Here is a 55713-nt window from a genome sequence, read left to right on the forward strand (position 1 = left end):
TCCTGGCCGGCGGCATCGTGCTGAACGGCCTGGCCGCCGCCGTCTACATCGGTGCCCGCCTCGGCCCCGGTCCGCGCGACGGCCTGACGACCGGGTTCTGCGCGCGGACCGGGACCTCGTTGCGCCTGGTGCGCACGGTGGTCGAGGTGGTGGTGCTGGCGGTCGGCTGGGTGCTCGGCGGCACGATCGGCATCGGCACCGTCCTCTACGCCGTCACCATCGGCCCGCTGACCCAGGCGTTCCTCCCCCTGGTCACCTGGGTGCGCGAGCGACCCGCTTCCTGACCTCCGTGTAGCTCACGCCGCGCGCCTCCAGCACCTCGGCCACGAGCCCGCGTTCCGCCAGCAGCGCCAGCACCATGTGCTCCTCGCGGAGCGTGCCGTGGCCGAGGTCGCGTGCTTCGACCAGGCTGCGCTCCAACGTCTTCTTCGCCGCCGCCGTGAACGGCAGGTGGTTGCCGAAGAACCGCCGTCGTCGACGGGTGGGTGAACCGGCCAGCGCGCCTTCGCCGTGCGTGCGCTCGACGGACGCCACGATCTGGTCGACGTCGATGCCGAGTCGCCGCAGCGCCTCGGTGTCGGCGTCGCTGAGCCCGCCCTTGCGCCGAGCGGCGGCGAACGCCTCGACCACCTCGTCACGGGCCAGCCCGAACTCGGCCAGCACCGGTGCGTCGAGCAGCGCCAACGCCAGGTGCTCGGGCCCGATCTCGGGCGCGTCGAGGCGTTCGGCCTGCACGACGGCCTCGTGGACGGCTTGGCGGGCGGCCCTGGTGAACCGTTCCCCGATCATCGGTGTCCCCCGTGCTTCTTGTGGACGGCCTGCCGGGTGACCCCGAGTTCGGCCGCGATCTCCTGCCATGACCAGCCGCGGGCGCGGGCGTTGCGCACCTGCACGGCTTCGAGTGTTTCCAGTAGTCGGCGCAGCGCGCTCACGGCTCGCAGCCCGACCCTGGGGTCCTGGTCGCCCGCCGCCGAGGCGAGCTCGGTCGCTTCCGTCATGCCGTCAACCTTGGTTGACAATCACGGGCTTGTCAACCCAGGTTGACGCACTAGGCTCGGTGGCGATGCCGGAGATCACCACCGCCGAACGGGCCGGAGTGGGCCGTGACGGCCTGCCGCGCCCCACCGAGGACCGCGTCGTCCGACTGCCGAACGCCGTGGTCCTGCTGGACGGCGCCACCTCGCCGACCCCGCGGGAACGCGACGGCGGCTGGCACTCGCGCCACCTGGCCGAGCAGCTGACCCACCTCGACGGCGACCTGGCCGACGACCTCGCCGCAGCCATCGCCCGCTTGGCCGCCGAACACGAGCTGACCTCGGGGAACTCGCCGTCCAGCACGGTCGCGATCACGCGCTGGACCGACGCGGACGTCGACGTGCTGGTGCTCGCGGACAGCCCGGTCGTGGTGTTCACCGACACGGGGGTGGAGGTCGTCGCCGACCACCGCCTGCGCGACCTGCGGGGCCGGGTCGACCGGATCACGGACTGGCGCAACGTCGAGGGCGGCTGGTGGGTGGCCGAGGCGGACCCGGCCGCCGCGCACCGGGCCGTCCGGGCGAGCTGGCCGCGTGACCGGGTCCGGGCGGTGCTCATGGCGACCGACGGCGTGTCCTGCGGCGTGGACGACTACGGCTTGTTCGCCGACTGGCAAAGCGTGTTGGACATCACGTCGGAAAAAGGCCCGGAAGCGGTGCTGGACGAGATCCGCGCGGCCGAGGAGGGTGACGCGGATCGCACGAAGTGGCGCCGCCCGAAAGTGCACGACGATCAAGCGCTGGCGGTCATCCGATTCACCGCCGGGAAATGAGAAAAGCCCCTCGCGGTAAGCGGAGGGGCTTTCTCGTAACGGTCTGGTGGCCAGGGGCGGGGTCGAACCGCCGACCTACCGCTTTTCAGGCGGTCGCTCGTACCAACTGAGCTACCTGGCCAGGTAGCGGCCCGACCAACCGGCCGAACAGCCTTGCGACCCAGACGGGACTCGAACCCGCGACCTTCGCCGTGACAGGGCGACGCGCTAACCAACTGCGCCACTGGGCCTTGCTCACTTCTGCCTAACTGTACCGCGTGCCCCCAACGGGATTCGAACCCGCGCTACCGCCTTGAAAGGGCGGGGTCCTAGGCCGCTAGACGATGGGGACCCAGTTCCTCCGGCAGCCCTTGGGCCACCTTCTTTCCCAGGCCCTCCACGCTGTCCGGTGGAAGCATCGTAAGCATAGGGCACGAGGGTCCACACCTCCAAAACGGGGGTGCCACACGTTGTTGACCTGCGATTCCACCCCCGTTCGCGGCGGTTCACCCGTGCTTCCGAGTCACCGCGAGAGCTACCGGAGCCGTCCACCCGCGCAACGGGAGCCGTCCACCCGCGCGGACGGCCCCTCCGGGACGAGGTGTCCCGGAGGGGCCGCGACCTTCGGATGTCCTTACCGCTGCACCGGCGGCACGCCCCCGTCCTCACCCGGTGACAGCCCGAGCATGTCGAGCAGCAACCGGCAGTCCTCGGCACTGGTGGCACCGCGCGCCACCGACAGCCGAGCCCGGTGCACCTGCTCGTCCGAGATCCGCGACGGCTCACCGGTTCGCTGGGCAGGCACCCCACCGCCGCCCGGCCTGGACATCGTGTCGTCCTGGTTCCACAGGAACTGACGCACTTCAAGGGACCCGCTCATGACGCCTCCCCGACTTGAGGTTGGCGCGAGGCTAAGCGAGCCCATCGAACCGCCGCAGCCCCCCGGAGAGTGATTCAGGGGCGACGGAGCGTCACTTTCCGTGTAGGCCACTTGGTGTCAAGCGTCGCGTGATGTGCTTGTCGCGAACGAGGAGGGTGCAAGCCATGACCGAACCGGTACCGGGGCAGACGCCGGAACCAGCGGCAGCGGACGACGCCACCGCGCCACCACCACCGGCCCGCGAGCCCGAAACGGCCGAGCCGGGAACCACCGGGCCCGCGACGCCCGAGCTCCAGACGCCCGAGACCACCGAGTCCGCGACGCCCGACCCCGGGACGCCCGACTTCGGGACGTCCGGCTCCGGGGCGACGGCGGGTGACACCACCGGGGCCGGACCGGCGGTGGACCCGCAGGAGCTGTTCGGCAGCCTGTCGCTGTCCGCGATCGAGGCGGACATCGACCGGTTGATGAGCGACAAGATGAGCCAGCTCGACGGGATGCTCGCCGGCCTGGAGGAACTGGTGCAGAAGCTGGAGGGCGAGATCACCAACCTCGAACAGCCGCCCGACGAGGCCGATACCCCCAAGGGGTAGCACCCGGGCGCGGCCCACGGGTGAAAGCGGGCCGGGCACAGGGTTCCCGCCATCGACTACCTGAAGATTTCGGGCCAACCCACTCCCCAGGCCCACGTGCGCGTGCAACAATCCGAATTGCTGACACACCCCCGGTCAGCGCCTGTGGAGATCCCCTCCGGCCCCCGCGTTCCTCCCCCTGGCGCGGGGGCCTCTCCACGCACACATCTGTGACCCAGGCCACAGTTCGCCCGGGTTCGCAATCCAACCGTTATCGTGTCGGCCGTGCCTCTTGGATCCCTTGGACGGTCGAAGTCAGGCCGGCATCGCCCGCCCGCGAACGAGCAGGAAGACGTCCTCCCCGACGAGGAGCTGCAGTCGTACCTGGCGGCCCTCGCCCCGGAGACGGACGCGGAGACGACCGCCGGTACCAGCTTCGGCAACGCGCAGGTCTACCAGCTCCGCCTCCAGCTGATGGCGAACGAGCAGCTGAAGGAGATGGCCGCCGAGCGGCAGACGTCACCCCAGGCGCTGGCCACCGAATGGGTCATGCAGCGACTGGAGTGGGAAGCCCGCCAGCGCGGCTACTAGCACCCCGAAACGCCCCGGCTCCCGAAAGCCGGGCCCGAACCCGAACCGCGAACAGGCCCTCGACCATCCCGGTCGGGGGCCTGCCGCGTGTCACCGCGAAGACGGGAGTTTCCGCCTGAGAGCGATCAGACCTTGCGCACGTTCTGGGCCTGCGGCCCCTTGGTGCCCTGGCCGATCTCGAACTCGACCCGCTGGTTCTCCTCCAGGGTGCGGAATCCCTGGCCCTGGATCTCCGAGTAGTGCACGAAGACGTCCGGTCCGCCGTTCTCCTGGGCGATGAAGCCGAAGCCCTTCTCGGAGTTGAACCACTTGACAGTGCCCAGTGCCATGTACCTGCCTCCATCGCAGGAAAGCTTGGGGCTGCACCGTGCAGCCCCGGCCGTCCCGGGGCGTTTCCCCCACCTCTGGGGTGGGGACGGCACGCCCGCGTGTCGTTCCGCGAGCGTGAGACACGAACACAGAAACCACGGCCTGCGTGGCTGAGCGTATCGGTTGGTGACGCCCAGCACTACCTCCCCGAAGTCACAAGTCCACCGGACAGCTACTTCTCCGTCACCTTGGGTGGCTCCGGCAGTTCGACGCCGGCCTGGCCGATGTTGCGCTCCAGCGCGGACCGCCACTCGCCGGAGCCGACCATCTTCTCGATGGCCGCGCTGACGTCCGACCGGCCCTCGGCGTCGTCCTTGGCCAGGCCGATGCCGTACCGCTCGGTGGTGAACGGCTCGCCGACGAGCTTGAGCAGCTCGGGGTTCTCGGCCACGTACCCGGCGAGGATGACCTCGTCGGTGGTGACCGCGTCGACGTTGCCGGCGAGCAGGGCGATGACGCAGTCGGAGTACTGGCCGTACTCGACCAGCTGCACGTCCTGGGCGAACTGCTCCTTCACCTTCTGCGCGGACGTCGAGCCGCTGACCGAGCACAGCTTCTTGCCGTTCAGCGTCTCGGGGCCGGTGATCTCCTCGTCGGTGAAGCGGACGAGCACGCCCTGGCCGGTCTCGAAGTACGGTCCGGCGAAGGACACCTGCTCCTTGCGCTTGTCGGTGATCGAGTAGGTGGCGACGACGAAGTCCACCTGGCCGGAGGCGATCAGCTTCTCGCGGTCGGCGGAACGGGCTTCGCGCCACGTGATGCCGTCCTCGTCGACGCCGAGCTGGGCGGCCACGTACTTGGCGACGTCCACGTCGAAGCCGACGTACTTGCCGTCGAGCCGGCGCTGGCCGAGGCCCGGTTGGTCGAACCGGATGCCGATGGTCAGCTCGCCGTCGTCGGCCTTGCCAGCGAGGGTGTCGTCGCTCGCGCCGCCGCACGCGGCGATCAGGGAGAGGGCCGTGACCAGCGCGGTCGCGGGCAGCAGTCGTCGGAACAGCATGCGGTGCGAACCTCTCGGGGTGCTCGGGAAGGCGGGCGCGGATCGACGCGCCGGACGTTGGCAATGCTAAGCAAACCGAGCGGTCCTCTTGATGCGATAAAGGTCGCAGTGGTCCATGCCACTACACCGTTCGGCCCAATCGGGGCTGTGAGTCCGGCGACTCGGCGTCAGGACGGCAGGAGCGCTCGCCTGGGCGCAACGCGCAGGCCAAGTCGCCGTATCGCCTTGTTCACGTGACCTTCGGGAACGCCCCAGCGGATCGGTGCGGGCACCAGCAGCGCGGCGGTGCGCACGGCGCGCAGGAGGGCCGTGGCGGCGGGTTCTGGGTAGGGGCGGTGGCCGTGCAGGGCGATGGCCCAGTCGGGCTGCACGGAGTAGGCGAGGTGGCCGAGGAGCGGTTCGTAGGCGTCCAGGCCGAGGCGCAGCACGCCGTCCACGGGCGGGCGGTGCAGGAACCGGTACACGACTTCGGAGTCCGCGGTGCGCTGGAGGTCGGGCAGCACGGCGGCGAAGTAGTGGGCCATCTCGGCGACGCTGCCGGGCACCTCGTGCTCGTGCAGGCCGACGAGGGCGGCGGTGCGGCGCTGTTCGGCGTAGTAGCGGTCGGCTTGGGCGTCGGTGAGGCGGTAGCCGGCGCGGCGCAGGACGGTGAGGAAGGAGTGCACCTCGGCGCAGTGCACCCACAGCAGCAGCTCGGGGTCGTCGATGCGGAAGCTCTTGCCGGTGGCGTCCTTGGCGCGGAGGGCGCGGTGCACGCCGCGGACGCGTGCGGCGGCGCGTTCGGCCTCTTCGGTGGAGCCGTAGCTGACCGTGCCGACGAAGTCCGCGGTGCGCAGGAGGCGGCCCAGCGGGTCCTGCCGGAAGTCGGAGTTCTGGATGATGGCGGCGACCGCGCGGGGGTGCAGGGACTGCAGGTAGAGGCTCGCGATGCCGGCGACCCACATGGCGGGGTCGGCGTGCAGCTGCCAGGTCACGGTTCCCGGTCCGAGCAACCCCTCGTCCACCACCCGATCGTGTCATGTCGTGGCGTGCGGCGTCACCCCTTCGACCTGCCGGAACGGGCTGGGGCGTAACGCCTTCCGCGGGATGAGCGATTCCACGTGACACCGTGGAGCCCTCGGAGCTGGTGTCGGGATGAGCAGTGGCAGGAGTGTCGCCTTCGCCGGCGTGGCGCTGTTGCTGGCGTCCGGCACGGTCGTGGCGTTGGCGCTCACCGCGGGCGAGCCGCGGCCGGTGGACGTGCGGCAGGTGCACCTGAGCCCGGTGGAGCCCGGGGTGCTCAGCGCGACGTACACGACCACGTTGGAGATCGCGCGGCCGACGACGGTGCCGGCGGTGGTACCCCCGCCCGCGCCGCGGCCCGTGCCGCCGGTCACGACCACCGTGACGGTCGTGCCGACCACGACTTCCGAGCCGCCCCCGTCGTCCAGCACGCCGGTGAGCACGACGTCCACGCGGCCGTCGTGGGGCCCGAACTGCGACCACTCGTACGTGACCGATGGCGCTTGCGTGCCGTGGCGGTTCCCGCGTGGGGTGACGCGGGAGTGCGAGTGGCTGCGTGACCAGGGCATCACGCGCATCGAGGTGGTCGGCTGGGACCGCCACCACCTGGACCGGGACCGCGACGGCATCGCCTGCGAACGCGCCGACTGACCGTGCGGGCCGTCCTGAGCGTTGAACTCGGGGGTCGTGGACGTAGGACACGCGGGGCATGAACGTACGACTCACGCGGGCTGGGTGTTGGACTCTCGCGAGAGTCGTACGTTCGGGGCGCGAGAGTCCAACGTTCGGGCAAGCCGAGTTCGACGCTCAGCGGTCGGCGAGGCGGTCCAGCGCGGTGCCCACGCGGTCGGTCAGCAGGGAGAGGGCGCCCACGGTGCGGGTGGTCGGGTCGTCGGTGGAGCCGCCCAGGGCCTGCGAGCGGACGAAGGCCGACTTCACCTCGGCCCAGCGGGCGGCTCGGGCCGGGGTGAGGGTGCCGCGCAGCTCGGCCAGCTTGAGCAGGTTCGCCTCGGCGCCCGAGGTGAGGGTCTGCGCCTCGCCCGCGTAGTGGTCGTCGATCACGGCGGCCAGCTCGGCGTCGTTCATCACCGGCACGACCTTCTCCGCCAGCTTGTTCATGTTCCGGTACGAGCCCTGGAGCTGGAACGGCGGCTCGACGCGCGAGGCGTCGGACTGGGCGGCCGAGGCGATGTAGGCCTGGTTGTTCGCCAGCACGACCTCCTGCACGCGCAGCAGCTTGCGCAGCACGGACAGCACCTGCTCCAGCTCCACCGCCGGGTACGGGTGCGCGAGCCGGTCGGCCCGCACGTCCTCGCCCCGCGCCATCCGCACCAGCAGTTCCACGTCGTTGCGGTCACGGGTGGACAGCGGCGCGAGCACCGGGTTCGAGGTGAGCGCGTTCTCGATGTAGCTCAGCGCGAACAGCTCCTCGCGCCCGGACAGCACGTCGCCCAGGTTCCACACGTCGGCGCGGTTGGCGAGCATGTCCGGGATCCGGAACCGCTTCCCGGACTCGGTGTACGGGTTGCCCGCCATGCACACCGCGAACCGCTTGCCGCGCAGGTCGTAGGTGCGCGTGCCGCCGTCCCAGACGCCTTCCATCCGCCGCTGCGCGTCGCACAACGAGATGAACTTCTGCAGCAGTTCGGGTGACGTGTGCTGGATGTCGTCCAGGTACAGCAGCACGTTGTTGCCCGCCTCCAGCGCGAACGAGATCTTCTCGACCTCCTGCCGCGCGGTGGCGTTCGGCGCGTCCGCCGGGTCGACCGACGTCACGTCGTGGCCCAGCGACGGGCCGTTGACCTTGACGAACACCAGGCCGAGCCGGTTGGCCACGTACTCCATCAACGTGGTCTTGCCGTAGCCGGGCGGCGAGATGAGCAGCAGCAGGCCCATCTGGTCGGTGCGCTTGGCGTCACCCGCCGCGCCGAGCTGCTTGGCCAGGTTGTCGCCGATCAGCGGCAGGTACACCTCGTCCAGCAGCCGGTTGCGCACGAACGCGCTCATCACCTTCGGCCGGTACTCGTCGAGCCGCAGCCGCGCCCGCTCGGCGGCCACGACCTCGTTGCGCCGCCGCTGGTAGGCCCGGTAGGCGGGCACGCGTTCCTCGCGGAACGCGCGGGTGCGGGTCAGCAGCTCGTCCAGCCGGAACGTCAGCGCCCGGTCGGTGATCCGCGGGTGCGTGCCGAGCAGGCCGTCGACGGTGGCCTCCAGCTGCGCCGACGACTCGTGCCGCGGCAGGTCGCGGCACAGCTCCAGCGCCACCGCCTCTGCCAGGTCGGGTTCGGCTCGTCCGCCCAGGAACGCCTCGTACCAGCCCTCCACCAACCGCCGCCGCACGGCGAGGTCGGCGACCGCCCGCAAGTCCTCGTCGAACTCCTTGCGCCCGCCCAACGCCCGGTGGAACGCGTCGACCAGAGCGCGCGCTCCGGCGCTCGTGGCGAACCCGAACGGCGCGCTGCACAGCTCCTCGAACAGGTACTCGCCCGCCAACGGGTCACCGGCCGCCGCGGACAGCTCCGCGCACAGCTCGTCGATCGCCGCGGTGTGCCCGAACGCCTCCCGCGCCCGCCCCAACGACACCGCACGCCGTTCGAACAGGGCCCGCGCGTCCTCGTCCGCCGAAGCCCAGAACAGCTGCGCCGCCGCCCGTGCCGAGGGCGGGTACCGCAGCACTCCCGCGCCCGCGTGCAGCCGCAGCACCACGTCCAGGATCCGGGCCGCGTCGTGGTCGTGCACGCCCCGCTCGTAGCCCTCGTCCAGCCGCGCCTCGGCCACCTGCCGCACCAGGTCGGCCAGCCGGTCCTCGGTGACGGCGGCGTGCAGCGCGTCCACCGGGTGCGTGGCCAGGATCGACGTGGCCAGGTGCTCGGCCCGGTACACGTCGGTCGTCTCCGACACCAGCAGCTGGTCCCAGAACGGCCTGGTGTCGGCGAACGCGGGGTCGCGCACGGGCGAGCGGAAGTCGGTGCCGGTGACGGCGAACGACAGCTCGCCGTCCTTGGGCACCAGGGTCAGGTCCATCGGCTGGGTGTTCACCGCGAACCGGTGCCTGCCGAGCTTGATCGTCTCGCCGTCGAACAGGTCCAGCCGGTCGCGCAGCGAGCGGCCCGCCTCCTGCCGCGCGGCCAGCACCCGGCCGTCCAGCTCCTCGGCCCGCACCTGGTCGCCGAGCCCGCGCAGCTCCTCGGCCACCGAACGGACCTTCGCCACCATCGGGTCGGTCGCGAAGTAGGTGTTGACCTCGTCCAACGTCGCCAGCGACGCCACCCGCCTGGTCACGCTCGCCAGGATCCGGTCGGCCGACGACGCCAGCCGGTCCGCGCGGCGGGCCCGCTCGTCCAGCAACGCCTGCTTGCGCGACGAGAACGCCTCGTAGACGTCGGTGCGCTTGGTGCCGAGCTGGGCGAGGAAGTCGTCGAACTCGCCGAACCGCGACTCCAGGTTCTCCAGCTGCAGCAGCAGCCGGCCGAGCTGCTCGTCACACCGCTGCGGCGTGTCCGCGACCGCCAGCGCGCCGGTGATCGCCTGGCCCAGCAGCGCGAACTCGGCGGCGAACTCGGCCCGGCCCTCGGTGGCCAGCAGGGCGCGCCTGCGACCGTCCACGGTGGCCCGGGCCCGGTTCAGCCCGCCGAGCACCTCGCCGATGCGCTCCAGGATCGACGTGCGCACGGTGGCGTCGGCGATGTCCAGCGAGCCGACGACCTCGGTCAGCACCTCCAGGCCGCGCTGCTGCTCGCCCAGTTCCTCGACCACCGGCCCGGCCTCGGCGACCGTGCCGATCGCGTCCGCCTTGGCCACCAGCTCCTCGACCTGCCCGTGGTAGCCGGCGAACGCGTCGTCACGGCGCAGGTGCTCGACCGCGCGCCGCGCCGTGCCGCCCAGCTCCTCGTCCAGCGACGACAACAGGGCGTCGATGCGCGCCACGTCGGCGTACCGCATCTCCTTCAACGTCACCAGGTGCCCCTGCGCCTGCCGCAGGTCGGCCAGCTGCCGCACCCACGCGTCGGCGGTCGTCGGCACCTCGCCGCGCACCCGGCGGACCAGCGACGCGATCCGCTCGTCGGCCTCGGCCACCGCCGTCGCCGCCTGGTCGGTCAGCGCCTGCACGGTCTCGAACTCGTCCAGCACCTGCTCGGCCGTCGCACGGACCTGCGTCAACGGGGCGCGCAGGTCCTCCAGCTCCGGCTCGCCCAGCCAGTGGTAGGCGTCGAACACCCTGGTGCACGAGGCGATCAGGTCCTCGAACACCGGCACGGACGGCGCCATCTCGCCGACCATCCGGGTCACCGACAAGCAGTCGGAGATGCCGCGCACCAGGTCGGCGTTCCCGACCCGCTCCAACGGCCCCGTGCCCACCGGCTGCGCGGCGGCGTAGGCGTCGGACAGGTACGGCGTCTGCCACACCTGCATCGGGTGCACGCGGGTCGGCTCGTCGCTCATCGCGCGGAACACGACCAGCGTGCCGTCGTCGAACAGCGAGTACCCGTGGCACGACAGCGGGTTCGCCACTTCCTTGCGGATCACGTTGTAGGGCAGCAGCAGCGACCGGCCGTCGCGGCGGGCGTGGAAGACGTACAGCACGTCCTCGCCGTTGGTGGAGCGGATGACCCGCTCGAACTCCAGCTCGTCCACCGGGGTGTCGAACGTCTTGCTGACGCCCGTGGCCAGGTAGTAGCCACCGGGGAAGATCAGGCCCTGGTCCTCGGGCAGCCGCTGGCACGCCTGGCCGATGCCGTCCAGCCGCACCACCGACCGGGTGCGGGTGTTGAACACCAGGTGCCGCCACGCGGTCTCGTTGTACGGGCGGATGCGCAGCAGGATCAGCGAGCCGACCCGCGCGTAGTGCACGTCGCCGTCCGCCAGCGACTGCAGCGGCTCGTCGACCGGCTCGGTGTAGACGCCCTCGCCGGTCTCGGTGTTGTTCTCCACCTTGATGGTGAGGTCGCCGTTGATCGTCTCGACGAAGACCTCGTCCTCGATCGAGATGTGCGGGTGCCGTCCCAGCACGTGGTGCTCGCGGCCCGTGACGACCCACTCGAAGTCGTGCGACGGCGGGAACACGTGGTCGCGCTCGCCCCGGTTGTCCAGGTACTTCACGCTGCCGTCCACGCCGACCTGCCAGCGCAGCACCCGGATGTCCTCGATCCGGGCACCTGTCTGGAACACGGCCAGCAGCCTGCCCTCCACCCGGCGCAGCTGGATCAGCCTGGTGTCCCGGTAGTACCGGTAGAGCTCGGCGAAGTCCTTCTCGAACCGCGGGTCGCGCAGCAGGCCGGGCAGCTCGTCGTCCGCCGCGTCCTCGAACCGGAACGCGTCGCCGTCACGCGTGAAGCGGTGCAGCGAGAACACGTCGTCGACCGTCGTCTCCGGCTTGAGGCCGATGAAGACGTTGTAGCCGAACAGCATCAGCCCGGCGACCTGGACCACGTCGCGCGGCACGCAGTTGTGCTCGGTGCGGATGCGCTCGGTGCCCAGCAGGGTCAGCTCGGCGCTGCCGAACGCCTCCAGGCGGCGCGCGTTGAGCGCTTCCGCCCGGCGGGCGAGCCCGGCCGCCTGCTCGGCCAGCCGGGCCCGCAGCACCTCGTAGGTGCCCGCCTCCAACGTCGCCCCCGCCGGCGCCGCTTCCACTGACGTGGTCACGACAGCGAGGCGACCGGCCGCTCGGCCACGCCCAGGCGCTGCGCGGCGGCCAGCAGCTCGCGCAGCTTGCCCTCGTCCGGGCCACCGGAGTTGATCAGCTGGAGCAGCAGCGCGGACACGGTCAGGTTCTTCACGTCACCGGTGCTGATCGAGCCGAGCAGCCTGCCGATGTCGTCGGTGAAGCTCGCCGACCCGTCCAGCCACGGCCCGGCCAGCGTCCGCGCCACGTCGGAGTGCTCGACGAACCCGTCGACCTGCTTGCCCATCGTGATGGCGCCGACGATCCGGTCGAAGAACATGCTGTCGCCGCCGACGATGTCGATGTCGGCCTTCTCCAGGCCCGCGGCCAGCACCAGCGCCTGCGACTCGGCCACCTGCCGCTGCACGTCGATCCCGGCCAGCCGGACCTCCTTGTCCGCCTCCAACCGCAGCCGGTACTCCTCGTGCTCGCGGGTGGCGCCGTCCAACGCGGCCATCGCGCCCGCCTTGTCCGCCAGACCCTCCGCCTCGCCCTTCAGCTTCTCGCGGATCGCCAGCGCGGCGACCAGCGCCTTCTCCTTCTCCACGACGGCCTCGGCGCGGCCGACCTTCTCGATCGCCTCCGCGTCCCGCTCCCGCACCTGCACGTCGGCCAGCCCGCTCGCCGCCGCCTCGGCCTGCTTGCCCTCGGCCAGCCGGATCATCGCGCGGGTGTCCAGCTCGGCGGCCTGCTGCCGCGCCTCGGCGAGCAGCAGCTCCTCGCGGGCCTTGAACTTCGCGGCCTGCTCGGCGGCCTCGGCCGCCTTGATGTCCTTGACCAGGCCCTCCTGCGCCTCGGCCTCGGCCCTGATCACCACGGTCTGGCGCTGCCGCTCGGCCTCCTCGACCGCGCGCAGCCGCTTGATGATCTCCTCCTGCTCGGCCACGGTCTTCTCCACCGCGATGCGCTCGCGCACCACCTCGGCGATCGACCGCTTCTCGGCTTCGAGCTCCTTGTCCGCGGAGATGCGGGACAGCTCGGTCTCCCGCTCCCGGCCGATGACCTCCAGCATCCGGTCCTTCTCGATGCGCTCGGTCTCGATCGCGATCACGCGTTCGCGGTTCTTCTCCGCCACCGCGATCTCGCGCGCCTTGTTCTCGGTCTGGATGCCCAGCTGCTCGTCCGTGCGGATGTGCGCGGTGTTGGCCTTGAGGCGTTCCTCGGCCTGCACCTTGGCGATCTCGGCTTCCTCGCGGGCGCGCATGGTCTCGACCTCGCGCTTCTGCTTGATCTCCGCGTCCGCCTGGCGGCGCTCCAGCTCCAGGATCGCCTCGCGCGCCTCGACGTTCTGGCGCGTGATCTCCTTCTCCTCGTGCCGGGTGAACTCGTTCGTGCGCACGTGCTCGATCGCGGTCAGCTCGGTGATCTTGCGGATGCCCTGCGCGTCGAGGATGTTCGACGGGTTGAGCTGCGCCATCGGCGTCTGCTCCAGGTAGTCGATCGCCGCGTCCTCCAGGCTGTAGCCGTTGAGGTCGGTGCCGATGACCTGGATGATCCGGTCGCGGAACTCGTCGCGCTTGGTGTAGAGGTCGATGAAGTCGAGCTGCTTGCCGACCGTCTTCAACGCCTCGGAGAACTTGGCGTTGAACAGCTCCTGCAACGTCTGCTCGTCGCTCGCGCGGGCCGTGCCGATCGCCTGGGCGACCTTGATGACGTCCTCGACGGTCTTGTTGACCCGCACGAAGAACGTGATCCGGATGTCGGCCCGGATGTTGTCCTGGCAGATCAGGCCCTCTTGCCCGGCGCGGCGGATCTCGATGGTCTTCACCGAGATGTCCATGATCTCCGCGCGGTGCAGCACCGGCAGCACCACGGCGCCGGTGAACGTGACGTCCACCTTGCGCACCTTGGAGATGATCAGCGCCTTGCCCTGGTCGATCTTGCGGAACAGGCGGCTGATCAGGATCAGCAAGCCGATGACGACGACCAGGACGACGGCGACGAGAATGCCGAACCCGGTGGTGATGACATCCATCAGTGGTCCCCCCGTGTGAGAGTCGGGCTGTGTCCGATGTCGAGGGACGCGACCCAGAAGAACTCGCCGTCCACGTCGTAGTCGAAGATCAGCGCGGTGGTGCCGGCGGTCAGCGGGTCGTCGCCCGGCTGCCGCACCTGGACGACGGCCGACGAGCCGTCCCCGGCGGTGACCTCCGCCTGGCCGAACGTCCGCGTCACGCGACCCGTGCGGATGACGCACGTGCGGCCGACGAAGTCCAGCCGCGACGCGGGCGGATCGGTCGGGAACAGCCGCTTCAGCGGCGTCATCACCACCCGGGTCAGCACCAGACCGACGACGAGCGCCCCGCCGAGCACGCCCGTGCCCGCGAGCACCGAAGGCGGGTCGAACACCACGACACCCGCCAGGGACGCGAACCAGGAGAAGGCGATCAGCAGGGAGATCCCGAGGGTCGCGGGCACACCGCCGACGTCCAGCTCGACCCAGTCCGCGTCCGCCGCGCCGAAGGCGACCAGCAGCCAGTAGGCCACCACGATCACCAGCAGGACGCTCAGCACCGCGACCGGGAAACCCAGCGCCGCCGCGAAGAACTCCCCCATGTACCCCCCTTTCGCAGGACCCTAACTCGATTTCGGCGGGAACCTGAGGGGAATGACGCAACGCGGTCGGACCACCCCGATCAGTGCACGAGCAGACCGGACACCCGCGTCAGCGGGTTGCCCGCGTAGCTCACCACAGCGCCATCGGCGAACGGCATGGACCGGATGCTCATGCCCGCGAACCCCTGGTCGGTCACGAACCAGCCCCACGTCGTCAGCCACGGCCGGTCGTCGCCCGGCACGACGTCGGGCGTGGGCCGCACGCGTTCCTGCACCACGTACGGCTGCTTCACCACGTCGTCCAGCATCTCCACCCAGTCCCGGTCGGTCATGAGCCAGCCGGGGTGCACGCCCGCGCCCGCGAACCCGCCCGCCGCCTTGACGATCAGGTTCTCCCGGTCCGCGCGCAGCCGGTCGCGCGGCACGTCCCGCACGGAACGGGTCCACGGCACCAGCCGGTCCACCAACGCCTTCTCGTCGTCGTCGAGCACCTCGCGGTGCTCGGACAGCAGCGCGATGGTCGACTTGCTGCCGTAGTAGTAGCTCGACAGCGGTGTGTAGAGCTCGGTCTTGTGGCCCTTGGCCAAGGTCTCGGCGTGGCTGACGGCCTGCGTCGCGGAGAAGTACCGGACCACCACGTCCAGCTTCGTGCCGTGCAGGTACAGGTAACCGTCGCGGGTGGTCAGCTCGTGGAGCTCGCCGAGCAGCACGTCCACGCCCAGCCGCGCGCAGGTCTCCCGGAAGCTCGCGAAACCCTTGGCGAACCTGGTCAGCATCCCGCCCTCTTCGAGGAACGCGATGGTGCGGTCACGGCCCACGGCGTCGAGCAGCTTCTCGACCGGGTGGAAGTAGCCCAGGCCGTGCTCGCGCACGAACGGCTGGAACCCGGGGTCGGAGTGGATGACGCGGGACAGCTCGCCCAGGTCCGGGCCGCCGAGCTGCGAACCCGCGTTGACCTCCAGCAGGCGGAAGTCGTCGCCGACCCGGTAGATGTCCGCGCGGCCGTGCATCGGCGGTCGGTCGGAGCCCATGATCGCGGCTTCCTCCGGCGGGATGCCGAGGGCTTCGGCGAACCGGGTGAAGCTGCCGCCGAACATCTTGCGGGGTAAGGAGAAGAGCAGCTCGAAGAAGTCCAGCACGTCGGCCGCGACGTCGTGCGCGGTGTACTCGTCGAGGAAGAACGGGCGGTCGACCAGCCGGTGGCCGTAGGCGGCGCGCAGGGCCGGTGGCAGGTCGAGCCGTCCCATCACCCCGTGCAGGCTCTCGTCGTCCAGGTACGCCTGCGTCACGTGGTCGGTCACCGTCGCCGCTCCTCCGGGTCGTGGGTCGGCGCACATGATGGCGGAGCGGTCAACCGGCGAGCATCCCCCGAAGCACCGTGCGGACGGCCGCCGCCGGGTCGAAGCGGGGGCTCGGGTTGGCCAGCTGGTTGGCCAGCAGGCCGTCGATCACGGCCAGGAGCAGGGCCAGGTCGGCGGGCGGGTCGGCCGAGCCGAGGTCCGCGATCAGCGGTACGGCCCAGCTCGCGATCTCGCGGTGGGCGCGGTCGACGTCACCGCGCAGTTCGGGGCGCTGGGCCACTTCGACGAACAGCGCGTGGCGGGCGAGCGTGAGGACCCGGTCCTCGGCCAGCCCCTCGACCAGCGCGCCGACCGCGCGGGCGAACGCTTCGGGGGTCGTGACGTCACCGGACAGGCCGCCCCACAGCGCGGTCTCGTGGTCGAGGAGGCGGCCGAGGACGGCGCTGACCAGGGCGTCGCGGGTGCGGAAGTGGTTGGACGTGGAGCCCTGCGGCAGGCCGGCCTCGGTGTCGACGGCGCGGTGGGTGAGCTGCCGCGGGCCGCCCGTGCCGAGGACCCGGATCGCGGCGTCGAGCACCTGCTGTTGCCTGGTCATCAACCGTGACACTACACCCGTAGTCGTGCTCACTACAGCTGTAGTACGTTGGCCGCCATGGGATTTCGACGGGCAGCGGTGATCGGTGGCGGTGTCGGCGGCCTGGCCGCGGCGATCGGGTTGCGGCGGCACGGGTGGGAGGTGGACGTCTTCGAGCGCTCGGCCGCGCTGCCGGAGGTGGGGACCGGGCTGGGGATCTGGCCGGACGCCCTGTCCGCGCTGGACCGGTTGGGGCTCGGTGACGCGGCCCGGCGGGTCGGGCGGCGGCAGGCGGACGGGCTGGTGCGCAAGCCGGACGGGACGGTGATCGGGACCATCGCGGCGGGTTCGGTGCACCTGCTCACGCGGCCGGCGTTGCTCGGGGTGCTCGCGGGCGCGCTGCCGGGCGGGGTGGTCCGGTTCGGCACGGCGGCGGGCCTGGCGGACTGCGCCGGGTACGACCTGGTCGTGGGCGCGGACGGGATCCACAGCGCGGTGCGCGGCGAGCTGTTCGACGCGCCGGTCCGCCGTTCGGGAGCGATCGGGTGGCGCGGGACCGTGGACCTCCCCGTCGACACCGGCGGCGAGACGTGGGGCCGCGGCGGCAAGTTCGGCCTCACGCCGCAGGCTGACGGGCGCACCAACTGGTACGCGATGGGTTCGGACCTCGGGCAGTTCGCCGACTGGCACGACCCGATCCCGCGCGTGCTCGCCGCGGCCACCGACGTGCTGCGGCACGAGCTGCTGTACGTGCCGCCGTTGCCGTCGTACGTCTCGGGGCGGGTGGTGTTGCTCGGCGACGCGGCGCACGCCATGACACCGGACCTCGGGCAGGGCGCGTGCCAGGCGATCATCGACGGGGTGGTGCTGGCGGAGTGCCTGACCGGTGACGTCGACGCGGGGCTGCGGCGGTACGACTCGGCGCGGCGCCGGGTGACGCGACGGCTGGCGGCGGGGTCGTTGTGGCTCAACCGGCTGGCCCGGATGCGCCGGTTCACCGGTGTGCGCGACGCGGGTCTGCGGGTGGCGCTGGCGTTGGCGCCGAAGTCGCCGTGGAGCGCGGACCTGGAGCGCGACGAGCTGGCGGGCTAGGACGGGGCTACGACTGGGGCAGCTTCACCGTCTTGCGGGTGCGCGGCGCGGAGGGCGGCGGCACGACCGGGCCGATGTCGCCGTCCGGTGCCTCGTCCAGGTCGACGATCACGGGTGCGTGGTCGCTCGGCCCGGTGCCCTTGCGCGCGTGCCGGTCGACCCACGCCGCCCGCACCCGTGCCGCCACCGGCGTGGACGCCAGCACCAGGTCGATGCGCATGCCGAGGTCCTGGTGGAACATCCCGGCCCGGTAGTCCCAGTAGGTGAAGACCCGCTCGTCCGGCCACCGGTCGCGGACCACGTCGTGCAGCCCGACCGCCTGCAGCGCCGCCAACGCCTCCCGTTCGGGCGCGGTCACGTGCGTGTGGCCGACGTAGGCCGCCGGGTCGAACACGTCGGCGTCGGCGGGCGCGATGTTGACGTCACCGCACACCACGGCGTCCTCCGGACCGGCCGCCACCACGTCCCGCAACGCAGCCAGCCAGGCCAGCTTGTAGTGGTAGTGGTCGGAGTCCGGCGTGCGCCCGTTGGGCACGTAGACGGAGTGCACCCGCACCCCACCGCACGTCGCCGCCACCGCCCGCGCTTCGGGCTCCGGGAACCCGGGCCCGTCCGCGAGCCCGTCCACCACGTCGTCCAACCCGACCCGGGACAGGATGGCGACGCCGTTCCACCGGCCCTCCCCGTGCACCGCCACCTCGTACCCGCGGCCGGACAGCTCCTCGCCGAGGAGCGCCGTGAACGCGTCGTCCGCGAGTTTCGTCTCCTGCAGGCAGACCACATCGGGCCGCCGCTGGTCGAGCCACGGCAAGAACCGGGGCACCCGCTGCTTGACCGAGTTCACGTTCCAAGTAGCCACCCGCACACACCCACGGTAGTCCGAACACCCACCCCCGACGCCCACCAACCCTCTGACCAGCACTGCGACCCTCCCACCGGGACAAGACGTGACACCACCCACACCACCGCCCCGACCACCCCGCTCACCGACCGCCCCGGTCTCGGTAAGCTGTCGGTCAAGGGCTGCTAGCTCAATTGGCAGAGCAGGAGACTTTTAATCTTCGGGTTCAGGGTTCGAGTCCCTGGCGGCCCACCAAACTACCTGGTCAAGCGGTTGGGCCAGGGTTCAGCGAAGTCGAATCCCCATTTACCCCTCACTTACGGTGATGACAGCCCCGAGCGCGTCCGCCGCCGCACGTCCCGGTGACCGGCGACCCATGTAGACGTCTTGGGTCATCGACGGTCGGGAGTGACCGAGCAGGTCGGCGATCTGCCTCGCCGTCAGACCTGCCTCGTCGAGCAGCGTCGCGACCGTCCTCCGAAAGGTTCGGAAAGTCACCCATTCGTAGCCCGCTCGAGCGATGAACGGCTTCCATGCGCGATTGCGGACGTTGGTTGCTTCACGGATCGTCCCGGTCGGGCTGGGGAAGATCGGGCCGTCGAGGTTCAGTGCCTTCGAGCGCCTTTCCACGAGCATCGCGACGCACCAATCGGGGAGCGGAATCGGTCGCTCGCGCGCTGGACCAGCTCCGCAACGAAGGGCTGGTCATCTCCCGGCAGGGCGAGGGCACCATCGTGGTGAAGAAGCCCGAAGCCCATGCGGGGGACGACGTGCCCTCACCGCATGAGCTTCGGCAGATGTTCGACCGCATCAACTCGGTCCTGGACGACCTCAGCCAGCGCGTCGCCGCTGTCGAGGCTGAGGTTTTCGGGACCACGCAAGACGAGCCTCGACCCGACTCAACCGATCACTGAGTTCTTCCAGGCGCACCAGGAGTTCGGAGGCTTGGGCGTGGAGATCCCGCCAGTCCTCCGCCGTCCAGTCGTCCTCTTCAGACACCACGCCCCCTTGCCGTTCCCGCCGAACCCCGGACCTCCGCCGCTACGCCGAGCAGGCAGCCACCTCCGCTGTCTCCAGACGTTCGCCGATGTCGGGCAACCAGACCAGTCGCGCCCTCAGTTGGTGGCGCCTGCTGCTGAACAGGTGCAAGGCGTTCTCGGGCTTTCCCAGACTCATGCGGGAGTGGTCATCCACTGCGAAAACCTCCGCACGGTCTTCGAATGCAAAGCCCCATGCGGCGACCCACGCGTCCACGCGTTCACCGAACTCCTGCACCACGGCGAACACTCGCGGCGGGGCCGTCGTCACCATCGTGTCCAGCAGCCCCGAGAACTCCACTTCACCGCACAACGGCTTCAAGTCCTCGACCTCGTTCACTGGCCGACCTCCCCGTCCTCACGCTTCAAAGCCGTCAGCGCGTTCACCTCGTCGGGAGTCGTGTTCACCAGGGCGCTCAAGTGCTCGAAGTCGAGCGGTGCGAGCTTGGTGAGCGCTTCGCAGCGGTCGGCGAACTGCGTGGCCGACTGGGCCAGCTCACGCGCGAAGCTGATCGCCAGCTGCGCACCGCCCTCACGCCCGGCGATCTGCACCGTCAGCCGCGCGTCACCGGACGTGATCACCAGGGACGGATGTCCCTGTGCCCGTTCCACCAACGCCGACTCGGCGTCCTCCTCCGGCTGGAGGAGCAAGTACATCCCCATCGGTTCGACCTCCATGTACACCTGGGACTTACTCGACCAGATTCACGCGGAAGGAAGACCGATCCCATACCAATGGCTGATCAGATATCGGCGTCACCACTAACCGCAGGTCAGCACGGTAATCACCGAGTTACACTCAGAAGTAGGCACAGCTCGACCGGGGGTGAACGGCCACGTGACCACGTCCAAGCGACGCTGCCGCACGTGTGACACCTTGCTGGCCAGTGACAACCGGGGCGAACACTGTGGCCGCTGCACCGCGGCTTCTACACTCCGCGCCCCGACACTGCCGCCGGAGTTCTGGGCCAAGCCCACCCTCCGCGAGGCATTCGAGTCACGCAACATCGGCCAGGTCTTCCGCGCCTACCGCCAGGCACAGAACCCGACCGTCCCCCAAGCCACCCTCGCCGCCTGGCTCGAACTCACCCAAGGCCGCGTCAGCGAAGTCGAACGCTCCCGCCGCCCGGTCACCGACCTCGAACGCCTCGAACGCTGGTGCGACGCCCTCCACGTCCCGCGCCACCTCCGCTGGTTCGACGGCACCGCGCGGGAAGTCCACGACGTCCGCAACCTGTACGCGAGCCGCACCGTCGACCCGAGCCCGGCCTACTCACCCCACCAGTCATGGGCACCGGTCGACCAACCACCACCCCAGCCCGCTCAAGAGCTGGACATCGTGCAAGTAGGCATCCCACGCCTACGCCGCGCGCTCGACATCCTCGATCTACCCGACGACGGCCCCACCCGAAGCCTCCCCGAGCTGGCCGCCGACGTCGCCCGCATGAACGAACACCGCCTCGAAGCCCGCTACGGCGAACTCGTCCGCCACCTACCGGCCCTGATCGGCGAACTGGCCCGAGCCCGCCAACTCCTCGACCCAGCCGACCGCCGCCATGTCGCGTCCCTGCTGACCCTGGCCCTACGCGCCGCCGACGGCGTGGCCTACAAGTACCGCTACTTCGACCTGTCGGCCCGTCTCATCGACCTCATGCGCACGACCGCGAACGAGTCTGACAATGCACTCCTACCCGCCGCAGTGGCCTACGTGCGCACCGAAACGTTCTTCGCCAGCGGCGACCTCCACACCGCCGCCCGCGCCCTCGACCACGCCGCGGACCAACTCCCCACCCGCGACCTGAAACAGGCACCCACCGCAGCCGCCTTCGGTGCACTCCACATGCGAGCCGCAGTCGTCGCCGCCCGAGCAGGCAAAGCCGACATCGCCGCCGACCACCTACTCACCGCCCGCTATGCCGCCCACGCCGCGCCCGAGGGCATCTACCACGGCACCGCCTTCGGCCCCGCATCGCTGCGCATCCACGAGCTGGCCGTTGCCGCCGAACTACGCGACGCAGCAGGCATCCAACGAGCCTCCACCTGGCACCCGCCCGCCGAACTACCCGCCGAACGCCGCTCGCACTACTACATCGACCTGGCCCGAGCCCAACTCGACCTCGGCCGCCACGAAGACGCCTACCTGTGCCTGCAAGTCGCCCGCCAAGCCGCACCCGAACACGTCCGCGCACACCCACAGGTCCGCCAAGCCCTATCCGTGCTGCTGCGCACCCACCCGTCACTCAGCTCCGGCCTACTCGACCTGGCCGCCTGGGCGGGCGCTCGCTGAGCGGCTACGTCAGCCGTTCGCCAGCAGCTCCGGCAGGTCGTGCAGAGAGTCGATCACCCAATCGGCATCCCGACGCACCAACGGGTCATCCGCCCACAGGTACCCCCACGGCCCACGCCGGATCAACGCCGTACGCAACCCAGCCGCCTTCGCCGCCACAACATCGTTGTCCCGGTGATCACCGACGTAGAGCACATCACCAGCCGCAGCCACGGGCGTCATCTCCACCACCCGCTCGAAGAACTCCGCCGCAGGCTTGGCCACGCCCCACTCGCCAGACGTCGCCAACCCATCCACCGGCAACTTCAACCCACGCAGCAACTCAGCCGCCCGAGCAGTCTGGTTCCCCGCAACCCCAACCCACACCCCAAGCTCCCGCAACCGCGTCAACCCCGCTCGCACATCCGGGTACAGATCGCCCTCCTCGATGCGCTCCCCAACCCCAGCCTCCTCCCGCAACCGCCGCTCCCGAGCCACATCAAACCCAGGCCGGAAGTACTGGAACGTCTCCGCGTTATCCCGCCCCGCCGCAGTCACCGCCCCCAGCACCGTCGAGAACGTATGCCGAGAGACTCCAACCCAGTCCGCCCAAGCACCCCACTCCCGTGAGTCGTCCAACAACGTCTCACCAACGTCAAACATCACCGCCGTTACCATGACATACCCCAGATAACTTTGCGACTCAATCCGAATATTATCAACTTCGAATGTACCAACACTCGAACTATTGCCGCCAAGATCGACCGCCAACCGTAGGATTAAGCCGCCTAATGAACCAATCCGCCACTTCTTTTGAAATTTTCACCAGGTCGATCGCACGCCGACTGTTCAGACCTTCATTAAGCCCGTGCGCGATTTGATTTCGACGCCCGACCAAAAGATGAAGTTCCGCTTTTATGTGACCATCGTCCGCATTGATGAATTCTTCAAACTCGTCCTTCCAAGTCTGATCGAATCGACCGAGAAGAGCAGTCAAGTTCTCAGGGGAAGGGTTTCTGCTTCTAGCCATCCATGACAAAGAGAAGCTAAGAGATGTGCCGCCTGCGTGTTCATGCAGGAATCCTATTGATGTTTCGTGAACAACTTGCTCTAGGTATCCGCAAGCACGAACCACCAAAAAACGAGTTAGCCACATTTGCTCATCGTCGTTACGTTCCGAGGGATCCTTGACCGCTTCCACAAGCGCATCAAGACTTCTTTCAAGGCTCGCGAGCGCGAAAGGAGGCCAAGCTGATGCCTTCATGCATCCGCCATGAGTGCACGACTTGCACGATCCAGGCGGTCTCGAACGTTCTCCTCTCGAGCGGTCGCACGAGAGATAGCCGGAATCAACTTGTCATCTGTCGCGAGTTCGTCGAGTGCCCTACGAATGATGTCAGGGTCATCTGACATACCGGAGCCCAAGCGTCGCATTGTGGCAACGAAGACTGCTTCGAGCAGAGCGACGTTAACCCGAGTCGGCCGACGAAGCATAGGGCGAGCACCTGCATTAAAAAGCGCATACGCCGACTTCTCAAATAGAAGCGCCAGAGCCGCACCGTCCAACTTTGAAAGTTCGCGGTGATCCCCAAGAAAGTCATTGAGGAACTTCTTTAGAGGCGTATGATATTCGGCCGCCCGTGAGTACAGCGCAATAATTCTGAGCACAAGTTCATGGTCTCGAACCCTGGGCGACTTAGGGCCATATAGAACTCGCCATGGTTCAAGATCATTCAATCGGGTCAAAAGATTGACCAGCGCACCTGGGTAAAGCGCGATTCGGATTTCATGTGGAGTGAGCTGAGTCCCACCCGAGTTTAGGCGCTCGAAGACTTGATAGACAGCCTCTAGCGACTCTTTTGTACCATCAGTACGTACGATTGTAGCTGTAATGAAAGTGTTGTCCAGGGTTCGCCGTTGTTCGGGGTTCAATGATTTATAGGTAAGCCCTTTAAACTGCTTGGCAACATTATCGAGAACAAATTCAACCTTGTTATGAATTCCATTGTAAAACGCTTCAAGCGTCTTCAGGCGCTGCTGGCCATCGAGTACCAGGTAACGCTTGTCCGCTTGCTGTACCAGCATAATCCCCGGAATTGGATATCCGAGCAAAAGCGATTCAATGAAACGGTCCATTTGAGGACGTCGCCATACAAAACTACGCTGAAATGCCTCGACCTCCAGACTCGCGTCACCGTGTCCGAAGTTAGGAATTACTATGTCGCCCCGGGAAAGTCGACGAACTAGACCTTCCGCGTCGAAATCTGCGCCAGAATAAGTAACTCCTTCGACCTCGGCCTCTGCCTCATCGAGTTCTTCCACCTCTTCGTTGGTCAGAAGAGTAGGTTCTTGCTCGTCAAGCAAATTTTGCCCTGATGCAATGCCATCTTGACGTGACTCCATGGATCACAATCTACCTTGTGACGGCGCATCCCACTACAACGCAGGTGTTCAGACTTTCTTCTCTTGTTCAAGGCGGCCCCCTGCGGGGGCCGCTGGCCGTTCGTGTCCTTTGAGCCGTTGTGGGACAGCCTCCGGCGATGTCCTTGGTCGCGCCCAAGTGGGCCTGGCGGCCCACGGGCGCGACACGCGAGGCACCGGAGGCTGTCCCACAACGGCGGGAGGTCACGGCCAGCGGCCCCCGCAGGGATCCGCGAGTTACAGATTGCTTCGCATAGTTCGGCGAGCTGTCGCCTCCTCCGACCTCAGCTCACACCCGGCTGAGATGCAGAGGGCATGGGACGAGCGCCGAGTGGTCAATTAGGCCGGGTGGTCTTGGCGCTCAGCTGCCGCGCCTGTGGACAGCTCAACGCCTTGACGGCGTCGACCAGCCCACAGGCTTGCCGACGTGCATACGGGTTCCGAGTGCAGTCGATGTCGCACCAAGTCGAAAGTCTTCGCACTATTCAGCGACTACGTCGACGGATGGGCCAACTCCACCACTTTCTTTGTCGAGCGGCGTGACGCTCGATCGACAACGCGAGGCTGGCAAGGGTGTCGGGGTGGTCGGGGCCTAGAACGCGGGTGCGGGTGGTGAGCGTGGTGCGGTGAAGATGCTCAGCTTCCTCGTAGCGGCCGAGGCTGTTCAGCACGTTGGCGAGATTATTCTGACTGGCGAGGGTGCCGGGGTGGTCGGAGCCTAGAACGCGAGTGTAACTGTCAAGGCTGGTGCGGTGGAGATGCTCGGCTTCTTCGTAGCGGCCGAGGTTTTTCAGCACGAGGGCGAGATTGTTCTGACTGTCGAGGGTGTCGGGGTGGTCGGGGCCTAGAACGCGGGTGCGGGTGGTGAGCGTGGTGCGGTGAAAATACCCGGCATCCTCGTAGCGGCCGAGGCTGTCCAGCACGTTGGCTAGATTGTTCTGACTGCTAAGCGCATGGGGGTGGTCGAGGCCTAGAACGCGTGTGAAAATAGTGAGCGTGGTGCGGTGAAGATGCTCAGCTTCCTCGTAGCGGCCGAGGCTGTCCAGCACGAGGGCGAGATTGTTCTGACTGGTTAGGGTGTTGGGGTGGTCGGGGCCTAGAACGCGGGTTCGAGTGGTGAGCGTGGTGCGGTGGAGATGCTCGGCTTCCTCGTAGCGGCCGAGGTTTTTCAGCACGTTGGCGAGATTGTTCTGGCCGGCGAGGGTAACAGGGTGGTCGGGGCCTAGAACGCGGGTGAGAATGGTGAGCGTGGTGCGGTGAAGATGCTCAGCTTCCTCGTAGCGGCCGAGGCTGTTCAGCACGAGGGCGAGATTGTTCTGACTGTCGAGGGTGTTGGGGTGGTCGGGGCCTAGAACGCGGGTGGAAATAGTGAGCGTGGTCCGGTGGAGATGCTCAGCTGCCTCGTAGCGGCCGAGGCTGTCCAGCACGAGCGCGAGACTGTTCTGACTGGTTAGGGTGTCGGGGTGGTCGGGACCAAATCGGATTGATTCGGCATCAAGCACGTGCCTACGCAGAGTGATCGCTGTCGTGTCCAAGTTGGCTCGTTCCAACTCGTCCGCGACGTTGTCGATGGCATTGCGCAGTCGGGTGAAGCTGTCGTCGTTGTGGATGTCCGTGAGTAAGAGCAGATGCGGTGCCAGTAGGCGGGTTGCCGGCCAGGCTGCCCGTCCCTGCGCCGTCCACGATTCGGCCGATTCGATCAGGTGGCTCTCGATCGTGTCGCGCCACCCGGTGATGTCGCTGTCGCGGACAACCAGCATCGTGCTGGCTTCCCGGACGAGGGGATGCAGCGTCACCGATCCGATCTCGGAGACGCTGTCAGGCGGGGGCGTGTCGACCAGGCCATAGCGTTCTAGACCTGCCAGAGCCGAATCGATCGTGGCAGTACCTACCGCGGTGTCGGTGGCGGTGTCCGGGATCAAGCTCGGGGTGATCAGGGTGCGCGGGATTGGGGCGTCGGCCAGCAACGCCAAGGCCCGCAGCAGCGGCCTTGCCAGTGGCGCCCCTTCTGCGGCGAGTTGATCCAGGGACAATTCCCAGGTGTGCCCGACCAGCGTCCGGGCCGCCTCGGGGTCGGTCGCGTCCGGTGACATCAGTACCCGAGACGTGTCGTCGTCCAGCGCCTCGAGGTACGCGTTAAACCGGCGCAGGCGTGCGGTCGGTTGAGCCACCGCCTTGCCCGCCGCGTGCAGCGCCAACGGCAGACCGCCCAGTCTCGTCGCCAGCCGCTCCGCATCCTCATGGCTGCCGCCGCCGGGTGCCAGGTCGAGCAGTACCTGGGCACCTTCGGCGGGGGACAGCGGTTCCAGCCGTACCATCACCGCGCCGCGGCCCCACGTGTCAGGGGACCGGTCTCGACTGGTCAACAACAGCAGCCCTGCGCCGCCAGGTCTGATCCAGCCTCGGTGCTCGCCGACCGGCCCTTCAATACCCAGGCCCTCGGGTCGGTCGGCATTGTCGATCACGAGCACCCAACCCGGCGTCCGTTCCAGATAACCCCATACAAGATCGACCAGACTGCCGCCGGACTGCTGAACCGCGCCGGCCTCGCCTTCCGGCAACCCCAGCGTGATCGCGACCTGGACCATCTGCGCGGCCAGCAACTCCTCACCGGACCGGCCCTCCGACGACCCCTCACCACGCCACCGAATCCAGAACACCGGACGACCACGCTGGGCGGCTTCCTCGGCCACACGTACCGCCAACGCCGTCTTACCCATGCCCCCTGAACCACACACCACCACGAAACGACCCGCCGGAGCGTCCAGCACCGACCGGATGTCCTCCAGCGTCCGATCCCTCCCACGCAACGCTGACGCCGAGGACGTCGGAGGCCTCAACGTCCGGGGAGTGGCCGGAAAATGGGGCCTTACCAGCGGTAACGAGAGCGGTTCGGGCTTCTCGCGGGTGAGTACGACCTGCGCCAGGATCGAGGTCACTACAATCAGCGCGAAGACCAGCCACACCCTGGTCTGATCCTGGAACCAGGTAGGCACCTCATCGGTGACGTAGTTGGTCACCACGCCGATCATCGCGGCCAGCAGAGCGAACACGACGAGGTTGACGTTGCGCCGACGTGGTGTCACAGCGCCACTATCTGCCCAGCACCGGCCACGCCTCCACCAGCCACGCCCAGATCGAGCACACATCGATACCGACAGCACGCACGAAGTCCGATAAGTGCGGACAGGCTGGCGGGCCGATCGTTATGGGTCCGGCAGCGAGATCGACTCCCCCGATTACCCCCGACTAACGATGGCAGAGGACCGCGTCGTTCGGTCCACAGTGGTGGTTCGCGTTTGAAAATCTTGCTGGTAGTGGCGGGTATGGGAAGGTATTGAGAGACAACGGGCGGGCAAGATCCAGAACCTTCGGGTTCAGGGTTCGAGTCCCTGGCGGCCCACCATTTCGATTCCGGCTGCCCGGAAATCAAATGGCCGCGCCAACTCCACCGGAACGGGTGATCGAGGTGGCGGGTGGGGGTGGTGGGCGATAAGCAGGTGGCATGCACCTTGCTGTGGCACTCGCGCTCGTGGCCTCGTTCACGTCCGTGTCCGGGGAACTGACCAGTTACGACGCACGCGTGCCGGCCGGTGCGCGGGCGGAGGTGGTGGCTGGGGCCGTGGACGGCGGCACGGTGGTGTTGTTGCGCACCAGTGGCCTGCTGCCGAACCGCGAGTACGGCGCGCACGCGCACGTGAACCCCTGCGGGCCCGCGCCGGCTGATGCCGGGCCGCACTACCAGCACGTCCAGGGCGGGGCGACGGATCCCGCGTTCGCCAACCCGCGCAACGAGATCTGGCTGGACTTCACCACCGATGAGCACGGACGCGGTTCGGCGATGACGCGGGTGCCGTGGGAGTTCGGGGAACGGCGTGCCGGGTCGATCGTGCTGCACGAGGAGCACACGCACACCGAACCCGGTCAGGCCGGCACGGCGGGCGCCCGCGTCGGCTGCCTCACCGTGCCGTTCTGACCTGGCCGGACACCGGAATTGTCGTACCCCGCCGGCATCCTGCCCAGATGACCGCGACCATCGACCTCCGGCCGTGGTCCGAGGGTGATCTCGGGCTGCTGCGGCAGCTGAACGCGCCGGAGCTGAAGGAGCACCTCGGCGGACCGGAGTCGGAGGAGCAGGTCGTCGACCGGCACCGGCGCTACCTCGTGCTCGGCGACGGCCGGATGTTCCGGGTCGAGGTCGACGGCGTGCCCGCGGGCAGCGTCGGGTACTGGGAGCGGCAGTGGCGGGGCGAGGTGGTGTGGGAGGTCGGGTGGGGCGTGCTGCCGGGGTTCCAGGGGCGCGGGGTGGCCTCGGCGGCGGCGCGGGCCGCGGTGGAGGCCGCCGGTGCGGAGGGGACGCACCGGTCGGCGCACGCGTTCCCGTCGGTGGACCACCCGGCGTCCAACGCCGTGTGCCGCAAGGCCGGTTTCACCCTGCTCGGCGAAGCCGACTTCGAGTACCCGCCGGGCCGCTGGATGAGGTGCCACGACTGGGCGGTGGTGATCCAGCGGGCTTGACCTCCAGCACGGACGAGGTCGCAGGATCGGGCATCGACGGACGGGGGTGCGCGGTGCTCGCCAAGTGGGTCACGTGCGACGTGCCGGCAGGAGCGCGGGACGCGTTCGGCGCGGCCCAGGCGCGGTGGACGGCCGTCGCCGACCAGCCCGGACTGATCGGGCAGGTCGGCGGCTGGGACCCGCGGACGGGGCGCGCGCACGTGCTGGCGCTGTGGGCGGACGCCGACAGCCACCGGGTGTTCCTGCGCGACCGGCACGACGCGCTGGCCGACGCGAGCGGCTACCGCGGGATCGAGGTCGCGCTGGGTGAGAGCGTGCTCACCCTGCCCGGCACGGCGGCGACCGTGGCCGAGGCGATGGACGGCCCGGTGCTGCGGGTCGCGGACTGCCACCTCGCCGAGGGTGCGGAGGAGCACTTCGCGGACGTCCAACGCCGGGTGTGGGCACCGGCGATGGAGGCGGCCGGCGTGCTCGGCGGCCTGGTCGCGAGCCTGACCCCCGACCGCCACCTCGTCGCCACGTTCTGGCCCGACACCGCCACCCACCGCCGTTACGTCGAGCAGGTACCCGACCTGCGCACCCGCGCCGCCGTGACCACCGACCTCACCGCCATGACCGGCCACGTCCTGGCGCTGGAGCCGTCGTGGCGTGTCCGCCCGCACCGCGTGAGCACCGACATCCGCCGTGTGGCACCCACCACTACCAGGGCTGGGTGACAATGGACGGCGATGTCCACTGCCCTGCACGCCACCAAGCCCTTGAAGATCGGCCGGTACCTGGTCGATCCCGCCGTCGTGCTCGCGCCCATGGCGGGCATCACCAACGTGGCCTTCCGGCAGCTCTGCCGCGAGTTCGGCAGCCCCACGTCGCTCTACGTCTGCGAGATGATCACCGCCCGGGCGATCGTCGAACGCGACGCCAAGACGATGCAGATGATCACCTTCGGCGCGGACGAGAGCCCGCGCTCGATGCAGCTCTACGGCGTCGACCCGAAGTCGATGTCCGAAGCCACGAAGATCATCGTCGGGGAGGACCGGGCCGACCACGTCGACATGAACTTCGGCTGCCCGGTGCCCAAGGTGACGCGCAAGGGCGGCGGCGCGGCGCTGCCGTACAAGCGGCAGCTGTTCCGGCAGATCGTGCGTGCCGCGGTGCGTGCCGCGGAACCCGCCGGGGTGCCGGTGACGGTCAAGTTCCGCATCGGCATCGACGACGACCACCTCACCTACCTCGACGCGGGCCGCATCGCCGAGGACGAGGGCGCGCAGGCGGTCGCCCTGCACGCGCGCACCGCGGCCCAGCGCTACTCCGGCCGGGCCGACTGGTCCGCCATCGCCCGGCTGAAGGAGGCCGTCACCGGCATCCCCGTGCTCGGCAACGGTGACATCTTCAGCGCCCGCGACGCCCTCGACATGGTCGCCCGGACCGGCTGCGACGGCGTGGTCGTCGGACGCGGCTGCCTCGGCAGGCCGTGGCTGTTCGGCGAGCTCCAGGCGGCGTTCCGGGGCGAGCCGATCCCACCGGGTCCCCGGCTGGGCGAGGTCGCGGACATCCTGCGGCGCCACGGCGTGCTACTCGCGGAGTTCCTGGGCGAGGACAAGGGCCTGCGCGACCTGCGCAAGCACATGGCCTGGTACCTGAAGGGCTTCCCGGTCGGCGCCGAGCTGCGGCGCGCCCTCGCCATGGTCTCCACCCTCGCCGAGCTGGACGACCTGGTCGGCAGGCTCGACCCCGCGCTGGAGTTCCCGGACAACGCCGACGAGCCGCGCGGCAGGCAGGGCTCGCCCGGCAAGGTCGTGCTGCCCGAGGGCTGGCTGGACGACCCGGAGGACGCCACCGTGCCCGAGGGCGCCGACGAGCTGCACTCGGGTGGCTGACGTGGTGCGCGCCGTGATGGCGCTGACGTGCGCCCTCGGTGCGCTGCTGCTGGCCGGCTGCGGCGCGGCGACGACCGGGACCGCCCGTCCCCTCCAGGTCACCGACGTGGAGCGGGAACTGGTGTCGGGCTACTTCGCCGACCTCAACGAGGCGGGCGGGCAGGGCACGACCGAGCAGCGCGACCTGCTCAAGGACACCCAGCACCCGGATTTCCGCGACGAGGACTGCGAACTGCCCGCGGGCACGATCAAGGTGCAGCCGACCATGTCGACGCTGCGCCTGGACCCGGCGTGGACGCCGCCCGGCGCGGACGAGCACCCGCGCGGCGTGGTGCTCGTCGTCGCGGTCACGCTGACCGTCGTGCAGGAGGGCTCCGAGATCGGCAGCCAGATCGGCTCGCAGCACGTCGTGCTGCTCAACGGCAAGGCCTACGGCTTCGCACCGTGCGTCAATTGAGGTGACGCCGAGCCGGTTGACCACGCTCGGCTAACTTCCAGGCGATCTGATCACCGATTGTCACCAGTTCGGAGCAGTGCAGGGTCAACCAGTCGAGGGAAATCCTTCAGTGACGCGTCCTGCCGGCTCAAGCGTCGCCTCGTATCAGACGACACCTTGGCAAGTAGGGAGGTGAGCGCGATGACCGCACTGCGGCCCGAAGTCGCCGAATCCGGCAGCGACGGCCAGCCCGGAACAGTCCTGCCCGCGGCCGACAGCGAGGGCACCGGCCTGGTGCAGCTGCACGAGTCGATCGCCGCGCTGCTCGCCTCCCGTGGCCAGTGGCGGCAGGCCTACCAGCACCTGCGGTCCGCGTTCGACCTGGTCTACGCCGATCAGGACGACCCGCCGCGGGTGCCCGAGCAGCTGCGCCGCGAGGTCGACCGGCTGCGCCGCGAGCACGCCGAGGCACGTGAGCAGAGCCTGCGCGACAGCCTCACCGACAGCTACAACCGCCGGTACCTGGACGAGCGACTGCTCGACATGGTCGCCGAGCGCGGTTCGACCGCGGCGGGCCTCGCGATCGCGTTGATCGACCTGGACTGGTTCAAGCAGGTGAATGACACGTTCGGGCACCTGTTGGGTGACCGGGTGTTGCAGCGCGTGGTCGAGCTGTTGCAGGAGGAGTTGCCGGAGGGCGGTTTCTGCGCCCGTTACGGCGGCGAGGAGTTCGTGCTCGTGCTGCCCGGCGTGGAACCCGCGCCGGCGGTGGAGATCGCCGAGGCGGCCCGGTTGCGTGTCGAGCGTCACGCCTGGGCTTCCCTCGCGCCCGGATTGCGAGTGACCGTCAGCATCGGGTTGGCCTATGAGCCGCCCGCGCCGGGGTCGCCGACACGTCCGCCGGTCGCGCCGGAGCAACAGCTGCTGCACGCGGACAGCCTGCTCTACACCGCCAAGCAGTCAGGACGGAACGCCGTCGCCTACCGCGAGAACGGACGGGTGCTCCTCGCGGGTGCCGCTTCCGGGCGACGCGGTATAGCTGAATCGAGGGTCGTCGGTTACTGACACCGAACGGCAACTCACCCTTTCGGACGTAGTCTGCTGCGCGCAACCGAGTACTGCCGACCCCTGTATCACCGGGAGTGGTCGTCAGGACTGGCGGTCATCCGTAGTATCGCCAAGGCAAGTGACACGCCGTTGGTGCAACCAATGTGTCCTTGCCGTCGTCAACTCGTGATGACGAGCGACTAGTGACCGAAGCTGAAGGGAGACCGGGTGCCCGACGAGCCCCGCCGTGGCGGCCCCGGACCCGGAGGTGACCAGGCACCGCAGGAAGACCAGCCGACCGGTCGTCGCCGCAGGTCGCTGGACGGTGGCGGGCTGAGCGTGTCCGACCTGCTGGAGCAGCACAGCCGCACGAACATCCCACGCCCGGTCCCGCCCGGTCAGTCGGACACCGGCAGGCGCGCCGCGCCCGAGCCGGAGCCGCCCCGCAGACCCGCCCCGCCCCAGAACGGCAGGCACGCCCCCGAGGGCACCGGTCGCCGCGCCGCGCCGGAACCGCCGCGCAGGCAGGCACCTCCGGCGCCGGAGGACACCGGCACCCGCCCGAGGCCGCCCGCGAACGGCGCACCGCCCACCGCGGGCCGACGCCCGACCGCACCCCCGGCACCGCCCGCCAACGACTTCTTCGCCGCCGCGGGCGAGGGCACCGGCACCCGGACGCCGCGCCCCGTGCCGGAGGACACCGGCACCCGCCGCCGTCCCGAGGAGCCGCCCGCACGCCCCCGGCCCACGCCCCCGCCGCCGAACGGCACCGCGAACGGTTACGCCGGCCGACCGGACGACCTCGACCCGAGGCGTCCCGCGCCACCGCGCCCCGCGGCTCCCGGCGAGGTACCCGGCGAGCCGAGCAGGCGCTTCCCCGCCAACGGCAGGCCCCGTCCCGAAGACGGCCCACGCGTCCCCTCGGACCCCGCCGCGGCACGACGCCCCGCCGAAGGCACCGGCCAGCGCCCGCGCCCGGACGTACCCGGCACCCCGCCGGGTCGACGGCTCCCGGACGGCAGCGGACCTCGTCCGCGGCCCGAAGGCCTCGCACCGGACACGCCTCGCCGATCGGCAGACGGCAGCGGACCCCGTCCGCGCCCCGAAGACCTGGCTCCCGACGCACCGCGCCGCCTCGCCGAGGGCAGTGGGCCGCGCCCACGCCCCGAGGACGCGCCCCGGCGCCTGCCGGACAGCAGCGGACCCCGGCAACGACCGGAAGACCCGGTCGACGGCCACCGCCGGAGGCCGGACGAGGTCGGACCGCCCGGACGCCGCGCCGCCGCCGAGGGCGCGGCGGCCGAGGGCATCGGCAGGCGGCTCGCGGACGGGCCCCGTCCCGGCGAGCACACCGGCCAACGGCCCCGCCCCGGCATCCCGGCCGATGGCTCCCGCCGCCTGCCTGACGGCAGCGGACCGCGCCCACGCCCCGACGCCCCGGTCGGCGACGCGCCCCGCCGCCTCGCGGACGGCAGCGGCCCGCACGACGTGACCGGCGGGCCCCGGCCCGGCCGGCGCCCCCGTCCCGCTCCCGACGACCTCGCCGTCGACCCCCGCCGTCCCGCGGAGGGCCCGCGCCGCCTCGCCGATGGCCCACCCGTCCCACCGGTCGACGGCCCGCGCCGTCTCGCGGACGGCCCTCCGGTGCCCGTCGACGGTGCGGGCCCCCGTCGCCTGGCGGACGGCCCTGTGGACGGTCCGCGGCCCGGTGACGCGCCCGGCCGCAGGTTCGCCGACGACGGCGCCCCCGCGCCCGACCAGGCACCACCCGTCATCGCCGACCGCCTCAACGGTGGCCTCAACGGCAGCGGCCCGGAGCCGCGCGAGGCCATCGACCCGGCGAGCCTCACCACGGAGATGGAGGCCATCAGCGACGACGTCAAGAAACGTCGCGAGGTCGACCACACCCTGGCCCGCTTCTCCGCCGTCCACGACGAGCTGGCCGAGCAGGAACGCCTGCGCAAGGAACGCCGCCAGAAGCTCATGCCGTGGAAGGCCGACCACGACGAGGACGCCACCGAGTACGCCTCGCCGGTAGAGAGCCCCGACGACGACGGCCCCCGGCGCCGCGGTCGCACGGCCAAGCACAGCAAGATCGTGCGCACGATCAAGGTCGTCGCGCTGGCCGCCGCCGTGCTGGTGTTCGTGTCCACCGGTCTCGGCTGGGGCGCGATGTTCTACATCGACAGCAAGATCCCCGAGATCGACGCGCTGAACCAGAACTCCGCCGCGGTGCACGAGGCGGAGAAGCAGCTCGGCGACGAGAACTTCCTCATCGTCGGCTCCGACACCCGGGCTGGCGCGAGGCCGGAGGACGGCGTCGGCGACGCGAACTTCGAGCCGGGCGCGCGCTCGGACGTGCTGATGCTCGCGCACATCCCGGCCGACCGTAAGCGCATGGTCGTCGTCTCCGTGCCGCGTGACCTGCTGATCAAGCGGCCCCAGTGCGAGAAGTGGGACCCGGGCACCGGCGAGTACACCGGCGAGCAGCTGGACGCCGAGGAGGACGTGAAGGCCAACGAGCCGTACGCGGTCGGCGGCCCGAAGTGCGTCAGCAAGTTCATGACCGAGCTGACCGGGTTGGAGATCAACCACTTCATCAGCGTCGACTTCAACGGTTTCAAGGGCATGGTCGACGCCATCGGCACCGTCCCGGTGTGCGTGCCGAAGCCGATGAAGGACGACGAGCTCGGCGTGATCTTCGACCAGGCGGGCCGGTTCGAGATCGACGGCACCAAGGCCCTGGACTACGTGCGGGCACGCAAGGTCTCCGGCGAGAACAAGACGGACTTCGACCGCGTCAACCGGCAGCAGCAGTTCCTGTCCTCCTTGCTGCGCAAGGCTTTGTCGTCGGAGATCCTGCTGAACCCGGGCAAGCTCAACGCGTTCCTCAACGCGTTCGCCGCGGCCGCTGTCGGCCAGAACATCGGCGTGAACGACATGCTGACGCTGGCGCAGTCGTTGCAGAGCCTGGAAGCGGGCCGGGTCACCTTCGTGACCATCCCGCACGAGACGTCCGAGGGCCCGACGAAGTCCAACGACGACAACCAGGAGCTGTTGAAGGAAGCCGACACCAAGGCGTTGTTCCAGGCGATCATCGACGGCACGCCGCTGCCGGAGGAGACCCCGGACAACGCGCCGGCGGACCAGAACCAGGCCGCCGGCCAGACGCAGGCCGCCTCGCCGCCGCCCGGCCCGAAGCAGGGCAAGGTCATCGACCACAAGGGCATCAAGATCCAGGTGCGCAACGGCGACCCGGACAACGCGGGCGCCGCCCGCCGGACCACCGACGCGTTGCGGCAACTCGGCTACGACGTCGTCCTCCCGGGTGACGCGCCGGCCGCCGAGAAGACCGTGATCCTGTACGGCGTCGGCGGGGAGGACGCGGCGACGACGCTGGCGTCCTCGGTGCCCGGTGCGACGCTGCAGTTCCAGCAGAACATGGGTGGCGCGGTGCAGCTGCTGATCGGGCCAGGCTGGGACGAGGAGATCCTCGCGCCGCAAGCACCCGGCAGCGACCCGGGCAAGGCCGCACCGCCGGAGAAGCTGGAAGTGGTCAACGCCGCCAAGGACCCGTGTGCGTGAGTCGACTGGACGTCTTGGGTTCACGCCCGGTTCACCGGGGCGGGTCGCTACCGCGATGACCTCACCGTAGGCTGACGCCCATGCGTGAGGCCTACCACGACCAGCTCGGACAACTCGCCGACCAGCTCGCCGACATGTGCGGCATGGCCGGTGACGCGATGGAGCGGGCGACCGCTTCCCTGCTCGGGGCGGACCTCGCCCTGGCCGAGCAGGTGATCGGCGACGACGCCAAGATCGACGACGTGCGCGCCGGCATCGAGGAGCAGGCGTACGCGCTGCTGGCGTTGCAGGCACCGGTCGCGACCGACCTGCGCATCGTGCTCGCGGTCATCCACGCGGCCGAGAGCGTCGAGCGGATGGGCGACCTGGCGCTGCACGTGGCCAAGGCCGCGCGCCGCAGGCACCCGAACCCCGTGCTGCCCGACACGGTGCGGCCGTACTTCGCCGAGATGGGCCGCATCGCGGTCGAGCTGGCGCGTGAGGCGACCGACATCATCCGCACGCAGGACGTGCAGCGGGCGCGGTCGCTCGAGGACGCCGACGACGCGATGGACGACCTGCACCGGCACCTGTTCACGGTGATCATGGACAAGGACTGGCAGCACGGCGTGCCGTCCGCGGTGGACACCACGCTGCTGGGCCGGTTCTACGAGCGGTTCGCCGACCACGCAGTGTCGGTGGCCAAGCGCACCGTCTTCGTGGTCACCGGGCGGATGCCCGGCTACCACGGCGACCCGGGCGCCTGACCGTCAGTTGAGCAGGCCGTTCAGCTCCTGCGCGAGCTGGGCGGCGATGCGCGCGTTGTCGGCGGGGGCGTGGGTGAGCCACTTCCGGCCGTCCTGCCCCTCCCGCGTCTGCGACATGTAGCGGCCCTGGTCGTTGTCGAACCACGCGACCTGCGGCGCGCGCTGCTCCCGGCCGTGCCTGCCGCGCACCGTGACGCCGAACTGGCCGGCCCGCAGCCGGGGGCGTTCGAACACGGCTTCCAGCGCGCGGACCTGCGTGGACGCGGAAGAGCGCGGCGCCATGGCCTGGGTGAACGTGGCGCTGCCGAAGTCGTCGTCCCGGCGCGGGGGCGGCGGTGGTGCGGATGTCGGCATCGGCACGGTGATCGACTGGCCAGGACCCGGCCGTGACGGCGGGACGAGGTCCACGACGGTGCGCAGCAACGCGGGCGCCCGCATCAGGTCGACCTTGATCTGCCGGTCGTCCATCACGGCGAGCGCCGCCGTCTCGCCCGACGCGCCGCCGCGCGCCAGCAGTTGGCGCTCGACGTTGCGCGCGTCGAGCGAGGCGACCGCGTTGAGGCTGTAGTCGAAGCGGATCAGCAGGGTGAGCGCTTCCTCGACCTCGGGCGCGACCCGGCCGCGGTTGGCCAGGCCGCGCGACTCGAGGTCGCGGTACACGGCGTTGCGGATGCCGCGCCGCTCGTCGACCGTCTGCCCGAGGTAGGGGAATTCGAACGGGTAGGGGCGGCTGCCGAGCTTCAGGTCTTCCCAGAGCATGTCGGCCGCCGCGAAGGACAGGGCGAACGAGAACACGCTCACCCGCCGATGACCGGCGGAGCGACCATGGTGCCGTCACCGAACACGTCTTCGGTCTCCACCAGGTAGGACGCGGCCTTGTGCTCCTTGTCCTCGTCACCGCCGCCGCGCGCGCCACCGGCACCAGCACCCATGCCCGCGCCCATGCCACCGGGACCACCGCGGCCCGCCGCGCCGGCGCCGGCCAGGCCACCGCTGCCGCCGGGGCCGAAGCCACCGGAGCCGGACCGGCCGGTCTCGCCGAGAGTGCCCGCCATGCCGCCGGGGCCGAAGCCGCCCATGCCACCGCGACCGGCCGCCGCCATGCCGCCGGGACCGCCCATGCCGCGGCCACCGCCACCACCGCCGCCGCCTCCACCACCGCCTCCGCCGCCGGGGAGGCGACCGGGACCGTTGGGCGGGCCCGGAGGACGTCCACCGGGCGGCATCGTCGGCCGGTTGTTGGGGCCGGTGCCGGGCGGGTAGATGCCGGGCGGGTACGGGCCGGGGCCGGGGATGTTGGTGTTGCCGCCACCACCGCCGCCACCGCCGCCGCCGGGGAGGTTCGTGTTGCCACCGCCGCCGGGACCGTTCCAGCCGGACTGGTTGGTGTTGCCGCCGCCGGTGCCACCGCCGGGCACGCCGAGGTCACCCATCCCGGTACCGGTGCCCGTGCCCGTCCCGGTGCCGGTGGGCACGGTCGGCCTGCTGCCGATCTGGCCGTTGCCGTTCTGCCCGGGGTCACCGCTGCCGCCGGAGCCCTCCATGGGCGGCGGAGGGGAGAAGGCGGGCATGGTGGAGCCCGACTCCTGGAAGCTCGTGGACATGGTCGTCATGACCTCGGCCGCACGCTCGTGGGCCTGCTGCTTCTCCTCGAACTTCTGCTCGATCTGGTCGATCGTCTCGGCCCACTTGAACGGGTTGGGCTCGGAGAAGAACATCTTGTAGGCGTCGGCGGTGCTGAACTCGACCGGCTCGGGCATCGCGTTCTTCGCCGTCTCGGCCGCCTGGCTCTGCGCGTACAGCTTGTTGCCGGTGAGCTGCGCACCCTGGGCGGCGTTGCCGGACCAGGTGGCGACGTTGGTGAAGTACCCCTGCGCCGCCTCCGCCGCCGCGCCCTGCCAGGCACCCTTGCTGGCGGTCGTGGCGCTGGTCAGGTTGGACTGCAGCTCGGCCAGCGTGTTGCCGAGCTTCGTCCAGGCCTCACCCTGCTCGTTGGCCGTGCCGGGGGACATGTTCGTCGTGACCATGTCCTTGAGGGCCTTGTGCTCGTGCCCCATGTAGAACGCGCCGGGCGGGCTCAGCGGCGGCCGGTAGTTCTCCACCACCTGCTCGAGCTGCTGCTCCTGCGAGGACTGGTACTGCGCCGACTGCTGCTTGTAGCGCAGGTAGTCGTCGAGCGTCGTGATGGCGCCGAAGATCCCCGGGTTGGCGGCTCGTTCGCGCTCGTACTCGGCGCGCAGTTCGGCTTCGGTCTGCCCGGCGTAGGTGACCTGGGTAGCCTGGCTGCCGCTCTGCGGCGGCTGCGTGTTCGGCGGCGTCACGACGTTCTCCCCCCTCGGGTTACTTCGGCAGCTTCGGTTCGATGGCGGTGGCGACCCGGGTGGCCAGCTCGCACGCCTCGGCACCTGAGGCATTGGCTACGGCGATGATGTCGACCCTGGACGTCGGCGCCACTTCGATGGTCAACAAACAGGAGTTCTTGCCCGCGGGTGCCTCGACGAGCTTGGCCTTGTGCGAGCCGATGGGGACGTCTGTCTTCTTGCCGTCGCCAACCGCGTCCGCGATTGCGAGTTCGGGCTGCTTCGTCAGGCCGAAGTAAGCGGTGGTCGAAACTTCGGCACCGCACTCCTTCTCGTCCACCTTCTCGATGTTCGAGAGGTCTAGCTGGGACTTCACCGACTCGAGAACCGCGCACGGATCGAGATCGGCCAGCGACTCACCACCGTCAGACGGCTTGCTGCTGCTGGTGGTGGACTTCGACGTCTGCTCAGTCGAAGTCGTCCCTGTGGTGGGTCCAGGCGTCGCCGTTCCCCCGGTCGTGCAGCCCGCGGCCACCGCGCCGAGAACTGCCAACGACAGTGCGATGCGAGCCGACAATCCTTTGATCAACTGACTCCACCCTCAGTAGCGCTGGTAGGTGCTGGCGTTCGAGCTGTCGACCTCACGATAGTTCTCGATCGCCTTCTGCAACGCCTCACGTGCCTCGTCCAACGCGGAGCGCAACTGCTCGACCGCCGGGATGATGCCGGTCGTACCGGCCCCTCCTTCGACGCTCTCCCTGTTGTAGCTCGCCATGGCTACGCCGTCAGGGCTCGTGCCCAACTTGGTCTCCTGGCGAAGACGACCCAGTTGGGACTGCATCTTGTTGAGGTCCATCAGGGCGTTGTCGATGGCCTTCAGGTAAGCCTGGGCGCCGTCCTGGCTGATGGCGAACGAGCCCGACTCGGCGGCCTGCTTCAAGCCCACCATGCCGGCCGTCATAGCTTGCATGGACTGTGCGCTCCACGCACCTTCCGCCGCCACGGTTACCCCCTGCGAGTCTGCCGATCCCAACCGTCACGGTACCTCCGAACGGAGGACCATGTCTCGATTTTGACGGCAGGGGCGAGCCCGTGGTTCCCCTGTCACCCGAACGCGCGGAAGCCCTCCCACTGCTGGTGGGAGGGCTTCCGGGAGTGGGCCGGATCAGCCGAAACGGCCGGAGATGTAGTCCTCGGTCGCCTTCTGGCTCGGGTTGGAGAAGATCTTCTCCGTGTCGTCCACCTCGATCAGCCGGCCCGGCTGACCGACACCCAGCAGGTTGAAGAACGCGGTCTGGTCGCTGACCCGCGCCGCCTGCTGCATGTTGTGGGTCACGATGACGATCGTGTACTCCTTCTTCAACTCCGTGATCAGGTCCTCGATCGCGAGGGTCGAGATGGGGTCCAGCGCCGAGCACGGCTCGTCCATCAGCAGCACGTCCGGCTGCACGGCGATCGCCCGCGCGATGCACAACCGCTGCTGCTGACCACCGGACAGGCCACCGCCCGGCCGGTCGAGGCGGTCCTTGACCTCGTTCCACAGGTTCGCGCCGCGCAACGAGCGCTCGGCCACCTCGTCGAGCTTCTTCTTGTTCCGCTCACCCGCGAGCTTCAGGCCCGCCACCACGTTGTCCCGGATGGACATCGTCGGGAACGGGTTGGGTCGCTGGAACACCATGCCGATGGTCCGGCGCACCTGCACCGGGTCGACGGGGGACGCGTAGATGTCCTCGCCGTCCAGCAGCACGGTGCCTTCCACCCGGGCACCCGGCGCCACCTCGTGCATGCGGTTCAACGACCGCAGCACGGTGGACTTCCCGCAACCGGACGGGCCGATGAACGCCGTCACGTTCTTCGGCGGCACGGCGAGCGAGACCTCCTGCACGGCGTGGAACTTGCCGTAGTAGAGGTTCAGGTCTTTCACGTCGATGCGCTTGGCCATGACCGCCCGCTCACTTCGTCTTCGGAGCCAGCCACCGCGAGATCACGGTAGCCAGCAGGTTGAACAGCGTGATGATGATGACCAGGGTGATCGCCGCACCCCAGATCCGCTCGAAACCGGCCTGCGTCGGGTTGTTCCGCTCCGACGTCATGAGCAGCGGCAGCGACGCCATCGGCCCTTCGAACAGGTTGTAGTTGATGTACGGCGCGTACGCGGCCAGCACGAGCACCGGCGCGGTCTCGCCCATGACGCGGGCCAGGGCCAGCATGATGCCGGTGATGATGCCGGACAGCGCAGTCGGGATGACGACCTTGACGATCGTCTTCCACTTGGGGATGCCGAGCGCGTAGGACGCCTCGCGCAGCTCGTCCGGCACGATCTTGAGCATCTCCTCGGTGGTCCGCACGATCACCGGCACCATGAGCAGCACCAGCGCCAGCGACACCGCGAAACCGCTGCGGCCGAAGCCGAAGTACGTGATCCACAGCGTGTAGATGAACAGCGCGGCCACGATGGACGGCACACCGGTCAGGATGTCGACCATGAACGTGGTGGCGCGCGACAACTTCGACCGGCCGCCGTACTCCACCAGGTAGATGCCGACGAACAGGCCGATCGGCACGGACAGCACACCGCAGACCAGGCCTTGCACGAGCGTGCCGTAGATGGCGTGGTAGACGCCGCCACCCTGCTGGCGGGACAGCAGCCCGGACAGGGACTTCTGCCACCAGTCGCCGTTGAGGACGACCGGGAAGCCGCGTTCGATCACCACGAACAGCACCCAGATCAGCGGCACGATCGCGATCAGGAACGCCCCGTACACCGCAGCGGTGGCGACGCCGTTCTTGAACTTGCGCGCCCCGCTGACGCTCTGGAACGTCGGCGGGGTGGCGAGGCGGTTCAGGTCCGCCGTGTCGGTCGTCATTCGTACTCCTTGTGACCGGCGACGATCGCCCGGGCGATGGCGTTGACGCCGAAGGTCAGCACGAACAGCACCAGGCCGGCGGCGATGTAGGCACCCGCCGTGCGCGGGTCGTTGAACTCGGGCGCGGCCAGCGCGATCTTGGACGCGAAGGTCGCGCCGCCGTCGAACAGGCTCCACGCGAACGCGGCGCCGGTGCCGCTGAGGATGATCGTCAACGCGATCGTCTCACCGAGGGCGCGGCCGAGGCCGAGCATCGAGGCGCTGACGTAGCCCGCCTTGCCGAACGGCAGCACGGTGGTGCGCACGACCTCCCACTTGGTGGCGCCGAGCGCGATGGCGCCCTCCACGTGGGTGACCGGCGTGCGGTCGAACACCTCGCGGCTGACCGCGGTGATGATCGGCAGGATCATCACGGCCAGCACGATGCCCGCCGTGAAGATCGTGCCGCCCAGCTCGATGCTCACGTTGCCCTTGGAGAACAGCGGGATCCAGCCGAGGGTGGAGGTGAGCCACTCGCCGATCGGGGTGAGCACGGGACCGAGCACGAGCAGGCCCCACAGGCCGAAGATGATCGACGGCACGGCGGCCAGCAGGTCGATGACGTAGGCGAACGGCCGGGCGAGCCGGCGCGGCGCGTACTGGGTGAGGAACAGCGCGATGCCCAGCGCGATGGGCATGGCGATGATCAGGGAGAACGCCGACGACACCACGGTGACCAGGAGCAGGTCCAGGATGCCGTAGCGCATGTCGTTGACGTCGCCGGTCGACCACTCGCGGCTGGTCAGGAAGTTGACCTTGTCCAGCGCGAGCGAGGGGATGGCCTGGAGCAGCAGGAAGATGCCGATCGCCGCGATCAGGACCACGATGAAGATGCCCGACCCGGTGGCCAGGCCGGCGAAGATCCGGTCTCCCGGTCGGACGACAGTCTTCCGATCGGCTTCCGTGGTCGGGGGAATCGGAGCCTCCGAGTCGGGTCGAGCGGCGGGAACGCCCGCGCGGGCACCGGTCGAGCCGGTGCCCGCGGGGCGTTGTGCCACGGTGCGGTCGTTCATCGCGATGGCGTTCCCGGGAAGTGTGCCGGCCTGGTCAGGCGATGGCCTTGATGGCGGTCAGCAGCTTCTCCTGGAAGGCCTTCGGCAGCGGAGCGTAACCCGCGTCCGCGAGGCCGTCCTGGCCGGTCGTGGCCGCGACGGTGAGGAACGCCTTGATCGCCTTGGCGGTGTCGGCGTCGTAGCCCTTGGAGCAGACGATCTCGTAGGTGGCCAGCAGCAGCGGGTAGGCGCCCGCGGTGGAGGAACCGTAGATCGACTTCAGGTCGAGCACCAGGTCGTTGCCGGTGCCCTTGATCTGGGCGGCGTCGATCGCCTTGCCGACGGTCTCCTCGTTCAGCTCGACCGGGCCGGAGCCGTTGTCGATCTTGGCGATGGAGAGCTTGTTGTCCTGGGCGAAGGACAGCTCGACGTAGGTGATGGCGCCGTCGACGGAACCGGCGGCCTGCGCGACACCGGCGGACTTCTCCTTGCCCTCGCCGACACCGCCCTTGAACTGCTTGCCCGCGCCCTGGGTCCACGCGCCCTTCGAGGCGGTCTCGAGGTAGAGCTGGAAGTTGTCCGTGGTGCCGGACTCGTCGGAGCGGTAGACGACCTTGATCTCCTTGTCGGGCAGCGAGGCGCCGGAGTTCAGCGCCGCGATGGCCGGGTCGTTCCACTTCTTGATGCCGCCGTTGAAGATCTTGGCGGCGACCTCGCCGGACAGCGTCAGGTCGGCGACGCCCTCGAGCTTGTAGCCGAGCGCGACCGGGCCGAACACCAGCGGCAGGTGCCACGCCGGGTTGCCCTCGCAGCGCTCGGCGGCGGCCGCGATCTCGCCCTTGCTCTCGGACAGCGGCGAGTCGGAGCCCGCGAAGTCCACCTGGCTGCCGTTGAACTGCTTGACGCCCGCACCGGAGCCGGAGGCGTTGTAGGCCAGGTTCTGGCCCGCGCACTTCTGCCCGTAGGCCTGGACGAAGGTGTCGATCGCGTTCTTCTGCGCCGAAGAACCCTCCGCGCTCAGGTTGGACTTGCCACCACACTCGACCGGGACGGCGGCCGAGTCGCCGGCCGCCGACGTGGAACCGGCACCGGGGGTGTTTTCGTCGCTGCCACAGGCGGTGAGCAGAAGCGCACCGGCCGCGATCAGGCCGAGTACGGCGCCGTGTCGCTTGGTCTTCACCTTGGGAGTCCTCCAGCTACGGAAGCGGATTTCGCGGCGAAAGCCCCGCCGCTCGACACGGACGGTAGGTAGCGAGGGTGGACAGGCGCCCAGGAGAAGGTGAACGACGGGTGAACTCCACACGGGAAGTGACCGAGTACACCGCCTTTTGGGTGTCCCGTGACCTGCACGTTTGCATGGCGTGATGGGTTTGTCACTACCGGGCGTATTGGACGTCCGAATCCCAGCGGGTGAATCCCAACCGGTCGTACACGGCCAACGCCGCAGCGTTGTCGGACTCCACGTACAGCATCACCTGCCGAAGTCCGGCGTCACGGAGGTGGGCGAGCCCCGCGAGGGTGATGGCCTTGCCGAGGCCGCCGCCCTGCGCGTCCGGGTCGACACCCACCACGTACACCTCGCCGAGCTCGGCGGTGTGCGCCTTGGTCCAGTGGAAGCCGAGCAGCCGCCCCTCGGCGTCGACCGCGAGGAGGAACCCGGCCGGGTCGAACCAGGGCTGCTCCTCCTTCTGCCGCACGTCCTCGATGCTCATCGCGCTCTGCTCGGGGTGCCACGAGAACGCCCGGTGGTTGACGTAGACGACGGCCGCCTCGTCCCGGCCGGGCACGAACGTGCGCAGCGTGACGCCGTCCGGCAGCACGGGCCCGGGCAGGTCGGCGTCCAGCGGGCGGCGCAGGCGCAGCAGCTCGCGGACCTTGCGGTAACCGAGCGCGGCGGCCAGCGCACCGGCACCCGGGTGGCCGCCGTGCGACCAGATCCGCAGCGGCTTGGCGCGGTCGGCCACGGCTTCGACCAGCGCGGTGCCGTGGCCGCGGCGCCGGTGGTCGGGGTGGACGGCCAGCTCGGCGACCTCGTTGCCGTCCGAGTCGCCGAACACGTCGAGGTGCAGGTAGCCGACCAGGGACTCGCCGTCCCGGGCGAGCAGGTGACGGCTGCCGTGCGCGTCCGGGCGCAGGCGCAGGATCACGGCTTCACCGACCGGGGCGACACCGTCGACGGCTTGGGCGGCCCCGAGCAGGCCGGTGACCTCGTCGGCCTGCTCGGGGGACAGCCTCTCGAACCAGCTCAATTCCACACGGACGAACCTAGTGGAGATCGCCGCGAGGTCGCGTCGGTAGGTCGAGACTCATTTCGTGGCGATCACGCTTTTCGATCGTCGCGAAATCAGGGTCGACCTACCGACTTCCGGGCGACCTCGCCGCCGTCTGCGGAGCAGCGGCAATCAAGCACGGAAGATCAGCTCGGAGTCGTCGATGGTGTTCTCCGGCGCGTCCACCTGGTGGTCGACCCGGCGGGCGCTGCCCGGGCGCGGGGGGCGGACGAACTTGTAGCCCACGTTGCGCACGGTGCCGATGAGCGACTCGTGCTCGGGGCCCAGCTTGGCGCGCAGGCGCCGGACGTGCACGTCCACCGTCCGCGTGCCGCCGAAGAAGTCGTAGCCCCAGACCTCCTGCAGCAGCTGCGCGCGGGTGAACACGCGGCCCGCGTGCTGCGCCAGGTACTTGAGGAGCTCGAACTCCTTGTAGGTCAGGTCGAGCGGGCGGCCGCGCAGGCGGGCGGTGTAGGTGGCCTCGTCGATGACCAGCTCACCGAGCTGCAGCGAGCCGTCGCCGCCGGGCTGCGTGGTGCCGCGCCGGGAGCGCACCAGGCGCAGCCGGGCGTCCACCTCGGCCGGGCCGGAGGTGGGGAGCAGGATCTCGTCCACGCTCCAGTCGGAGTTGACCGCGACCAGGCCGCCCTCGGTGACGACGGCCACCACGGGCACGTCCACCCCGCTGGAGTCCAGCAGCCGGCACAGGCTGCGCGCGCCGACCAGGTCGGTCCGCGCGTCGACCAGCACGATGTCGTGCGGACCCGCTTCCAGCAGCGCCGAGACCTCCGGGCGCAGCGGACGCACCTCGTGCGGGAGGAGCGACAGCGCGGGGAGAACCGCCTCGGGGTCGGAGTCGGTGGTCAACAGCAGCACGTCGATACTCATCGCGGCGCCCTCTCGTTCGGCCGGTGCTTGGTCACCGACCAGGCACAGGCGAAGTACGGTGACCGGGCCCCGTTGCCTGCGGATGACGGAGACAATACCGGTGCACACCACGAAAGACCCAGGTCAGCAGGTCAGAGTCACAGTTGTTTCCACAAGCGTCACGCCTGTTACATCCATGTCACACGACGCTGTCCGTTTGCACGGTGTGCACGTGAGATCAACACCGTCCGTGACGGATCTCGCATTCGTGGTGGGTCACGGCTTCACGAATCACGTTCGCAAACCGTTCGTGTCACGCGTGTTGCACCGGTTCGCGAGGCACGGCGGCGTCGTCGCGCTGGACTTCCGGGGCCACGGCCGCTCCGGCGGGCGGTCCAGCGTCGGCGATGACGAAATCCACGACCTCGCGGCCGGTGTTTCGCTCGCCCGCGATCTCGGGTACCGGCGGGTGGTGACCGTCGGCTTCTCCATGGGCGCGTCCGTCGCCCTCCGGCACGCGGGCCTGCACGACGACAAGCCGGACGCGGTGGCGGCGGTCAGCGCGCCGTCGCGCTGGTGGGTGCGCGACACGGTGGCCATGCGCCGGGTGCACTGGCTGCTCGAACAGCCGCACGGCAGGCTCGCCGCCCGCGCGCTCGGCGTCCGCCTCGGTCCGCCGTGGCGGAGCACGCCGGAGAGCCCGCTGGAGGTCGTGCACCGCATCACCCCGACCCCACTGCTGATCGTGCACGGTGAGCAGGACCACTACTTCGATCCGGCCCACGCCGTCGCGCTGCACCGCGCGGCGGGCGGCGGCGCCGAGCTGTGGCTCGAGCCCGGCGTGCGGCACGCCGAGTCGTCGATGACGCCCGCCCTGGTGGACCGGATCGCGACCTGGCTGGACGAACGCACCGCGCCGCACACCACGCACCCGACAGAGGACAGGCGATGACCGCGACGACCAAGACCGAGCGCCGCCGTCCCGCGCGCGGGCGCAAGCTGATCATCTCCGCGCTGGTGGTCGGCGGGCTGCTGGTGGCGGCCGACTTCGGGTTGGCCGCGGTGGGCGAGTACCAGGTCGCGCAGAAGATGCGGGAGAAGTTCGGGCTGAGCGAGGACCCGTCCGTCCGGATCAACGGCTTCCCGTTCATCACCCAGGCGATCGGCGGCGACTACCGGGACATCGAGATCAGCGCCACCGGCGTGCCCGTGCGCGACCAGCTGCGCGACCTGGAGATCCGGGCGAACCTCAAGCACACCCGCATCGGCCTGTCGGACCTGCTGGCGGGCAACACCCGCGACGCGCGGATCGACCAGGTCCGGGGCAGCGTCAAGATCAAGGCCAACGACCTGAGCCGGCTGGTCAACCAGATCACGCCGTTCACCGACCTGGCGATCGACCCGGACAAGCGCACCAAGGTGACCGACGGGCAGGCGGCGGACCCGACGATCGCGGCGGTGCGGCTGTCGGGCAAGACCAACGTGGCCGGACGGGACCTGCGCATCACCGCGTACGGCACGGTGTCGCTGGTCAACGGCCAGGTGGTGATCGGCGTGAACGACGTCGAGCTGGACGACATGGCGCTGGACGGGCTGGAGGCGGTGCTCGGCGTGGTGCGCGAGGCGTTGAGCGTGACCATCGACCCGGGCGCGCTGCCCTTCACGGTGACGCCGACCGCTGTCAGGGTGGAGACCGGCGCGTTCACCGTGGAAGGCGCGATCAACGACATCATGCTGGACGAAGGCGGCAACTAGGTGACCGGTGCGTGGGCGTTGCTGGGCGCGGTGGCGGTCGTGGCCGTCATCGCCCTGGTGCTGCGCGCGCGTGACGGGCGCGTCCGCGTGGCCGAGCGGGCCGAGGCGCGGGTGAGCCTGCCCGGTCCCGTGCGCGACCTGCTCGACGCCGGCACCCCGGTGACGCTGGTGCAGCTGTCCACGGCGTTCTGCGCGAACTGCCGGCAGACCCGGGTGGTGCTCGAAGACCTCGCCCGCCGCGTGGAGGGGGTGCGGCACGTCGAACTGGACGTGACCGACCTGCCGGAGGTCGCGGCGGACCTCGGGGTGCTGCGGGCGCCGACCACATTGGCGCTGACGCCGTCCGGCGTGGAACTCGTGCGGGTCGGCGGAGTCCCGAAGCCGGACGCGCTCATCGCGGCGTTGCGCCCACACCTGCCTGGACCGATCGGGTGAACCTGGGCATTCCCACGCCTTGGACGCCACTCCCGACAGCAGGGACGAGCGGCTAGGCTCGAACCCATGACCACGCTGCTGACCAAGCGACTCGCGGTGGACCTGTGCCGCGTGCGCAGCAGCCTGTGTCGCGCGGCGCGCTGACCGGGCGGTCCCGGCGGCACGGCACACCCTTGACGGGCGTGTGCGCCTGCCCTAACACCGCCTGAGACGGACTACCAGTCTTGTCCACCGTCAGGAGGTCGCCGTGCCGAACGAAGCCACCGCAACCAAGGACGCGCCGGTCGACCCGCGCGGCCCGCGGTTCAGCGCCTGGATCACCAGCGCCATCCTGGCGGTCGTGCTGCTGACCGGCTCGTGGCGGCTGCTCGCCGCGCAGACCCTGCTGTTCGCGATGTGCGCGTTCATCTCGCTCAAGCTCAACCCGTGGGGCCACGTCTACCGGTTCGCCGTGCAGCCGAGGCTCGCGCCGACGACCGAGCGGGAGGAAGCCGCCCCGCTGCGGTTCGCGCAGGGCGTCGGGTTCGTCTTCGCGCTCACCGGCACGATCGGCTACGCCACCGGCGTCACCGCGCTCGGAGTCGTCGCCACGTCCGCCGCGCTGGTCGCGGCGCTGCTCAACGCCGCGGTCGGCCTCTGCCTCGGCTGCGAGATGTTCCTGCTCCTGCGCCGCTACGCACCAGCCCTCGCCCGACCCCAGTGACCCAAGTCGCAACAGAACGAAGAAATTGGAGCAGCTCGATGAGCCGTGAAGACGTCCTGGTCTCGGCCGCTTGGTCCGAGGAGAACCTCACCACGCCCGGCGTGGTGTTCGTGGAGGTGGACGAGGACACCACCGCCTACGACGGCGGCCACATCCCGGGCGCGGTGAAGATCGACTGGAAGAACGAGCTCCAGGACCCGGTGCGGCGCGACTTCGTCGACCGCGAGGGCTTCGAGAAGCTGCTGTCCGCCAAGGGCATCGCCAACGACGACACGGTCATCCTCTACGGCGGCAACAACAACTGGTTCGCCGCCTACGCGTACTGGTACTTCAAGCTGTACGGCCACGACACCGTGAAGCTGCTCGACGGTGGCCGCAAGAAGTGGGAGCTCGACGGCCGCCCGCTGGACAAGGAGCAGGTCGAGCGCCCGGCGACCGGGTACCAGGCCCAGGAGCAGAACCTGGCGATCCGCGCGTTCCGCGACGAGGTCGTGGACGCGATCGGCAACAAGAACCTGGTCGACGTGCGCTCGCCCGACGAGTTCTCCGGCAAGCTGCTCGCGCCCGCCCACCTGCCGCAGGAGCAGGCGCAGCGCGCCGGCCACATCCCGAGCGCGATCAACGTGCCGTGGAGCAAGGCGGCCAACGAGGACGGCACGTTCAAGTCGAACGAGGAGCTGGCCGAGATCTACGGCGAGGCCGGTTTCGACGGCTCCCGCAAGACGATCGCCTACTGCCGCATCGGGGAGCGCTCGTCGCACACGTGGTTCGCGCTGCACGAGCTGCTCGGCCACGAGGACGTGAAGAACTACGACGGTTCCTGGACCGAGTACGGCTCGCTGGTCGGCGTGCCCGTCGAACTCGGCAGCGGCAAGGAAGGCTGATCATGAGTCTGGACGGTTGCGGCGCGCCCCAGCAGGGCGTGGACATCCAGGTCGGCGCGAACGAGGTCGTGCTGACCGGCAAGGTCCGCTCGGACGGCGCCCCGGTCGGTGGCGCGTTCGTGCGCCTGCTGGACGCCTCGGGCGAGTTCACCGCCGAGGTCGTGTCCTCGGCCGAAGGCGACTTCCGGTTCTACGCCGCGCCCGGCGCGTGGACCATCCGCGCGCTGCACCGGTCGGGCAACGGGCAGGCGTCGGTCAACGCGGACGGGCCGGGCGTGCACCCGGTCGAGGTCGCGGTGGCCTGAGACGCGGGAGCGCACGGGCTGCCCCCGGCGCTACCCCTTCGCCGACCCCGGTGGCGTTCGCCACCGGGGTCGGCGGCTTCACGGGGCGGGTGCCTAAACTGGGCGGGTGGAACACTTCTTCACAGGATTGCTGGTCCTCGTGTCCCTGCTGGTCGTGTGGTTCGCCGGGTACGTGGTGTACCGCCTGTTCTCCGACCAGCGGTGAGCGACAACGAGCCCGTTCCGGGCAGTGGTGACGCGGCCGTGCAGGCCGCCGCTTCGCGCGCCGCGGTGACCGGCGCGCGCAACCTGCCGCAGTTCGACGACCTGCCGATCCCGGCGGACACGGCGAACCTGCGCTCCGGCCCCTCGCTGCACGACGCGTGCCTGGCGCTGCTGCCGCTGGTCGGCGTGTGGCGCGGCGAGGGCGAGGTCGTGTACCCGACGATCGACGGCCCGTTCCGCTACGGGCAGCAGATCACGTTCGCGCACGACGGCCGGCCGTTCCTGTACTACGAGGCGCGGGCGTGGCTGTTGGACGAGAACGGCGGCGTCATCAGGCAGGCGGCGCGGGAGTCGGGCTTCTGGCGACCGCAGCCGGACGACACGATCGAGGTGCTGCTCACGCACAACACCGGGATCGTGGAGCTGTACTACGGCAAGCCGCGCAACCAGACGTCGTGGGAGATCTCCACCGACGCCGTCGTCCGCACCGCGACCGCCAAGGACGTCACCGCGGCGCAGCGCCTGTACGGCATCGTCAACAACGGCGACCTGGCGTACGTCGAGGAGCGGGCCATGGTGGGTCAGCCCCTCCAGCCCCACACCTCGGCCCACCTGAAGCGCATCGTCGGCTGAGATCGTCTCGGCTGTCCGCAGTAAGACGGTCGTCACAGTTGGATTGTTCAACAATCCTCATTTACTCTTGACCTATGCGACTGCGGCGTTGCGGCGACGATGCGGTGCTCGTCGAGGTGGACTCGCTCGGCGAGGTGGAGGCCGTGCGCGCCGCCGTCGCCGCGGCGAACCTGCCGAACCTGGTGGAGCTCGTCCCGGCGGCCCGGACCGTGCTGGTCGCGGCCGGGCCCGGCACGGTGTCGGAGGTTCGGCGGGTCCTGGCCGGCGCGGACCTGACCCACCAGCCGGAGGCCGTGGGCGACGAGGTGGTCATCGGCGTCCGCTACGACGGCCCCGACCTCGACCTGGTGGCAGAGACGGCGGGCCTGACCACCGCCGAGGTGGTCGACCTGCACACCGGCGCGGACTACCGGGTGGCGTTCTGCGGTTTCGCGCCCGGCTTCGCCTACCTGACCGGCCTGCCCGAACCGCTGCGCCAGCCACGCCTCGACTCGCCGCGGACCAAGGTCCCGGCCGGCTCGGTGGGCGTGGCGGGCGAGTTCACCGCCGCCTACCCACGCGCCACGCCCGGCGGCTGGCGGCTGATCGGCCGGACCGACGCGCCGCTGTTCGACCCGCGCCGCCCTACCCCGGCCCTGCTCACGCCCGGTGACCGGGTCCGCTTCGAGGCCGTCCGATGAACCCGCGCGTCCTCCCCCCGGAACGCGAGAGTCCAACACTCGGAACGCGAGAGTCCAACGCTCAGGACACCCGAGTTGAACGCTCACGCACCCTGACCGTGCTGCGCACCGGCCCGCTGGCGCTCGTCCAGGACCTCGGCCGACCGGGCCACGCGCACCTGGGCGTGCCGCCCTCCGGCGCGCTCGACACGCGCTCGTTCACGCTGGCCAACCGCCTGGTCGGCAACCCCGAGGACGCCGCGGGCCTGGAAGTCCTCCTCGGCGGCCTGTCGCTGCGCGCGAACGCCTCCTGCACGGTCGCCGTCACCGGCCCGCCGACGCCCGCGCTGGTCAACGGCGTGCCGCGCGACTCACCGCTGCACCTGGCCCCGGGCGACACCCTCACCCTCGGCACGCCCCGGGACGGCCTCCGGTGCTACGTCGCCGTGTCCGGCGGCATCACGGTCCCGGCCGACCTGGGCAGCCGGTCCACCGACCTGCTCTCCGGCCTCGGCCCCGCACCCCTGCGCCCCGACGACGAACTCCCCCTCGGCGACCCGACCGGCGTGCCGGTGGGCGCCGACGTGCTGGTCGGCGTGCAGGTGCCGGACGAACTGGTCGTGCCCGTCTTCCTCGGCCCCAGGGACGACTGGTTCGCCGACCCGGCACGCCAACTCCGGGCGGGCCGCTGGACGGTGTCGGACCGCAGCAACCGCGTCGGCCTCCGCCTCGCCGGCACCGCGCTGGACCGGACCGCGTGCCGGGTCGGGCAGGAGCTGCCGAGCGAAGGCCTGGTCACGGGCGCGGTGCAGGTACCGGCGGACGGGCGGCCCGTCGTCTTCCTCGCCGACCACCCGACGACCGGCGGTTACCCGGTGATCGGCGTGGTCGCGGCGGACGCGCTCCCGCTGCTCGGCCAGGCCAGGCCGGGCAGCCGGCTGCGGTTCGCACCCCGACCGCACGGCTGAACGGACGCAATTGGTCTAGACCCATTGTCAACGCCCGCCGCACGACTTACGTTCGGAGGCGTTCGGCAAGCAGCGACGAAGGCACCACCAGGCCGCCGTGGTTCTCGACTACTTCCCTGTCTCGAGAGGCACACCCTGATGCGCCGACCAGTCATCGCGCTCCTGGCCTTCCTGCTGGCCACCGCAGCGCTGTCCGCACCGGCCGCCGCCGCGACCGGTCTGACCGCCACGTTCAGCAGAACCGGCACCACGGGCAAGTTCGTGGTCGCCAACCCGACGACCGCCGCCGTCTCCGGCTGGTCGATCAAGTTCGACCTGCCGCCCGGCGTCACCGTCAGCGGCGCGCAGCACGCCACCACGACGCAGACCGGCACGCGGGTGACCCTGACGCCCGCGTTCTACACCGGCACCATCCAGGCGGGCCGCACCACCGACCCGTACAGCCCGACGTTCACCCTCAGCCGGGCTGTCGAACCGGTGACCTGCCGGGTGAACAACGCCAACTGCGACGGCACCGCGGACACGCCACCGACCCCGCCGACCAGCCTGCACTCACCGGTGAAGACGACCAAGACCGTCTCGCTGGCGTGGACCGCCTCCACCCCCGGCTCGCTGCCGATCGCCGGCTACGAGGTCTTCAACGGCACGGCCCTGGCCACCACGGTCACGTCGACCAGCGCCACCGTCACCGGCCTCACGCCGAACACCGCGTACAGCTTCACGGTGAAGGCCAAGGACACCAAGGGCACGTTGTCCACGGCATCCAACGTGCTCACCGCGACCACCAACAACCCCGCCGACGACACCCAGCCGCCGACCGCGCCGGCGAACCCGCGCGGCACCGCCAAGGACGCCGGCAGCGTCACGCTGAGCTGGGACGCGTCCACCGACAACCGGGGCGTGGCCAACTACGACGTCTACCAGGGCGGCACCGTGAAGGCGACGGTGACCGGCACGACCGCGAAGGTCGACGGCCTGTCACCGTCCACGCCCTACACCTTCACCGTCCGCGCCCGGGACCTGTACGACAACGTGTCCGCCGCGAGCAACGCCGTCACGGTGTCCACGTCGGACATCGTGAACGGGTACGCGCGGGTCGGGTACTTCGTGCAGTGGGGCATCTACGGCCGCCAGTACTTCGTCAAGAACCTGGACACCAGCGGCACGGCGGCCAAGCTGACGCACCTGAACTACGCGTTCGGCAACATCGACCCGGTCAACCTCACCTGCCTGCACGGCGTCACCAAGGGCACCTCGCCCGACCCGCAGGACCCGAACCAGGGTGACGGCGCAGGTGACGCGGAAGCCGACTACAGCAGGCCGTTCGGCGCGGCGCAGTCCGTGGACGGCGTCGGCGACACCGGCTGGGAGCCGTTGCGCGGCAACTACAACCAGCTGCGCAAGCTCAAGGCCAAGCACCCGCACCTGAAGATCCTGATCTCGCTGGGCGGGTGGACGTACTCGAAGTACTTCTCCGACGTCGCGGCCACGGACGCGGCGCGCAAGAAGTTCGTCAAGTCCTGCCTGGACGTCTACATCAAGGGCAACCTGCCCGTCTACAACGCGGCGGGCGGACCCGGCACGGCGGCGGGCATCTTCGACGGCATCGACCTCGACTGGGAGTGGCCGGGCGCGGAGGGCCACGCGGGCAACCACATCGGGCCGGACGACAAGCAGAACAACACGCTGCTGATCGAGGAGTTCCGCCGGCAGCTCGACGAGCTGGGCGGGCAGGCGGGCCGCCGCTACGAGCTGACCGCGTTCACCCCGGCCGACCCGGCGAAGATCGAGGCCGGGTGGGACCTGCCGCAGGTGGCGAAGTCCCTGGACATCTTCAACGTGCAGGGCTACGACTTCCACGGCGCGGGCAGCGACAACTCGTGGGAGCCCAACCGCACCGGCCACCAGGGCAACCTGTACGCCGACGTGGACGACCCGTACCCGTTCCACTTCAGCGTGGAGAACGCGGTGAACGCCTACACCTCGGTCGGCGTGCACCCGCGCAAGATCACCATCGGGCTGGCGTTCTACGGCCGCGGCTGGCAGGGCGTCCAGGCGGGGGCGAAGAACGGCGAGTGGCAGTCGGCGACCGGCGCGGCACCCGGCCAGTTCGCCGAGGAGGCGGGCACGCGCGGGTACTCGAACCTGCTGGCGAGCGTGCCGGGCTGCGCGGTGCACCACGACGAGGCCGCGTTGGCGACGTCCTGCTTCACCGGCAACGGCGGGCAGTGGTGGACGTTCGACGACGTGTGGGCGATCCAGAAGAAGACCGCGTGGCTCAAGCAGCGCGGTCTGCTCGGCGCGATGATCTGGGAGATGTCCGGCGACACCGCCAACGGCACCCTGATCAACGCGGTGGACGCCGGACTGAAGTAGGCCCCGCGAGGTCGCGTCCTCATCTCCCGGCGGTCACGCTGTCGATCGTCGGGAGATCAGGACGCGAGCGGCCGGCCGGTCCGGGTTCGGGGTCGGCCGGGTCGGCGTCCGGTAGTGCGAGCACGCGCACACCGTGAGACTGCTCACGGCCTACCATCGGATTCGTGGACACCGCCAGCGCTCCGAAAGCCCTGCGCAAGACGCTGCACGAACGCGGCCTGCGGATGACACCCCAGCGCCAGCTCGTGCTGGACGCCGTGCGCGAACTGGGGCACGCCACGCCCGAGCAGATCTGCCAGCGCGTGCAGGTCACGGCCCCCACGGTCAACATCACCACGGTCTACCGCACGCTGGACCTGCTGGACCGGCTCGGCCTGGTCCGGCACACCCACCTCGGGCACGGTGCGCCGAGCTACTCGGTCGACGCCCACGAGCACGTGCACCTGGTCTGCCACCGGTGCGGGCGGGTGGACGAGGTGCCGTGCGACCTGCTCTCCCCGCTCGGGGGAACACTGCGGGACGAGTACGGGTTCGAACTTGATGCGAGTCACCTCGCGCTGTCCGGCACGTGCCGCGAGTGCTTGAGCGCACCGAAGGAGTCCGAGTGAATTCACCGCTGTTGACCGCCCCCGGTGCCGTCGCCCCGTTCGAGGGTGCGCCCGACCAGGGCGTGCCGTGGCACTTCGGCGACCCGTTCGCCGAACAGCGCTCGGCGGCGCGGTCGGTCGCGGTGTTCGACCGGTCGAACCGGGCCGTGCTGGCGGTGCCCGGCGACGACCGGTTGACCTGGCTGCACTCGCTGACCAGCCAGCACTTCACCGCGCTCGGTGAGGACGAGGGCACCGAGGCGCTGATCCTGGACGTGCAGGGCCGGGTCGAGCACCACGCGGTGGTGGCGAACACCGGCGGTGTGGTCTACCTCGACACGGAGGCGTCGCGGGCGGCCGAGCTGCTGGCGTACCTGACCAAGATGGTCTTCTGGTCGAAGGTCGAGCCGCGTGACGCCACGGCGGAGCTGGCCGTGCTGACCGTCGTCGGCCCGGAAGTCCCGGACCTGTTCACCAAGCTGGACCTGCCGCTGCCCGACGGCCCGCACGGCGTGGTCGCGCTGGAGGGCGGTTTCGCCCGCCGGATGACGTGGCCGGGCCAGGACGCGGTCGACCTGCTCGTCCCGCGCGGCGAGATCGCGGGCTGGTGGGCCAGGCTCACCGACGCGGGCGCCCGCCCGGCGGGCAGCTGGGCGTTCGAGGCGTTGCGGGTGGAGTCGCTGCACGCGCGGCTGGGCGTGGACACCGAC

The 55713-nt window shown here is 69.9% G+C and carries 58 protein-coding genes and 4 tRNA genes (2 of these 62 only partly in view); 30 read left to right on the top strand and 32 right to left on the bottom strand.

Features of this window, described 5'->3' with window-relative positions; genetic code table 11:
• A protein-coding gene (yczE, locus tag B0I31_RS40710; RefSeq protein WP_181320255.1) for a membrane protein YczE crosses the window boundary here: on the top strand, positions 1-284 show its final stretch. 346 nt of this gene lie to the left of the window's left edge; 284 of the gene's 630 nt are visible here — the last part of the coding sequence; the start codon falls outside the window, past its left edge; its stop codon occupies positions 282-284.
• On the opposite strand, the gene B0I31_RS20630 is transcribed toward yczE, so the two are convergent.
• Both B0I31_RS20630 and B0I31_RS20635 read right to left on the bottom strand, forming a co-directional pair.
• Complete coding sequence (locus tag B0I31_RS20630) at positions 253-789, bottom strand: Clp protease N-terminal domain-containing protein (protein WP_106616970.1); 537 nt, start codon at positions 787-789, stop codon at positions 253-255. The genes yczE and B0I31_RS20630 overlap by 32 nt on opposite strands.
• On the bottom strand, positions 786-998 hold the full coding sequence (locus B0I31_RS20635; RefSeq protein ID WP_106616971.1) for a helix-turn-helix domain-containing protein: 213 nt from the start codon (positions 996-998) through the stop codon (positions 786-788). The genes B0I31_RS20630 and B0I31_RS20635 overlap by 4 nt, the downstream gene beginning before the upstream one ends.
• A gap of 65 nt (positions 999-1063) precedes the next feature.
• Between B0I31_RS20635 and B0I31_RS20640 the strand changes: the two genes are divergently transcribed.
• Positions 1064-1807 (top strand): protein phosphatase 2C domain-containing protein, encoded by a 744-nt coding sequence (locus tag B0I31_RS20640; protein ID WP_106616972.1) that lies wholly within the window; start codon positions 1064-1066, stop codon positions 1805-1807.
• Between the two features lie 44 nt (positions 1808-1851).
• On the opposite strand, the gene B0I31_RS20645 is transcribed toward B0I31_RS20640, so the two are convergent.
• From B0I31_RS20645 to B0I31_RS20660, 4 genes are all read right to left on the bottom strand, one after another.
• Positions 1852-1928, bottom strand: a tRNA-Phe gene (locus tag B0I31_RS20645).
• A gap of 35 nt (positions 1929-1963) precedes the next feature.
• Positions 1964-2037, bottom strand: a tRNA-Asp gene (locus B0I31_RS20650).
• A 28-nt stretch (positions 2038-2065) separates the two neighbouring features.
• Positions 2066-2138: transfer RNA gene (locus tag B0I31_RS20655), tRNA-Glu, on the bottom strand.
• Positions 2139-2420: 282 nt separating this feature from the next.
• Positions 2421-2666 carry a hypothetical protein gene (locus B0I31_RS20660; protein WP_073886083.1) on the bottom strand — a complete coding sequence of 82 codons (246 nt, stop codon included), beginning with the start codon at positions 2664-2666 and terminating at the stop codon, positions 2421-2423.
• A gap of 164 nt (positions 2667-2830) precedes the next feature.
• Here B0I31_RS20660 and B0I31_RS20665 point away from each other — a divergent pair, with 164 nt between their 5' ends.
• Positions 2831-3259, top strand: a complete 429-nt coding sequence (locus tag B0I31_RS20665; protein ID WP_106616973.1) for a hypothetical protein — start codon at positions 2831-2833, stop codon at positions 3257-3259.
• Positions 3260-3523: 264 nt separating this feature from the next.
• The gene (locus B0I31_RS20670) at positions 3524-3829 is read left to right on the top strand and encodes a hypothetical protein (RefSeq protein WP_106616974.1); all 306 of its coding nucleotides are present in this window, start codon (positions 3524-3526) and stop codon (positions 3827-3829) included.
• Between the two features lie 125 nt (positions 3830-3954).
• Here B0I31_RS20670 and B0I31_RS20675 read toward each other — a convergent pair whose 3' ends face one another.
• The 3 genes from B0I31_RS20675 to B0I31_RS20685 form a co-directional block, all read right to left on the bottom strand.
• The gene (locus B0I31_RS20675) at positions 3955-4158 is read right to left on the bottom strand and encodes a cold-shock protein (protein WP_015105489.1); all 204 of its coding nucleotides are present in this window, start codon (positions 4156-4158) and stop codon (positions 3955-3957) included.
• Between the two features lie 212 nt (positions 4159-4370).
• Positions 4371-5198 carry a glutamate ABC transporter substrate-binding protein gene (locus B0I31_RS20680; protein WP_106616975.1) on the bottom strand — a complete coding sequence of 276 codons (828 nt, stop codon included), beginning with the start codon at positions 5196-5198 and terminating at the stop codon, positions 4371-4373.
• A 167-nt stretch (positions 5199-5365) separates the two neighbouring features.
• Positions 5366-6202 (bottom strand): oxygenase MpaB family protein, encoded by an 837-nt coding sequence (locus tag B0I31_RS20685; protein WP_106617078.1) that lies wholly within the window; start codon positions 6200-6202, stop codon positions 5366-5368.
• A 130-nt stretch (positions 6203-6332) separates the two neighbouring features.
• Between B0I31_RS20685 and B0I31_RS20690 the strand changes: the two genes are divergently transcribed.
• On the top strand, positions 6333-6851 hold the full coding sequence (locus B0I31_RS20690; RefSeq protein WP_106616976.1) for an excalibur calcium-binding domain-containing protein: 519 nt from the start codon (positions 6333-6335) through the stop codon (positions 6849-6851).
• A gap of 156 nt (positions 6852-7007) precedes the next feature.
• On the opposite strand, the gene B0I31_RS20695 is transcribed toward B0I31_RS20690, so the two are convergent.
• The 5 genes from B0I31_RS20695 to B0I31_RS20715 all read right to left on the bottom strand — a co-directional run bounded on the left by B0I31_RS20695 (position 7008) and on the right by B0I31_RS20715 (position 16314).
• Positions 7008-11843 carry a DNA repair ATPase gene (locus B0I31_RS20695; protein ID WP_106616977.1) on the bottom strand — a complete coding sequence of 1612 codons (4836 nt, stop codon included), beginning with the start codon at positions 11841-11843 and terminating at the stop codon, positions 7008-7010.
• The gene (locus B0I31_RS20700; protein WP_106616978.1) at positions 11840-13837 is read right to left on the bottom strand and encodes an SPFH domain-containing protein; all 1998 of its coding nucleotides are present in this window, start codon (positions 13835-13837) and stop codon (positions 11840-11842) included. Before B0I31_RS20700 ends, B0I31_RS20695 begins: the two co-directional genes overlap by 4 nt.
• The gene (locus B0I31_RS20705) at positions 13837-14418 is read right to left on the bottom strand and encodes a hypothetical protein (RefSeq protein ID WP_106616979.1); all 582 of its coding nucleotides are present in this window, start codon (positions 14416-14418) and stop codon (positions 13837-13839) included. Before B0I31_RS20705 ends, B0I31_RS20700 begins: the two co-directional genes overlap by 1 nt.
• Positions 14419-14498: 80 nt before the next feature.
• The gene (locus B0I31_RS20710) at positions 14499-15719 is read right to left on the bottom strand and encodes a hypothetical protein (protein ID WP_106616980.1); all 1221 of its coding nucleotides are present in this window, start codon (positions 15717-15719) and stop codon (positions 14499-14501) included.
• 49 nt (positions 15720-15768) lie between these two features.
• On the bottom strand, positions 15769-16314 hold the full coding sequence (locus B0I31_RS20715) for a TetR/AcrR family transcriptional regulator (RefSeq protein WP_219910747.1): 546 nt from the start codon (positions 16312-16314) through the stop codon (positions 15769-15771).
• 57 nt (positions 16315-16371) lie between these two features.
• Between B0I31_RS20715 and B0I31_RS20720 the strand changes: the two genes are divergently transcribed.
• Positions 16372-17385: an FAD-dependent monooxygenase gene (locus tag B0I31_RS20720; protein WP_106616981.1), complete on the top strand. Its 1014-nt coding sequence runs from the start codon at positions 16372-16374 to the stop codon at positions 17383-17385.
• 7 nt (positions 17386-17392) lie between these two features.
• On the opposite strand, the gene B0I31_RS20725 is transcribed toward B0I31_RS20720, so the two are convergent.
• Positions 17393-18250 carry an exodeoxyribonuclease III gene (locus B0I31_RS20725; RefSeq protein ID WP_106616982.1) on the bottom strand — a complete coding sequence of 286 codons (858 nt, stop codon included), beginning with the start codon at positions 18248-18250 and terminating at the stop codon, positions 17393-17395.
• 155 nt (positions 18251-18405) lie between these two features.
• On the opposite strand from B0I31_RS20725, the gene B0I31_RS20730 reads away from it, so the two are divergent.
• Positions 18406-18481: transfer RNA gene (locus tag B0I31_RS20730), tRNA-Lys, on the top strand.
• 51 nt (positions 18482-18532) lie between these two features.
• Here the strand turns inward: B0I31_RS20730 and B0I31_RS20735 are convergent.
• Positions 18533-18862: a tyrosine-type recombinase/integrase gene (locus B0I31_RS20735; protein WP_106616983.1), complete on the bottom strand. Its 330-nt coding sequence runs from the start codon at positions 18860-18862 to the stop codon at positions 18533-18535.
• 98 nt (positions 18863-18960) lie between these two features.
• Between B0I31_RS20735 and B0I31_RS20740 the strand changes: the two genes are divergently transcribed.
• Positions 18961-19140 (top strand): hypothetical protein, encoded by a 180-nt coding sequence (locus B0I31_RS20740; RefSeq protein WP_245950122.1) that lies wholly within the window; start codon positions 18961-18963, stop codon positions 19138-19140.
• A gap of 127 nt (positions 19141-19267) precedes the next feature.
• Here the strand turns inward: B0I31_RS20740 and B0I31_RS20745 are convergent, their stop codons facing one another.
• Both B0I31_RS20745 and B0I31_RS20750 read right to left on the bottom strand, forming a co-directional pair.
• Positions 19268-19603 carry a hypothetical protein gene (locus tag B0I31_RS20745; protein ID WP_245950124.1) on the bottom strand — a complete coding sequence of 112 codons (336 nt, stop codon included), beginning with the start codon at positions 19601-19603 and terminating at the stop codon, positions 19268-19270.
• Entirely contained in the window at positions 19600-19926 is a 327-nt protein-coding gene (locus B0I31_RS20750) for a hypothetical protein (RefSeq protein ID WP_106617081.1), read from the bottom strand. The genes B0I31_RS20745 and B0I31_RS20750 overlap by 4 nt, the downstream gene beginning before the upstream one ends.
• Positions 19927-20101: 175 nt before the next feature.
• On the opposite strand from B0I31_RS20750, the gene B0I31_RS20760 reads away from it, so the two are divergent.
• Positions 20102-21550 (top strand): helix-turn-helix domain-containing protein, encoded by a 1449-nt coding sequence (locus B0I31_RS20760; protein WP_146173898.1) that lies wholly within the window; start codon positions 20102-20104, stop codon positions 21548-21550.
• Positions 21551-21559: 9 nt separating this feature from the next.
• Here B0I31_RS20760 and B0I31_RS20765 read toward each other — a convergent pair whose 3' ends face one another.
• The 4 genes from B0I31_RS20765 to fxsT form a co-directional block, all read right to left on the bottom strand.
• Complete coding sequence (locus B0I31_RS20765; RefSeq protein WP_106616986.1) at positions 21560-22207, bottom strand: HAD family hydrolase; 648 nt, start codon at positions 22205-22207, stop codon at positions 21560-21562.
• A 67-nt stretch (positions 22208-22274) separates the two neighbouring features.
• Positions 22275-22793 carry a HEPN domain-containing protein gene (locus tag B0I31_RS40045; RefSeq protein WP_146173899.1) on the bottom strand — a complete coding sequence of 173 codons (519 nt, stop codon included), beginning with the start codon at positions 22791-22793 and terminating at the stop codon, positions 22275-22277.
• The gene (locus B0I31_RS20770; RefSeq protein WP_106616987.1) at positions 22790-23932 is read right to left on the bottom strand and encodes a DUF262 domain-containing protein; all 1143 of its coding nucleotides are present in this window, start codon (positions 23930-23932) and stop codon (positions 22790-22792) included. The genes B0I31_RS40045 and B0I31_RS20770 overlap by 4 nt, the downstream gene beginning before the upstream one ends.
• 503 nt (positions 23933-24435) lie before the next feature.
• Positions 24436-27036 carry an FxSxx-COOH system tetratricopeptide repeat protein gene (fxsT, locus tag B0I31_RS20775; protein ID WP_181320256.1) on the bottom strand — a complete coding sequence of 867 codons (2601 nt, stop codon included), beginning with the start codon at positions 27034-27036 and terminating at the stop codon, positions 24436-24438.
• Positions 27037-27455: 419 nt separating this feature from the next.
• On the opposite strand from fxsT, the gene B0I31_RS20780 reads away from it, so the two are divergent.
• The 8 genes from B0I31_RS20780 (at position 27456) to phoU (ending at position 36159) form a co-directional block, all read left to right on the top strand.
• Positions 27456-27926 carry a superoxide dismutase gene (locus tag B0I31_RS20780; protein WP_106616989.1) on the top strand — a complete coding sequence of 157 codons (471 nt, stop codon included), beginning with the start codon at positions 27456-27458 and terminating at the stop codon, positions 27924-27926.
• Positions 27927-27973: 47 nt separating this feature from the next.
• Positions 27974-28468, top strand: a complete 495-nt coding sequence (locus B0I31_RS20785) for a GNAT family N-acetyltransferase (RefSeq protein ID WP_106616990.1) — start codon at positions 27974-27976, stop codon at positions 28466-28468.
• Positions 28465-29184: a DUF4937 domain-containing protein gene (locus B0I31_RS20790; protein ID WP_181320257.1), complete on the top strand. Its 720-nt coding sequence runs from the start codon at positions 28465-28467 to the stop codon at positions 29182-29184. Before B0I31_RS20785 ends, B0I31_RS20790 begins: the two co-directional genes overlap by 4 nt.
• A 12-nt stretch (positions 29185-29196) precedes the next feature.
• On the top strand, positions 29197-30345 hold the full coding sequence (gene dusB / locus B0I31_RS20795; protein ID WP_106616992.1) for a tRNA dihydrouridine synthase DusB: 1149 nt from the start codon (positions 29197-29199) through the stop codon (positions 30343-30345).
• The gene (locus tag B0I31_RS20800; RefSeq protein ID WP_245950127.1) at positions 30338-30802 is read left to right on the top strand and encodes a hypothetical protein; all 465 of its coding nucleotides are present in this window, start codon (positions 30338-30340) and stop codon (positions 30800-30802) included. The genes dusB and B0I31_RS20800 overlap by 8 nt, the downstream gene beginning before the upstream one ends.
• A gap of 180 nt (positions 30803-30982) precedes the next feature.
• Entirely contained in the window at positions 30983-31846 is an 864-nt protein-coding gene (locus tag B0I31_RS20805) for a GGDEF domain-containing protein (RefSeq protein WP_106616993.1), read from the top strand.
• Between the two features lie 210 nt (positions 31847-32056).
• Positions 32057-35413 carry an LCP family protein gene (locus B0I31_RS40050; protein WP_146173901.1) on the top strand — a complete coding sequence of 1119 codons (3357 nt, stop codon included), beginning with the start codon at positions 32057-32059 and terminating at the stop codon, positions 35411-35413.
• A gap of 80 nt (positions 35414-35493) precedes the next feature.
• Positions 35494-36159, top strand: a complete 666-nt coding sequence (gene phoU, locus B0I31_RS20820) for a phosphate signaling complex protein PhoU (RefSeq protein ID WP_106616996.1) — start codon at positions 35494-35496, stop codon at positions 36157-36159.
• 3 nt (positions 36160-36162) lie between these two features.
• Here phoU and B0I31_RS20825 read toward each other — a convergent pair whose 3' ends face one another.
• The 10 genes from B0I31_RS20825 to B0I31_RS20880 all read right to left on the bottom strand — a co-directional run bounded on the left by B0I31_RS20825 (position 36163) and on the right by B0I31_RS20880 (position 45515).
• Entirely contained in the window at positions 36163-36960 is a 798-nt protein-coding gene (locus B0I31_RS20825) for an ESX secretion-associated protein EspG (protein WP_106616997.1), read from the bottom strand.
• A complete protein-coding gene (locus B0I31_RS40715) occupies positions 36957-38480 on the bottom strand; it encodes a PPE domain-containing protein (RefSeq protein WP_181320258.1) in 1524 nt (507 codons plus the stop codon). The genes B0I31_RS20825 and B0I31_RS40715 overlap by 4 nt, the downstream gene beginning before the upstream one ends.
• Before the next feature lie 19 nt (positions 38481-38499).
• Complete coding sequence (locus B0I31_RS20845) at positions 38500-39048, bottom strand: DUF3558 family protein (RefSeq protein WP_106616998.1); 549 nt, start codon at positions 39046-39048, stop codon at positions 38500-38502.
• A gap of 12 nt (positions 39049-39060) precedes the next feature.
• Complete coding sequence (locus B0I31_RS20850; protein ID WP_245950129.1) at positions 39061-39408, bottom strand: hypothetical protein; 348 nt, start codon at positions 39406-39408, stop codon at positions 39061-39063.
• Positions 39409-39624: 216 nt separating this feature from the next.
• A complete protein-coding gene (gene pstB / locus B0I31_RS20855; RefSeq protein ID WP_106617000.1) occupies positions 39625-40401 on the bottom strand; it encodes a phosphate ABC transporter ATP-binding protein PstB in 777 nt (258 codons plus the stop codon).
• 10 nt (positions 40402-40411) lie between these two features.
• A complete protein-coding gene (pstA, locus tag B0I31_RS20860; RefSeq protein ID WP_106617001.1) occupies positions 40412-41326 on the bottom strand; it encodes a phosphate ABC transporter permease PstA in 915 nt (304 codons plus the stop codon).
• Positions 41323-42378: a phosphate ABC transporter permease subunit PstC gene (gene pstC, locus B0I31_RS20865; protein WP_106617002.1), complete on the bottom strand. Its 1056-nt coding sequence runs from the start codon at positions 42376-42378 to the stop codon at positions 41323-41325. The genes pstA and pstC overlap by 4 nt, the downstream gene beginning before the upstream one ends.
• Before the next feature lie 34 nt (positions 42379-42412).
• The gene (gene pstS, locus B0I31_RS20870) at positions 42413-43537 is read right to left on the bottom strand and encodes a phosphate ABC transporter substrate-binding protein PstS (protein ID WP_106617003.1); all 1125 of its coding nucleotides are present in this window, start codon (positions 43535-43537) and stop codon (positions 42413-42415) included.
• A gap of 196 nt (positions 43538-43733) precedes the next feature.
• The gene (mshD, locus tag B0I31_RS20875) at positions 43734-44612 is read right to left on the bottom strand and encodes a mycothiol synthase (protein ID WP_106617004.1); all 879 of its coding nucleotides are present in this window, start codon (positions 44610-44612) and stop codon (positions 43734-43736) included.
• A gap of 147 nt (positions 44613-44759) precedes the next feature.
• Positions 44760-45515, bottom strand: coding sequence for a response regulator transcription factor (locus B0I31_RS20880; RefSeq protein WP_106617005.1), 756 nt, complete (start codon positions 45513-45515; stop codon positions 44760-44762).
• A gap of 175 nt (positions 45516-45690) precedes the next feature.
• Between B0I31_RS20880 and B0I31_RS20885 the strand changes: the two genes are divergently transcribed.
• The 13 genes from B0I31_RS20885 to ygfZ all read left to right on the top strand — a co-directional run.
• On the top strand, positions 45691-46446 hold the full coding sequence (locus B0I31_RS20885) for an alpha/beta hydrolase family protein (protein ID WP_425444380.1): 756 nt from the start codon (positions 45691-45693) through the stop codon (positions 46444-46446).
• Positions 46443-47249, top strand: coding sequence for an LmeA family phospholipid-binding protein (locus B0I31_RS20890; RefSeq protein ID WP_106617007.1), 807 nt, complete (start codon positions 46443-46445; stop codon positions 47247-47249). The genes B0I31_RS20885 and B0I31_RS20890 overlap by 4 nt, the downstream gene beginning before the upstream one ends.
• Positions 47250-47684, top strand: a complete 435-nt coding sequence (locus B0I31_RS20895) for a TlpA family protein disulfide reductase (RefSeq protein WP_106617008.1) — start codon at positions 47250-47252, stop codon at positions 47682-47684. It abuts the gene before it with no gap.
• A gap of 66 nt (positions 47685-47750) precedes the next feature.
• Positions 47751-47828, top strand: a complete 78-nt coding sequence (locus B0I31_RS43110) for a putative leader peptide (RefSeq protein ID WP_360462167.1) — start codon at positions 47751-47753, stop codon at positions 47826-47828.
• 103 nt (positions 47829-47931) lie between these two features.
• Positions 47932-48387: a DUF4395 domain-containing protein gene (locus tag B0I31_RS20900; RefSeq protein WP_106617009.1), complete on the top strand. Its 456-nt coding sequence runs from the start codon at positions 47932-47934 to the stop codon at positions 48385-48387.
• A 38-nt stretch (positions 48388-48425) separates the two neighbouring features.
• Positions 48426-49271 (top strand): sulfurtransferase, encoded by an 846-nt coding sequence (locus tag B0I31_RS20905; protein ID WP_106617010.1) that lies wholly within the window; start codon positions 48426-48428, stop codon positions 49269-49271.
• Positions 49272-49273: 2 nt separating this feature from the next.
• Positions 49274-49576, top strand: coding sequence for a DUF1416 domain-containing protein (locus B0I31_RS20910; protein WP_106617011.1), 303 nt, complete (start codon positions 49274-49276; stop codon positions 49574-49576).
• A gap of 201 nt (positions 49577-49777) precedes the next feature.
• Positions 49778-50413 (top strand): heme-binding beta-barrel domain-containing protein, encoded by a 636-nt coding sequence (locus B0I31_RS20915; RefSeq protein ID WP_106617012.1) that lies wholly within the window; start codon positions 49778-49780, stop codon positions 50411-50413.
• A gap of 74 nt (positions 50414-50487) precedes the next feature.
• Positions 50488-51093, top strand: coding sequence for a 5-oxoprolinase subunit B family protein (locus B0I31_RS20920; protein WP_106617013.1), 606 nt, complete (start codon positions 50488-50490; stop codon positions 51091-51093).
• 98 nt (positions 51094-51191) lie between these two features.
• Positions 51192-52040 carry a 5-oxoprolinase subunit C family protein gene (locus B0I31_RS20925; RefSeq protein ID WP_245950133.1) on the top strand — a complete coding sequence of 283 codons (849 nt, stop codon included), beginning with the start codon at positions 51192-51194 and terminating at the stop codon, positions 52038-52040.
• A gap of 138 nt (positions 52041-52178) precedes the next feature.
• Entirely contained in the window at positions 52179-54416 is a 2238-nt protein-coding gene (locus tag B0I31_RS20930; RefSeq protein ID WP_106617015.1) for a glycosyl hydrolase family 18 protein, read from the top strand.
• 164 nt (positions 54417-54580) lie between these two features.
• Positions 54581-55024 (top strand): Fur family transcriptional regulator, encoded by a 444-nt coding sequence (locus tag B0I31_RS20935; protein ID WP_245950135.1) that lies wholly within the window; start codon positions 54581-54583, stop codon positions 55022-55024.
• Positions 55021-55713, top strand: partial view of a CAF17-like 4Fe-4S cluster assembly/insertion protein YgfZ gene (gene ygfZ, locus B0I31_RS20940; RefSeq protein ID WP_106617016.1) — the 5' portion only. It continues 399 nt past the right edge of the window; the window shows 693 of its 1092 coding nt (coding positions 1-693); its start codon is at positions 55021-55023; the stop codon falls past the right edge of the window. The genes B0I31_RS20935 and ygfZ overlap by 4 nt, the downstream gene beginning before the upstream one ends.

Source organism: Saccharothrix carnea (assembly GCF_003014735.1).
Classification (GTDB): domain Bacteria; phylum Actinomycetota; class Actinomycetes; order Mycobacteriales; family Pseudonocardiaceae; genus Actinosynnema; species Actinosynnema carneum.

What these genes read in the sequence shown, in the direction of transcription:
- B0I31_RS20665 (WP_106616973.1), top strand. Translation starts at nt 2,831, where the DNA reads ATGACCGAACCGGTACCGGGGCAGACGCCGGAACCAGCGGCAGCGGAC.
- pstC (WP_106617002.1), bottom strand. Translation starts at nt 42,378, where the DNA reads ATGAACGACCGCACCGTGGCACAACGCCCCGCGGGCACCGGCTCGACC.
- B0I31_RS20715 (WP_219910747.1), bottom strand. Translation starts at nt 16,314, where the DNA reads ATGACCAGGCAACAGCAGGTGCTCGACGCCGCGATCCGGGTCCTCGGC.
- B0I31_RS20785 (WP_106616990.1), top strand. Translation starts at nt 27,974, where the DNA reads ATGACCGCGACCATCGACCTCCGGCCGTGGTCCGAGGGTGATCTCGGG.
- B0I31_RS20770 (WP_106616987.1), bottom strand. Translation starts at nt 23,932, where the DNA reads ATGGAGTCACGTCAAGATGGCATTGCATCAGGGCAAAATTTGCTTGAC.
- B0I31_RS20880 (WP_106617005.1), bottom strand. Translation starts at nt 45,515, where the DNA reads ATGAGTATCGACGTGCTGCTGTTGACCACCGACTCCGACCCCGAGGCG.
- B0I31_RS20905 (WP_106617010.1), top strand. Translation starts at nt 48,426, where the DNA reads ATGAGCCGTGAAGACGTCCTGGTCTCGGCCGCTTGGTCCGAGGAGAAC.
- B0I31_RS20680 (WP_106616975.1), bottom strand. Translation starts at nt 5,198, where the DNA reads ATGCTGTTCCGACGACTGCTGCCCGCGACCGCGCTGGTCACGGCCCTC.
- B0I31_RS20920 (WP_106617013.1), top strand. Translation starts at nt 50,488, where the DNA reads ATGCGACTGCGGCGTTGCGGCGACGATGCGGTGCTCGTCGAGGTGGAC.
- B0I31_RS20690 (WP_106616976.1), top strand. Translation starts at nt 6,333, where the DNA reads ATGAGCAGTGGCAGGAGTGTCGCCTTCGCCGGCGTGGCGCTGTTGCTG.
- B0I31_RS20675 (WP_015105489.1), bottom strand. Translation starts at nt 4,158, where the DNA reads ATGGCACTGGGCACTGTCAAGTGGTTCAACTCCGAGAAGGGCTTCGGC.
- B0I31_RS20890 (WP_106617007.1), top strand. Translation starts at nt 46,443, where the DNA reads ATGACCGCGACGACCAAGACCGAGCGCCGCCGTCCCGCGCGCGGGCGC.
- B0I31_RS20705 (WP_106616979.1), bottom strand. Translation starts at nt 14,418, where the DNA reads ATGGGGGAGTTCTTCGCGGCGGCGCTGGGTTTCCCGGTCGCGGTGCTG.
- B0I31_RS43110 (WP_360462167.1), top strand. Translation starts at nt 47,751, where the DNA reads ATGACCACGCTGCTGACCAAGCGACTCGCGGTGGACCTGTGCCGCGTG.
- B0I31_RS20750 (WP_106617081.1), bottom strand. Translation starts at nt 19,926, where the DNA reads ATGGGGATGTACTTGCTCCTCCAGCCGGAGGAGGACGCCGAGTCGGCG.
- B0I31_RS20630 (WP_106616970.1), bottom strand. Translation starts at nt 789, where the DNA reads ATGATCGGGGAACGGTTCACCAGGGCCGCCCGCCAAGCCGTCCACGAG.
- B0I31_RS20635 (WP_106616971.1), bottom strand. Translation starts at nt 998, where the DNA reads ATGACGGAAGCGACCGAGCTCGCCTCGGCGGCGGGCGACCAGGACCCC.
- B0I31_RS20805 (WP_106616993.1), top strand. Translation starts at nt 30,983, where the DNA reads ATGACCGCACTGCGGCCCGAAGTCGCCGAATCCGGCAGCGACGGCCAG.
- dusB (WP_106616992.1), top strand. Translation starts at nt 29,197, where the DNA reads ATGTCCACTGCCCTGCACGCCACCAAGCCCTTGAAGATCGGCCGGTAC.
- B0I31_RS20885 (WP_425444380.1), top strand. Translation starts at nt 45,691, where the DNA reads ATGTCACACGACGCTGTCCGTTTGCACGGTGTGCACGTGAGATCAACA.
- B0I31_RS20660 (WP_073886083.1), bottom strand. Translation starts at nt 2,666, where the DNA reads ATGAGCGGGTCCCTTGAAGTGCGTCAGTTCCTGTGGAACCAGGACGAC.
- B0I31_RS20930 (WP_106617015.1), top strand. Translation starts at nt 52,179, where the DNA reads ATGCGCCGACCAGTCATCGCGCTCCTGGCCTTCCTGCTGGCCACCGCA.
- B0I31_RS20700 (WP_106616978.1), bottom strand. Translation starts at nt 13,837, where the DNA reads ATGGATGTCATCACCACCGGGTTCGGCATTCTCGTCGCCGTCGTCCTG.
- pstB (WP_106617000.1), bottom strand. Translation starts at nt 40,401, where the DNA reads ATGGCCAAGCGCATCGACGTGAAAGACCTGAACCTCTACTACGGCAAG.
- B0I31_RS20735 (WP_106616983.1), bottom strand. Translation starts at nt 18,862, where the DNA reads ATGCTCGTGGAAAGGCGCTCGAAGGCACTGAACCTCGACGGCCCGATC.
- B0I31_RS20720 (WP_106616981.1), top strand. Translation starts at nt 16,372, where the DNA reads ATGGGATTTCGACGGGCAGCGGTGATCGGTGGCGGTGTCGGCGGCCTG.
- B0I31_RS20780 (WP_106616989.1), top strand. Translation starts at nt 27,456, where the DNA reads ATGCACCTTGCTGTGGCACTCGCGCTCGTGGCCTCGTTCACGTCCGTG.
- B0I31_RS20910 (WP_106617011.1), top strand. Translation starts at nt 49,274, where the DNA reads ATGAGTCTGGACGGTTGCGGCGCGCCCCAGCAGGGCGTGGACATCCAG.
- phoU (WP_106616996.1), top strand. Translation starts at nt 35,494, where the DNA reads ATGCGTGAGGCCTACCACGACCAGCTCGGACAACTCGCCGACCAGCTC.
- B0I31_RS20640 (WP_106616972.1), top strand. Translation starts at nt 1,064, where the DNA reads ATGCCGGAGATCACCACCGCCGAACGGGCCGGAGTGGGCCGTGACGGC.
- pstA (WP_106617001.1), bottom strand. Translation starts at nt 41,326, where the DNA reads ATGACGACCGACACGGCGGACCTGAACCGCCTCGCCACCCCGCCGACG.
- B0I31_RS20850 (WP_245950129.1), bottom strand. Translation starts at nt 39,408, where the DNA reads ATGGTGGGCTTGAAGCAGGCCGCCGAGTCGGGCTCGTTCGCCATCAGC.
- B0I31_RS40045 (WP_146173899.1), bottom strand. Translation starts at nt 22,793, where the DNA reads ATGAAGGCATCAGCTTGGCCTCCTTTCGCGCTCGCGAGCCTTGAAAGA.
- B0I31_RS20765 (WP_106616986.1), bottom strand. Translation starts at nt 22,207, where the DNA reads ATGGTAACGGCGGTGATGTTTGACGTTGGTGAGACGTTGTTGGACGAC.